Raw genomic sequence first — 48,439 nt, forward strand, 5'->3', positions numbered from 1 at the left:
GTCGTTCAGCTCAGCCGGTCGCGGTCGGGGAACCGTGGTGCGGTCGAGGTAGGGGCGTACCAGGGCTCCGCCGATCTGGTCGAGGTCGGCGTCCAGCGCGTCCTCCGGCTCGAACGGCGCGGAGTGATCGCGGTAGGCCTGCTTCCAGCGGGTCGAGGCTGTGGACGCCCCGGCCACCCAGATGTTCTGCGCCGGGAAGCCGGACGGGTCGGCGAGCAGATGGTCGCCTCGCCTACAGTGCCCGGGGTTGCTGCCGGGCGTCGGTGCTGCGGGCAGCGCACGCGGTACCCGGGTGAGACGGTCCAGTCGAGGGCTGAAGATCGCCGCCAGGGCTGTGGCCAGTAGCGCTGCGGTCAGGGCCCACACGCGCCCGGCCATGCTGTGGCAGGGCCTGCGGTGGCGGCCGGTAGTAGGGTTTCCCATGGTCTCCTCCTGGTGGTTTCAGGTGGTGATCACGCCCCGGCCGGTGTGCCAGCACCAGCCGGGGCGCTTCGTTTTCAGGGGCGCGGGGGTGTTCACGCCAGGAGCGCCGTGGAGCGCGGTGCCCGCAGGCGGGCGCGTTCCTCCACCAGCGCGCGGGTGCGGTGCGCGTCCAAGGCGCGGCCGTCCATCGCCACCGCGAACCACACCCGTTTGCCCACACCGCAGGGGTAGGCCCCGCACGCCTCGCGCGTGAATGCCTGGATCAGCCCGAGCCCGCGTCCGTGGTCGCCGGTCACCCAGGCCAGCTCCTCCGGTTCAGGGAACACCGGCACGGTCGGCCCGGTGTCGTACACCTCGACCACCCCGCAGCGGTCCGGCCGCGCCCAGACCTCCACACCGACCTCGGGGCGGCCGTGCAGCAGGGCGTTGGTGAACGCCTCGCTCACCGCCAGCCGGGCCACGCCCAGCCCTGCCTCATCCATCCCGGCCGCAGCCAGCGCCCCGTCCGTGAGACACCGCGCCAGACCCACGTCCTCCGGGCCCGGGCGCCTCCAGACGCACATGACTTCGTGCACCGCACATCACCTCGCTGTCGTCACCGATGCGAAGCGGGCCGCGTCGCCGCTCACTTTCGGCCCGCTGTGCGTCCATCATGATTTGCAACAACGCAAATTACAAGCTCAGCAAGTTAATTTGCGTACAATGAGTGACAATGCGTGCTTCCCCTGGGTGGGAAGATGACAGCGCCGGTATCGCGATGGACAGGAGGTGGAGATGCCCGAGGGCACTCCCGCGCACGGTTCCCCCGCCCGCAGGCACTACCTGGTCAGCCAGCTCAAGCGGCTACGGGTGCAGACCGGCCTGTCCCAGGAAGAGGCCGCCGAGGAGATGGGCTGGCACAAGTCCAAGGTCTCCCGCATGGAGAACGGCAAGTGGAAGCGCCTGAGCAGCCCGGAGATCGACGCCCTCTGCCGCCTCTACAAAGCGCCCGACGACCTCCGCGAAGAACTGGCCCACATCGCCAAGGCCGCCAGCCGCAACCGCACCTCCGCCTGGTGGAACGCCTACGAGGACGTCCCCGGCGGCGCCTACTACCCGCTGGAGTACGAGGCCGGGCAGATCTTCGAGTACACGATTGGCCTGTTCGGCGGCCTGGCCCAGCACCCCGACTACATCCGCGCCCTCATGGGCCGGGGCGCCGTTCCTGACGAGGCCGAGCGCGAGCGCAGGACCCAAGCCCGCCTGGAGCGTGCCCACAGCATCCTGCACCGCGACGAGCCGCCGCAGATGTGGTGGGTGATCGACGAACCCGTCCTCACCTGCCAGGTCGGCGGACCCGGCGTGATGCGCACTCAGCTCGCACACCTCCTGGAGCTGAGCGACCACCCTCGCATCGATCTCCAGGTCCTGCCGCAGGCCGAGGGCATGAGCCTCAACTACGGCTTCAGCCTTCTCTGGCTCGGGGACGACCGGGTCGGCCACGTGGATGTGCCTCCCCAGGGGCTGCTGTTCGACGCCCCGGAGGACGTGCAGCACCATGAGCTGAGGTCCCACCACCTTCGGGCTGCCGCGCTGTCCCCCGAGCGGTCCCGTGACCTGATCCGGTCCCGGATCGCCGCACTCGACTGAGGAAGGTTTTCCACATGAGCACCCAGAGCACTCCTTGGCACAAGTCCAGTTACAGCAACGAGGCCGGGACCTGTGTGGAGGTCTCCGAAGGTCCGGTGACGCGCGTGCGCGACAACCAGAACCTCCACGTGCAGCCGCTGGCCTTCACCCCGGGAGCGTGGGCGTACTTCCTCGGCGGCCTGCACACCGACTGACCACCGGTGCCCGCCGACCTCGGCGGGCACCGTGCGTTCACCGTTGGAGTTCGCCTCTACGTGTCCGAGCGCTTCTCCCAGTACCGGCTGAGCATTTCCCCGGGCCAGGAGGGCTGGCTGATCTCTCCGCGCGGGCCGAACTCGGCGAACCAGGGGGCGATGTCGTAGACGGGGGTGCCGTCGACCGCGTCCAGGTCCTCCACGTGGAGGTCGCGGCCTTCGACGCTCAGCAGACGGGGGTGGGAGACTGCGATCCTGGCCGGGCGCCGGTGGTTGCGGTGGACGAACGTCCCCGTCTCCGGCCAGTCCGGGTTGTTGCGCGGATGACGTGCACCGAGGTGTACGTCGGCGTCGGAGCCTCGGCTGAAGTGCCACACGACTTCGAGGTGGCTGAACTCCTTCAGACCCTTCAGCGTGTCCAAGGGGAGGTCCTCGTTGAGGCGGATGACGGACCGTACGCCGCCCCAGTAGTCGTCACTGACCTCGGACCGGCCGCCGATGACGGTGGCGATGGGGGAGAGCGTGATCTCCACGGTGTTTCCCTTCTCGAGCGCTACCACAATGCGCGCTTGGTCCCACGGCGATCACGACAGCTCGGCCAGCAGTGACCTTCCCGCCCTGCGGGCATGCTCGGTCTGATCTGTCGCCCTGCCTCGGCGTCTGGCGCCGAGGATCCTGTTCGCGCAGACCCACAGCCGACTGAGCTTGCCGTCCCGGCATGTGAGGTCGGGGGCCAGGCGCTCGGTGATCTCCTCCGCGAAGTCGGGCACCCGGAACGCCGACTCCCACAGTTTCGCAGCGTCCAGACCCCGGGGCATCAGGCCCCAGCTGTCCCAGTCCAGGAGGAACAGGCGGGGCGCGGTGAGGTTGGCCCAGTGCAGATCCCCGTGGCCGATCACCCAGCGGGAGACAGTCGTGTCGACCGATGTGCCGAACGCTTCGTGGATGGAGCGGTCGATGTCCTCCTGGACGAGGGAGACACGGTCGGTGTTCGTGCGAGCCAGGCGCTCCAGCGCGGCGGAAAGGTCCTCCCACCACTGTTCGGTCAGCTTGGGGGCTTTGTCCAGGGTGTAACCGTCGGAGACTGTGGGCTCATGGACAAGGGTCATCTCCTCGGCACGGCAGACGAGGCCGTCGTTCATCCAGTGCACCGCCTGGATGAACGATGGCTTGGGGACGCCGAGCACGGCCATCGAGGTCTCCAGCCCGCTGAACTCGCGGGAGAAGACCCTGGACGGCGTGTGCCAGCTGATACGCGCCCAGGTCCCACGCGTTGTCGGAGCCCCTACCGACAAGCGCGAACCCCGCACCACCAGGTGATCCTTAACGAGGTGGGTGCCAAGCCTGGCTGCCGCCGTCTCGAGCACCCCCGGCGGTCTCGCCTGGGCCTGGGAGTAGACGGACGCCGGAGTGTTGCGTTCGGGGGTGGGTGCGCTCAACCGGTCACCTTTCGAGACGCTCCCGCAGGTCCGCGCTGGCCTGCGCCAGGGGGACGCGGTTCTGATCGCCGGAGACCATGTCCCGGAGGGTGACCTCTCCGGCATCCTGCTCATCGGGGCCGAAGATCACCGTGTACCGCGCGTTCTGAGCGTTCGCCCATTGCAGCTGCTTGCCGAGTTTTCCGGAGGAGCCCAGGTAGGTGCCGACCCGCAGACCGTGCGCGCGCAGTTCGCCTGCCAGCCTCATCAGCTCGGCCTGGCCGCCCAGCACAGTGATCGCGACGTCGAGGCCCACGGCCGAACCGTTGCCGGTGTCCTGGAGGGCCAGGATGCGCTCGATGCCGATGGAACCCCCGCAGGCGGGCATGTCCGGGCCGCCCAGCGAGGCGACCAGGCCGTCGTAGCGTCCACCCGCCGCGATCGACCCGGGGAAGCCCTCGGCCTCCACCTCGTAGATCGCACCGGTGTAATAGTCCAGGCCACGGACCATGCGCGGGGCGAACACGGCCCGGTCGCCCAGGCTGGAGGTCAACTCCAGCAGGCTGTCGATCTGGGCGAGGCCGCGCTGGCCGCGCTCGTTGGTGGCGAGCTTGGACCGGATCAGGTTCTGGTCGTCCGAGGCGACGTCCTCGGCCAGGCGTTCGGCACTCGCCACCTCCAGGCCACGCTCATCGACCAGCTCCTTGGCGACGGCGCCGACGCCCACCTTGTCGAGCTTGTCCAGAGTCGCCAGGACCCCGTCACCGTTCTCCTCGGCGACGCCGTAGACCTCCAGGAGACCGCGGAGCGCTTCGCGGCTGTTGACGAGGAAGCGGAACCGCTCCACACCCAGAGCGTCCAGGCTCTCGGCCAGGGCCAGGACAACCTCGGCGTCGGCCAACGGGGAAGCCGAACCCACAGTGTCGATGTCGCACTGGACGAACTCCCGGAACCGCCCCTCCTGGGGGCGGTCGGCCCGCCACACGGGGCCGATAGCGTAGCGCTTGTAGGGGTTGGGAAGCTTCGCCCCGTGGGTGCCGATGACACGGGCCAGAGGAACCGTGTGGTCGTAGCGCAGCGCCAGGTCGGGCTTGCCGGAGGCCTCGTGGACCCCGCGACGCAGGATCTTGAACAGGAGCTGGGAGGCCTCTTCGCCGTACTTGCCGGTCAGCACCTCCAGCCGCTCGAAGGCGGGCGTCTCCAGTGGGTCGAACCCGTAGCGCTCGAAGACGTCGCTGACGGTGGCGAACGCCGCCCTACGGCGGCGCAGGTCGTCGGCGAGGAAGTCCCTCGTTCCGGAGGGGGCTGCTGACTTGGCCATGTGAACGCTACTCCTGCTGTGGTTTCAGGCTTCCCGGGATGGCGTCAGACTACTGTGGGTCAGGTTCGCTGACCGACCAGTCAGGGAAGTGCCGGGCCAAGAGTTCCACCAGCGCGGCGCGGTCCTCAGGACTTCCGTGACCGGTGTGCAGGAGCGGTGTTCCGTCGATGGCCTCCAACTCCTCCCATCCGTTGAGCGAGTCCATGAGTGTGCGCACCCCCGTCATCAGGGACAGGGACATCTGTGGCACGATCGCGTCCAGGGCGTGTGCCTGGTAGTAGATCGAGGAGCGCCGGGGCGCGGTGGAGTCGATCCGCTCGGAGTAGTTGACCTCGCTCACCTGTGGGTAGCACGAGTCCAGTAGCACCTTCGGCACGTCCCACACCGGCATGAAGCAGTCCACCTCGCCGGTGCGGCGCTTGGGGTAGGGGAGCGGTCGGCGTCCGTTCATCAGGCAGAACAGCAGTTCCGCCATGACGTCCTCGCGGTTGTAGCCCATCAGCAGGCTGGAGCCGCCGATCTCCTTGTTGAGCGCGCGACCCACGAGATTGAGCAGCCAGGTCCCGAAGAAGTGCGAGGAGTCGGGCCCGTAGGTGGACCTGATCTCGGACCACAGGGCCTGGGGAGTGGTGCTCATGCCCAGCAGGGCCGCGATGTCCTCCGGGTAGAGCACGCGGTGGCCGAACCCGTGGCCTTCGCAGAGTTCTCGTGCCCGTTCGGCGGCCGACCCCCGCCAGAGGGGGTCCAGGACCACGGTGAAGCACAGCACCTGGTTTGCGGGGAGGTCTCGCGCCGTGGCGTAGCGGCGCAGACCCTGGACGATGCTGCTGGAGTCGCCGCCGCCGGAGATCCCGGCGACCAGCGGAAACTCCACGCGGTGTTCGTGGAGGAAGTCCGCGATCTTGTCGAAGACCATCTCGCGGAGCTGGTCGTCGTCGACGAGGTGGACGCCGTGGAGGGAGTCCTTCTCCGCGTACTTGAGGTCGTACATGGCCGCGACCGGGCGGTCCGTGTGCGCGAAGGTGGTGAGGGCGGGCGGGACCAGGTCGGCGTCGGTGTTGCGCATGCACTGGAGGATGACGTTGCTCGTCTCGGGGATGGCGTCGAGCGTGTGAGAGATGGGAACGGGCCGCAGGCTCCCGTCGCCGGGCACTTCGTAGGCCTGGAACATGGACGGCGGAAAGCGGTTCGCGCGCAGCAGATCGGCGAACGACAGTGCGTCCTTCTGCGCCAGGGGCCTCGCTCCGTTGGCGAAGAGCAGTGTGACCCGTTCCCAGTTGCTCACTCAGGACTCCTTCGTTCTCTGGGGTGGACGGACTCGTCGGTCTAGTAGTGAGCGGTCAGGGCGGAGCAGGACAGCGTCTCCTCCACCCGGGGCGCGGTCATCCGGTCCATGCCGACCTGCGGCAGGGTGAGCGTCATGATCCTGCCGAGGTCGGCGGTGGTGAACTGCGTCGTGCGGTCGGTGGACGTCGTGAGACTGGTCTTGTTGCTCATGTGCGCCTTTCCGTGGGGTCGTCACCATCACGATGACCGGAACCGATCCGCCGTCCAGCTGGGTTCGTGCCGCGAACGGTGGCCGGAGTCAGCAGTGTTGCGCGAACCGGGACGGCGACCTATGCGCACGCGCATAATCTCGCCGTTCGATTTATGCGCGGTGTTCGAAAAACCCAGCATGGCCAGCTCGTAAGGGCCGTGGTACGTCGGATGCGGATACCTCGACTCGTCGCTGGTTCTACGCTGAACGCCGAGAGTTCCGTGCACGTCAGGTCTGGAAAGAGCAGGAGAACATGATTCGCTCAGTGGTGTTCGACGTCGGAGAAACCCTCATAGACGACACCCGGGAATGGGCGCGCTGGGCCGACTGGCTCAACGTTCCCCTGCACACCTTCTCCGCCGTACTGGGGGCTGTGACGGCCGAGGGGCGCAACAACGCGGAGACCTTCGACTACTTCCGCCCAGGCTTCGACCTGGCCGAGGAGCGCCAACGACGTGAGGACGCGGGCCGCGGGGAGCTCATCGAGGACGTGGACCTGTACCCCGACGTCAGGCCCGGGCTACAGGCCTTGCGGGACGCCGGACTCTGGGTGGGGATCGCCGGAAACCAGACCGCCCGTGCCGGAGAGCTCCTCCGACAGCTGGACCTTTCCGTCGATGCCATCGCCACGTCCGGGGAGTGGGGGGTGGCCAAACCCGACCCCGGCTTCTTCGACCGTGTCATCGCCATGGCTCCCGGGGAACCGCAGGAGATCGTGTACGTGGGCGACCACCGCGACAACGACGTTCTCCCCGCCCGTGAAGCGGGGTTGCGGCCGGCGCTGATCCGTCGCGGCCCCTGGGGATACCTGTGGGCGGACGACCCGCAGGTGCGCGCGCACGCGGACTGGGTCATCGACTCGATCAAGGAACTGCCGGGCCTGCTCACCGCAAGGGGCTGACCCCGGTCTGAGCGACGAACTCACGAGCCCGGCCCTGAGCCCGGCCGGACGACAGCAGCAGGCCCGACAGCGCCCGCACGTGGGGGTTGAGCCGGGTGTGCTCCGGGGCCCTCTGCCACGCGGATTGAAGGTTGGCCAAGGCCGTCTCTTCACGTCCGAGGAGGTGGTGGGCGCGGGCCACGTCGATGAAGTAGTGCGACGCCCGCTCAGCGGGGAGTTCCCGGGGCGGAGTCCAACCCGCGGCCGCGTGGAGGGCCTGGTCGGGGTCCTCGCATTCCAGGGCCAGGGTGACCTGGTGGACGCGCACGGAGGCGCTACCGAAAGCCGTGCCGGTGTAGACCGCCTCCCGGGTGTGCTCGGCGGCGAGGCGCGCTTGTGCCAGGTGGGGTTCGGCCTGGCGGGGGTTGTGGTCTCTCGCGGCGAACACGGCGGCGCGCATGTGCAGGGACCCGTAGGCCGCCCATGAACGCGCGTCCGAGGGCGTCAGGCTGTCAGCTGCGCGTTCCAGCAGACGGCGCCCGGCTTCGTGTTCGCCGGAGCAGAAGAAGGTCTCCCCGCGCACGTAGGTGGCGGCGGCCCGTGTGACGTCGTCTCCGGTCTGGTCGGCCGCCCACAGGAGTACCTGGATGGTGCGGGCGGAGAGGTGGTGGAGGCCGAACTTGTCCGCGATCGCGTCGGCGGCCCGGTAGGCCTGGACCAGCAGTCGGGCCGCGTGGGCACGTTCCTGCCCATGGTGGCCCAAGAGGGCGCGGCTCAGCTCGGGGAGCAGCCCGGGGAGGCGTTGCATCAGGCAGCTGTAATGGGAGTTCAGGCGGCATCGAATGATGCCGTTGACTTCGCGCTGGAGCTGGCCGAGAGACCGCACCCGCCCGTCGTCGGGGAGGTCGTACCGGTTGACGAGGGATTCCAGCAGCGCGATGCCCCGCTTCCAGTCGACATCACCGCTTCCGCTCGCGGGCGTCGGCTGCTCTGGCTCGGGCTCCGTGAGGGAGCGAGGTGCTTCGTCGGCCGGGAGCGGGTCCAGGGCTCCGAGCCCCTGGAGAGCCTCGTGAATCTTGCGTCGGTCGCTGAGGCCTTTACCGGCTTCAGCGCGCGTGATGGTGCTTTGGGCGACCCCGCACATCCTGGCCAGGGCTTCCTGGGACAGGTTCTTGACCCGTCGGCGCAGAAAACGGATCACCCGCTGGGCGTCACGTTCTCGGACGGCGTCCACCATCTCCGGATCCCGCCATACCCACGAGGGGATGCACTGACAGGACCCATGGTGGGCGCCGCGGTCCCGCCCGCAGTTTCCACAACGCATCGAGGGGTTCCTCCGTCACCTGGGGGTGCAACGAGATCACTCCACAGTAACCACGGGGCCGTCTCCGCGTTCAGGTTCTTTCCGAAGCGGAGTGACCTTCTCTGGAGCCTCTGCACCTGTCAGGAGCGAGAAATCGAACAGCTCGCATAGTTCGAACACCGCGCTTATCCGAGTACGCATAGGTTTCTGCCCTGGGCGCTCACAAACTGCTCGGCATGCCGACCACAACACCGACGCCGCCGCGTCTGATGAACACCATCGCTCCTGAACCCGAGCACCACGGCCGACTCCAGGACCTGTTGGACGAGCTGGTCCGCGACACCGCCGCCTCCTACGGGGTGGTGTTCGGTACTCACGGACTGCACCTGCTGCGGTCCGGGGACCTGGGCCAGGTGGGCGCGGAGAGCGTCACCGCGATCATGACGAACGTGCTGCTGCTTTCCCGCGGGGCCGGGAAGCTCACCGCCCGGGGCGAGGCGGAGACGATCGTGGTCCGCTACGCCTCCGGCGCGCTGGCCCTGGCCCCGTTGGGCGACTCGTTCGGGCTGGGGTTGTTGACCGGTGATGCGGAGAAGCTGGCGCACATCGCTTACGCCATCGCCCGGTTCACCACCCGAGCCGCGCACCTGCTCCCCCCGGACGCCCTTTCCTCCCTTGGCGGCCTGCTGCCCGCTCCGGGAGGGGCACGGTGAGCGCTCTGGTTCCGGCCCCGCTGCTGGTGAGGCCCTCAGCAGCGGTGGTCATGCACACCACGGTCGAGGCCAACCCCGCCGTCCCGTCCTCCTACCAACCGGACCTGCCCGAGGCGTTCTGCCAAGTCCTGCAGCTGTGCCGAGGGCTGGGCAGGTCGGTGACCGTGGCGGAGCTGGCGGCCCGCACCTGTCACTCCCCAGCCGTGGCCGGTGTGGCGGTCGCCGAACTCGCGGATCTGGACCTGGTACGGGTGGTGCGCGCCCCCGCCTGGGCACAGCGACTACGGGCTTGGGCCACCCGCACCCGCCCGGTCCCCGTGGCGGTGTCGGTGATCAAGACCCTGGTCGTCAGTGCCCTGGCCGAGTACACCCGGCATGCACTCGCCGACCTGGGCGGCGTCGGCCCGTGGCGGTTGCAGGGGCCGCCGGTGATCGAGGTCGCGACCACCCGTATCGCACCCGACCTGGACCTGCTCGCCCTGGGCATCAGCGCGCTGGGCGGGGCGAGCCCGGTCTGGGGGGACGTGTGCCGCGAAGCCTTCGGCGCCATACTCATCACCGGCCCAGGGGCCGAAGAGTTGAACACAGCGCGCGAGAGCCTGCTGCCCCTGCGCGAGTTCGGCGTTCCCGTGGTGGTCCTGGTCCACCAGGACGGTGCCGGTGACGTGGACACCGACGTGGTGCGCGCCTGCCTGGGCCTGTCCGCACACACTCCCGTGGTGGTGGGGGACGTCCATGAACGCGGCATGTGCGAGGCGCTGATGGACCTGTGCTCGGCCCGAATGAACGGAGGCCGGCGATGACTCGTAATCCGCGCGCGGTGGTGTTCGGGTCCGGGCACTCCGCTCTGACATTGGCCACCGGGTTGTTGGCGGACGGGTGGAGAGTGGATGTCTTCACCCGCCATTCCACCCCCGAGATCCTGGGCCACGGCGCCGGGCTGACCCAGCTCACCCTCCCCTCGGTGCACGCCACCGAACTCGCCCTGGGGCTGGGGCTGTGGCAGCACACCGCCCCGCCCGCCCACCAGGTGCGCATGCGCATGCTCCCCTCTTCGGGAGAAGGGCTGGAGTTCACCGCCCCCCTGCCGGGAGCCGCAGTGGCGGTGGACCACCGGCTCAAGAGCGCTTACTGGCTCCAACACGTCACCGACCGGGGCGGGCGGGTCCACGAACGCACCTGCACCTCCGGTGACGTGACCGGGTTCGCCGCCTCGGGACTGCACGATCTGCTCGTGGTCGCCCCCGGCGTCGACTCCGACCTGCGCCACCTGTTCACACCCGACCCCGACCGCACCGGCGGAGCCACCGACCGCGTTGTCGTCCAGGTCCACCTGGCCGTACCCGAAGACGACCTCCCCGACCACGCCCAGGTTCTGACCTGTCCGTGGGGTGAGGTGATGCTGTACCCGGTCCTGACCGTGAACGGCCTCACCCCCGCCCAGGTACGGGCCCTGTCCGCTGCGGACGCACCGCCGGTGCACGTCACCCCCTTCGCGGGGGTCTGCGTGCAGGTCATGGCCCGCCCCGGTAGCCCGCTGGACCCCACACCCGCCATATCCCCGGACGGGTCCAACGGGCAGACGGGCGCGGGTCTGCCGCGCAGGCACGGTGCCCACGCCCGCACCGCCTGGGCCCACGTCCTCGGCCAGCTCCGCACCCTGGACGCCGAGCTGTCCGCCCGGTGCTCCGACCATGAAGTGGTGACCGGCTCGGAGCTGGTACGCGAAATACACCCGCAGGTCAGGCGCGCGGTCACCACCGTGGCGGGCCGACCCGTGGTGGGGATCGGGGACGCGACGATGACCGTCGAGCACGCCTCCGGCCAAGGAGCGGGAGCTTCCACCTGGGTCGCTTCGACGCTGCGTGACCAGATCCACCAACAGCGTCAGGCCAACGGGGTGCTGGACGCGGAGTTCCTGTCAGGGGCGTGGGAGGCGTACTGGGCCCGGCACGGTCAGTACACCTCGGCTTTCGGCGGTTTCGTCACCACTTACTGGAGCGGGTCCCTGTCCGAACACGTGCTGGCCGGGTTCGCCCAGACCGTGTCCACCCCAGAGGGGGCAGCGGCGTGGGCGGCCGGACTGGACGACCCAGCGCGGATGAACCGCCTTCTCCCCCTCTGACCTTCCTCTGCTGTCCTCCTCTTTTCCCGAGCTGGAAGGTGTTGCTGCGTCATGCCCGACCACACCCCCCACACCGGCGCCGGGTGGATCTCGCGCCCCAACCCGACCCTGTACAGCCCCGAGAACATCCGCCGCTACGGCGACCTCATCGTCGGCAAGTCCCACAAGTGGGCGTGGAAGCTCGACAACGCCCAACTCCAGGACCTGTACCTGCGCCATGTCCGGGACCCCCATCTGGAGATCGGCCCGGCCGACCTGCATTTCCTGGACCGCACCCCGGCCCCGGCCATGGCCCACCAGTGGCAAGTGGACGTGATCGACATCAACACCGCTCCGTTGGGCACGGCAAAGGAGAAGCTCACCGGCCGCGCCCAGGTCAGGACGCACGAGCACGACGTCCTCACGCTGCCCTGGCCTGTGAAGAAGCACCACTTCCTCTCGCTGGCCATCGGCAACGTGCTCCACTGGCTGCCGGGCGCGGGGTTCACCACGAAGACGGCGGTCATCCAGGGGATGGCCGAAGCCTTGGCCGACGACGGCATCGCCTGGGGTTACACACTGACCGGCGCCCAGGACCCGATGACCCGGACCAACCTGCTCGCACGGGTCCTGATGTGGCACTACAACAAGGCCGACAACATCTTCAGCAACCGCGGCGACCGATTCGCGGACCTGGAGCGCGAGCTGAAGATGTACTTCGCCGCCGTCGAGATCTGGCCCATGGGCAGCGCTGCGGTGTTCGTCGTCGGGGAGCCCATCCGATGACCGCCAACGCACCCGTCCCACCGCACCCTTCGGTGGCGATCATCGGCATGGGCTGCCGCCTGCCCGGCGGAGTCAACTCACCTGACCAGCTGTGGAAGGCCCTGGTCGAAGGACGCGATTGCGTCTCCCGAATCCCGCAGGAGCGCTGGGAAAGGATGGCCGCTCGCCTGCACCCGGACCAGGTCCCCGAACGCCCGTTCCCGGCCGGAGTCGTGGACCACGCCTTCGACAACGCCTTCTTCGGCATCACCGACGACGAAGCGGCGGAGATGGACCCCCAACAGGGATGGCTCCTCGAGACCGCCTACGAGGCACTGTCCGACGCCGCCCTGGACCCGGCGTCGTTGGCCGGGACCAGGACCGGGGTGTACGTGGGAGCCGCCTCCATCGACCAGGCCGCCACCAACTTCGGAACGGGCGCTCGAGCAGGGGTGTTCACCGCTCCGGGCGCGGGGATGGCGATCTTGGCCAACCGGCTCTCCTACCACCTGGACCTGTCCGGGCCCTCCTTGACCCTGGACACGGCCTGCTCCTCCTCGCTGACCGCCCTGCACTACGCGGTGCGGGATCTGCGCTCGGGTGAGGTGGATGTGGCCCTGGTCGGCGGAACCAACGTGCTCAGCAACCCGGTTATCACCGCTGGCTTCACCGAAACCGGGGTGCTCTCACCGCGGGACCGGTGCGCGCCCTTCGACCAGCACGCCGACGGGTACGTGCGTTCCGAAGGCGCAGTGGTCCTGGTGCTCACCCTTTCCGAGGACGCCACCACGCGCGGGCACCGGATCTGGGCGCACGTGGCCGGAACCGGGATGAGCCACGGCGGCAGGGCCCCGCACCTGCTGGCCCCACGCGCCGACCGTCAAACCCTGACGGTCCGCAGGGCGCTGGACGACGCGGGGATACTCCCCGCCCAGGTGGGGTGGGTGCAGGCCCACGGCACCGGCACCAAAGCGGGGGACCGTATCGAAGCACGAGGCCTCGCCCAGGCGCTGGGGGAGAGGGGGCCGGTGGCGGTGGGGTCGGTCAAGAGCGTGCTGGGCCACCTCGAAGGCGCCGCCGGAGCAGCGGGAGTCATGGCCGCGGCCCTGGCCCTCCACCACGGGCAGATCCCACCGACCGCACACCATCAGCACCTCCGCACCGGGTTAGAACGTCAGGTGCGAGTACCGACCCAGGTCGAACCATGGCCGCACACGACGGAGAAGGACGGGGAGCAGGTGGCCGGGGTGAGCGGATTCGGGTTCGGCGGCTCCAACGCGCACGTCCTGCTCACCCGGGCACCCTCCACAAAGGACCCTGCGGTCGAGGATCCGATGCCGCTGCCGGAGACCGTGTTCGTCTCCGCGCATACCCCTGCCGCGTTGGCCTCGGCGGCCGGCCGTCTGGCGGTTAACGCCCCCAGGGGCGGCTCGGTCGGGGTCGTGGCCGACACCTCCTTGGCACGGGGACCGCATCACCGCTGGAGGGCTGCTGTGACCGTCGCTGATCTGGGCTCGCTGGTCCAAGGGCTGCGCAGCCTCCAAGACGGCACCCCCGACCCGCACACCGTCGCCCCTCGTCCCGCTCCGGAAGGGCGACCGTGGATGGTGTTCGTCTACTCCGGCCACGGCGGCCACCACCCCCACGCGGGGCTCGAACTCATGCACCGGCCCGTTTTCGCCCAAGCGGTGGAAGACGCGCGGGCCGCGCTGGCTCAGCAGACCGGATCCCAGGTCTGGGGTCCAGGGGAGGAGATCACCGGGTTCGCCGACGCCCAGCACTGCACGCACCTGGTCCAGGTCGGACTGACCGCTGAGTTGGCCGACCGCGGCATCGTCCCGGACCTGGTTCTCGGTCACTCGGTGGGAGAGATCGCCGCCGCGTCCGCTGCCCAGATCCTGGACACCTGGACGGCGTCCCGGGTCCTGGCCCGCCGGGCCGAACTCCTGGCACCACTCGCCCAAGCCGGTGGGTTACTGGCCATCCGCGCCAGCGTCGAGCAGGTCGAGGCCCTGCTCGCCCTCTACCAGGGGAGGATCACCATCGCCTCCTACAGCGCCCCCACCGTGCAGGTCGTCGCCGGACCCGCGCCGGACTTGGACCACCTCCACGAGTACCTGGACGAGCAGGGTGTGTGGTGCAAGCCGGTCCCGGACGCGATCCCCGCTCACTCCCCAATGGTCGAACCCGTCGTCCCGAGGCTCCGCGAGGCCTTGGCCGGACTGGTCAGCGCCCCGGCCCGCATACCGATCGTCTCCACCGCCGATCCCGATCGCGCCAGAGACCACTCGCACACTTGGGGGCCGGCCTACTGGGCCGAGCAGGCGCGACAGCCGGTGCGCTTCACCCAGGCACTGAAGGCAGCCGTCTCAGCTGCGTGCCAGCGACCGGTGGTTTTCGTGGAGATCGGGCCACGCGCGCTGCTGAGCGAGCACATCGCCCACACCCTTCCCCGAACCGTGACGACCGCTGTGACCAGCGACCCCTTCGGTTTCGCTCGCGGGATCGGTCAGCTCTACACCACCGGGATCACCCCGACCGGGCCCACCGTGAGGGCTCACCCTGATCTGGTGATCGCCCCAGGCTGGGACCACACCGAACGCAACACCTCGACCATGGACGCCCCAGCGGCTCCGGTGCCCGCGCGGAACCAGGTGCAGGCGTACCTGGCCGAGGAGGTCGCGCGCTTGGTAGACCTGCCCGAAGGCCTGGATATCGACAGCACCTGGATCCAGACCGGCCTCGGAAGCCATAGCCTGCTCCAACTCACCTCACGCCTACGCCGAGTCTCGCCGTGGGCTCAGATCGACATCCGGCTCTTCCTCCCGGAGAGGACCTGGCGCAAGGTCGCCGCCACTCTGGCCGCACACCTGCCCGAGCCGAACGAATCTGCCCTGGAAGGGGTGTCATCCGTCCTTCCCTGATCCCGGAACGGCACTCCGTGGTGGTCTCGCCAGTGCGGTTGAGTTACATGCCAGAGCCTCCATCACACCCGGCACGAGACACGTGCAGGCGTTCCTGGCCCTGCAGAGGGACCAGCGGGGGGACCGTGTGAAGAAACGGGAGGGGGTGGGGCCATTGGGATAAGGCCCGGGGTGCCAGCCGTCGGTCGCCGAGATCCGCTGTCTGCTGGCCAAGACGGTGTTGGAGGCCTGTGCGGGGCTCGAGCGCATCGAGCACGTGCTGAACTGGTCGTACTTCCGGTTGACGCACCGAACACGCGCTGACCAGCCGCTACCGAAGACACGGGGATCCCCTGCCCGCACAACTCCGAATAAAGTACCTGGATCCAACATAGAACCGACAGCAACGGATGACAGCAGGATGTCGACCCTAGTACAGTCGACACCATGAGCCCACGGTATTATCTACTTGTCGTTGGCGATAGGAAGCCTCTCGCCTGGATTATCAGTCAGCAACGCACAGCTTTCGCATCGCGTCGCAGCAGGATTGCAAGCCAATTGAAGGTTGGAGATCGCATGATGATCTATACAACTCGAGGTTGCTTTCACAACCCAACGCGCGATCGCGGTCGGCTAATCGCGGAGGCACGGGTTACCTCAAATGTTGCAGAACTTGAGAACCCGGTAGAATTCGACGGAAGATATTTCACCAAAGGGTGCGATCTTAGGATCGACCATATTGCCCCCTTGGGCAAGGGTCCTATTCTCGCAGGCCTCGTTGATCAGCTCGACACATTCCCTCCGGCATGGGCTACTCATATCCGGCGCAGCCTGGTTCCCTTGAACAAGAAGGACTTCACAATCCTCAAGAAATCCCTTGAGCCTACTACTGTCACGCGGCATCAAGCACTCCAGGCGTACATGGACCAAGCTAACCCTACCTAATCAAGGGTGGTCCAAAGGTTCAATCCCGCCTTCCAAGAGTCCACCAGAAAAGAATATAAAATAGGTAGAGTCACTACATGATAGTGACTCATCGAGGCGACCTTTAGTGAAGGTGCCCCCACTGCCTGTTAATCATAAGATCAGGTTTTCAGTACTGCGCTATACGACCTCCGGAAGACCGACGACCTGGCGCAGGGTTATCCACAGCTCTATACACCACAGACCAGCGGTCGCGTAGACTACCCACAGCCCTCCTAGCCAGGGTACCCCCAGCAACAAGGCGGACATCAAGTGATTAACTCCGACAAACCCCAACTCTGGAAAAATGACGTTGAGGCATCCGTCCAGCTCTACAATAACTGGTTCCTGGAAGCCGCCCCGAAGGCTTATCGAGAAACGCGGCTTCTCACAATCGAAGAGGTAGAGCAGACCCTTCAGTGGACAGCCAACATGACCAATATTACTCCTGAGGTTCTGAAATCCCATCCGAAAGCCCTGGCTACTCTTCGCATGAGCACAGCTCCCCCGATTGCCAGAGATCGCCTGGTTGGCCTTTCGCATGGATCGAAGTCTCTTGTTGACAAGATGGAGAAGGAGGGAAAGCTCCCATCCAGAATGAAAGAGGATGCTTGCCATGCACATCTCTCCAAAATGTGCAATGTGATAAACGACCTCTTGGATTTGGATCTTTTCGAGTGGCGTCGAACGGGCGAACCTGCCGCTCCTCGCCAGCGAGAACTCGCAGCTACTGTCATTGCAGACCGCCTTTGCGGCGCCATCTCTGACCCCATCGTGAGAAATGCCCAAGAGAAACGACAGCTAGCACTTATTGAGGCTTGGCTCGTTGATCGTGGATACACTAAGAAGCCCCATCCAGCTTCGCTGCCGCTGCATACTATGCAGCCAGGCACTTTCTCATTCAGGCAGATCGTAGTAGTTGGCGAAGATCACGAGGTCAACATCCCCGTTGATGTCGTAATTCAACCCCATTCTCCTCAGGGTCATAATCTTCCAGTTCTCATCGAAGCAAAGTCTGCAGGAGATTTCACCAATACAAACAAACGCCGAAAAGAAGAAGCTACAAAGATTCACCAACTGCAAGCAAGGTATGGGGAGGACATCTCCCTGCTCCTCTTCTTGTGTGGATATTTTAACAGCGGATACCTGGGTTACTCCGCAGCAGAAGGACTCGACTGGGTCTGGGAACATCGAATCGAGGATTTGGAATATGCAGGCGTTTAGCAATGGCGCGGTTGAGCAGATCGAAGGCAAAAGGCTCCTCCTGCAGGGTGAACTGGATGCTGAGCGTACCCTCCTCGAGCGAAATCAGATGGGCCAGTTTGCTACACCTCCGGCCTTGGCTTCTGAGATCATGAGCTATGCGATTAATCTGCATCAGGAAAAGGAGGTTAGCTTCCTGGAGCCATCTTGCGGGTCGGGGGCGTTCTTTTCAGCCCTGCTCCAAAACCTGGGTGGCAAAAACATTAGCAAAGCAGTTGGCTTTGAGCTGGATTCACGCTTCGCTCAGGTCGCTACTTCGCTGTGGAGAAGCCATGGACTCCGCGTTATAGATGGAGACTTCACCTCCGCTGAAACAGAATTCGATGCTAGCGCATCGCTGCTCGTTGCTAACCCTCCATACGTTCGGCATCATCATCTGACGGGATCTCAGAAGAATGAACTGCGCTTCCGTTGTTCAAACCAACTAGGGATCAGGCCATCAGGGCTGTCGGGGCTCTACCTCTATTTCATGCTCCTAAGCCATCGGCTTCTTGCCTCGGGGGCGGTCTCCGCTTGGCTAATCCCGAGTGAATTCATGGACGTGAACTACGGGGTTGCTCTAAAAGAGTATCTAACGCATAAGGTCCAACTCATCCGCGTACACCAGTACGACTCTTCAGAAGCTCAATTTGGCGATGCCCTCGTCACCTCAAGTGTCATCGTCTTCAGGAATTTCCCGCCCACCCCTGAAAACAGTGCAGAATTCTCTTTTGGAGGAACGCTTTCCCGGCCCAGGGTCTCTCATAAAATTAAAACTGGAGATCTCAAAGTAACGACCAAGTGGTCGCGCTACATTGATGGCAGTGCAGTGGCCATGCAGGAGGCAGAAGACATCCCCCGGCTTTCTGATTTTTTTAGAATCAGGAGGGGTCTAGCCACGGGCTCGAATGGCTTCTTCATTCTCTCCCGCGCCGAGGCTCAAAGGGTAGGGATTCAGGACAGGTTTCTTCGACCAATTATCCCTGCCCCCCGAAATCTCCGAGTAACCCGCATTGAGGCTGACGAACACCGCTGGCCGGATATTCCAGATCAGCTGGCGCTAATTGACTGCTCTCTTCCAATCGAAGAGGTGCGCCAAGAGAACCCGGAACTGGCTTCTTACCTGGAAGGGGCAGACGAAAAGGTTCGCAACGGATATCTGGTCAGCAAACGATCTCCTTGGTACAAGCAGGAGGCCAGGGAGGCGGCCCCTATCCTTCTTACGTACATGGGGAGGGGAAAGGATGGCGAAGCTCCGCTTCGATTCATCCTTAATAAATCTGAAGCGGTTGCCACAAATGTATACCTTATGCTCTACCCAACAGATCTCCTTCAGTCCTATCTGAGCCAGGATCCTGAGAGGATTGAAAAGGTCTACCAGGCTCTCCTCGACCTAACACCGCAGGATATCCGCGAAGGAGGAAGAGTTTATGGTGGCGGCATGCACAAAATGGAACCAAAAGAGCTCGCCGCGCTCCCGGCGCACAGAATCGCAAGCCTTGACGGATCTCTCGCTCAAAAATCGGCAGACAAAAGCCCATTGCGTTCTTCGGGAAAAACGCCTCAATTCGACAAGAAAAATGCAGGTGAAGTTCGATCCTGGGCTCGTAAAAACGGCTTCCAAGTATCAGATCGCGGTCGGCTTCGACCGGAGATTTGGGATGCCTGGAGGCGCGCGCAACATGCAGATGCGAGCAACCATCAAAATCCTGATCCTACAGAACAAACAGCCCTCTGGTGAAACGCAAAGTTGGCCTAGTGTTCTAATTGTAGATTCGGTTTGCCATGGTAAATGGCTATCTGATGGATTCGGCGAGGCAGCGTCCCGCTGATGCGGTTGTTTCCCGGACGGAGCAAAGGTCACTTCCCGATCATCGATTGTTGTGAATATAACGAAAAAGCAGGCGTTGGCCGCGGCCACCAGCGTAGCGGCCAGACGCTGGCCAAACTGGTGTGTATCGCTCTTGATGGAGTCAGGCTGTTGGATTTTGAGACACTTCACCGGCCCACGGATTTGATCCGTGACTTGGGAGATGGGGCGGTTGCTCGGTGGTTGCTCCGATGCTGGGGGACAGGGCGGTCTTCGGTGGTCTCGGGTGGTCGTTCGTGGTGTCGGTGCTGCGGGGCGGCGGGGGAGCTATCAGGGCATAGTGGGGTGTATTGGAGTGGCCGGAGCGGACTTTTAATCCGTGGGTTCAGGGTTCGAGCCCCTGGGGGCCTACCCACAAAACCCCAGGCCAGAGGCCCTTTTCGAGGCTTCGGGCCTGGGTTCTTCTCGTTCCAGAGGCCGGTTGGTTGCTCGGAGCTCGCTCTTTTGTCTTGACCGTGCCTCCCACCTCCCGAGCATCCTCGCTCCGCGCTGCTCTGCGGTGTGCCGTTACGCCCCGTCCCAGCCTGGGCACGTGCCCACGTGCGCCCACCAAGCGCCCCGCTCGGCGCCCGTGTGCCGCGTCCGTCCCGTCCGGCGGCTTTCCGGGGTGGGGGCGCCTGCGCCGTTTGTGGCCAGCGGGTGACGGCCGGGGTGTGGGTGGGTAGGAGACTGACGGGCTGCGGGCAATACTTGTTGGGGTGGACATGTACACCGAATCTAGTTCGGTTCTGAAAACCCCGTGTTGCGTGCAGAGCGTTTGTGCTGTTCAGGGGCTTGCTGATGCGAAAAGTGGTCTGGGTCACGGACTGGAATGTGCTCGGGAGGGTGGTCACGTGCGGAGGCGGTGTATCGTCGCAGGTCACGAACCCTGAAAACAGGGAAGGGTTCCGCAGGCCTATAAAGCCCGTAGGGCATGGAAACGACACGTTGGAGCCAGGAATGCTTGGGCAAGAGATGTTCCGCAGGCCTATAAAGCCCGTAGGGCATGGAAACGTGTAGTCGCCATCGAGCGCCCCGAGCTCTGCCCATGAGGAGTTCCGTAGTCCCATAAAGCCCGTAGGGCATGAAATGGTGACTGCTGCCAATACACGGGCCAGGGCGGGAGATCGATGTCTTCTGCCCCGGCCCTGTGGCGGTGGTGTGAGGTCAGTGTGTGGCGGGTGCTCGGTGGGTGGTGAACATGGCAGCGGTGGCTTCGGCCGCTGCCTTGGCGACATCTGGGAACACGGTTTGGTAGGTGTCCTGGGTGAAGTGGGTGGTGGCGTGGCCGAGTTCGGCGGAGACCACCTTGACGTCGACGCCAGCGGCTAGGGCGGTGGAGGCGGCCCCGTGGCGTAGCCCGTGCAGCCCGATCGGCGGCAGGTCGGCCGCCTTGCCGATGCGGTTGAACCAGTCGGTGACCTCGGCCGGATGCCATCCCTCGCCGTTCTCGCGGGTGAACACCAGGCCGCTGTCGGTCCAGTTCTTTCCGGCGGCGAGTTTGGCCTCGAGCTGGTGGCGGCGCCACCGCTTCAACACCCGGGCGGTGGTGGCATCCAGGGTGATGGTGCGGGAACCCGCGTCGCTTTTCGGGGTGCTGGTAATGGTTCTCCACCCCACCTGAACGACCTGTGTGGTGATGTCGATCTGCCCGTCCATGAGTCGCACATTCCGCCATGGCAGCCCGACGGCTTCTCCGCGCCGGAGCCCTTTGATGGCGATGAGGTGGAACAGGGCGTAGATCCAGGGGTATTTGCGGGCGTGGGTGAGGAAGGCGGTGGTCTGGTCGGGTGTCCAGACCATGACCTCACCGGGAATCGTGCCGTCTTTACGCCACTTCGTCACCCGGTCGGTGGTCCACACCAGGGGCTTTTTCCTCGGGCAGGACGGCAGCCGGGCGTGGGAGGCGACGTTCACCGTGACGGGCAGCTCGGGCGAGCGGACCGCATCCGACAGGGCGCTGCGCAAGGTGGCGCGGATGCGGTGCTTGGTGGACAACGAGGTGACACGTCGGCCTTTGACCTGGGCGCGCACCTGCGGATCCGAAGATTCGCGGCATTCCAGGACGTGCTCGTTGTTCTCCTCGATCACCGCGAACATCGCCTCCACATGGCGCGCTTGGAGCTTGTTCAACGCCAACTGGCCCAGGTGAGGGATGAGGTGGTTGCGCAGGTGCCCGGCGTAGGAGGAACGGGTGCCCTCGGCCAGCCCGGGCTTGCCCTTCAACCACTCGGTCAACCACTCAGCCACCGTGGGAACAGTGGTGCGCACGTCCACGCCGAGGTTGATCCGCCGCTTGACCTCCTCAACGTTCGGTAGGGGTGTGCGGGCGCGCAGCGCGCTCTGAATGAGGTCGGCGACCCGTACCAGCGTTTCGGGCTCATCGTCGTGGGCGGCTTCGAGCAGGATCTTGATGTGGGCGAGTTCGCCCAAGGCGTCCTCCTGACAGGCCAGGCCGACCTTGCGGGCCTGGCGGCGTTTGCCGTCGGCGGTGGGCGGGAGTTCGATCTGGTAGCCCCACCGTCCGTGGGTGGAGCTCCAGGTGCCGTTGCGGCGGCGCAACTTGGGGCAGCGCGCCCCGACGGGCTTCTGGGTATCGGGGTGGCGGCAGGTGCAGCGTTTGAAGGTGGAGCCTTCGCGTACGGTGCTCACCGTTCCTCGTTCTCCTCCGGGGTGGTGGTGCGCGCACCGCATCCACAGGCTGTGGACAACCCGAGGAAAACGAGGAGCCCGGCGGTGGGGATCCGCCAGTGGCGGCCCACCCGGTAGACCGGGACAGGGAAGGTCCCCTCATGGAGGTGGCGGTAGACGGTGGTCCGGCTCATCCCGAGCCACCGCCCCGCATGGGCGGGTGTCACCCACACAGGCAGGGCGCCGACCTCGGCCAGCCCTGGCACGGTTCCGTTCACCTCGTCCACCTCCTTTCCGGCCTCGTTTTCCCTGGTGGTATGCGGTGCGCGGCCCCGCGTGGTGCGGGGTACCACGTATCCACGCTCGATCTCGGCGAGCTTTGCAAGCGGATCATCGCAAAACCCCAACGGATCTCTCCTCCACCTCCTCGACCTGGGCCGATACCGGCCCCGGCGGCTTTCGGTCCGGGGATTGCGGGTGGGCGCGGCGGCCTGTCGGCCGCTGCGGCCCTGAACACCCCGGGCGGCCCCCCGTGTGGACCCTGACCGGGGGTGTGGGGCCGTGTGGGGCGCTACAGCGCCCCACACGGCCCCTGTCTGTCGGTCAGTCGGGGCGGACGTGTCCCGTGTAGGTGGCCCAGGCCCGATGGGCGGCCCTGACCTGTTCGGGGATGGCCACCGCCCGGTACCGGGCGGCCCCGGTGCGGTGTTCGACCAGGTAGTGGTCGCCCTCCCACGCCGGGATCCGCTTCAACAGGGCTCCGACGTGGGCGATCTCGGCGAAGGCGTCTTCGTCGGTGGTGGTGTGCGGGAAGTAGGTGATGTCCAGGGTGGTGTGCTGGCTGACGGGCAGGTCCGGGTGTTCTTCCAGGAAGTCCGCCAAGGCCCGGAGGTCGGCGGTGATCCGGGAGCGCAGTGCGGGCCCGGCGGTGTCGGTGAACGGCACGGGGTAGGTCCCCTTCTTCTCGGGTGCGGCGGGCAGGTGGGTGTCCGGGGTGTTCACGCGGCCCACACCTCCGTCTCCTGGTTCTGTCGCGGGTTCGGGTTGGTGAAGACCAGGGCGTCCTCGTGTTGGACCACGTGCACCGGCACGCCGCCCTTGCGGAGCCTGCGCACCTCCACGAGTTGGAAGAACGAGGCCCGGCCCACCACCTCGCCGTCGCGGACCGCGCACAGCAACGCGGCGCACCGGTCGATCTGCACCAGCCCCGCTTCCTGGCAGGCGTGGGTGATCTGTCCGGGGAAGTCGATGAGTTCCCCGTCCTTGCGGAAGGGGCGGGTGGTGACCACCACGACCCCTCCCGGCGCGAGCAACTCGCGGCAGGCGGCCATGATCCGGGCGAACGAGCTCGCCAGCTTCTCCGGGCGCTGGTAGGCGAGGTTGGCGGCACGCCGGTCGCGGGCGCGGGAGTAGGTGTAGGCGGTCTTCTCCACCGCCTCCGCCCCGTCCCTTCGGGAGCGGACCTGCCCGTGGGTCATCGACCCGTACGGAGGTGAGGTGATCACCAGCCGCACCCGCCCCGCCACCTCGGTGCGGGCCAGGTGGGTGGCGACTTCGGCGGCGTCACCGGTGTGCACCTCACCCACCCCTGAAGCACCTTGCACCATGGCCGTTTCGAGGTTCAGGCGGGCGATGGACGCCCACTTGGGCTCCAGCTCGATCCCGACCGCCCGGCGGCCTTGGTGGGTGGCTTCGACCAGGGTGGTGCCGATCCCGCACATCGGGTCCAGCACCACATCACCCGGCCGGGTATAGGCGCGGATGGCGTGCGCGGCGATGGCCGGGAGCATCCGTGCGGGGTGCTCCAGGGACAGGCGCGAATAGCGGTCCCCGCGCTGGCGGGCGGCCTGGTGCTGGCCGGTCTCCCACACCGAGTGCCCCGAGGTGGACACCCGCGGGTCCGGGGACGGGGCGGAACCCTCGTTGTTGTCGTGGCGCATCAGGCCGCCACCTCCCCACCGTGGCCGGTGCCGGTGCGGCGCGTTGACCTGTGCCTCCGGAACACCGACACGTTCAGGTGGGCGGGCGCGGTGATGGTCACCGCGGCCTCGGCCACCGACGGCGCCAACCCCACCTCCACCTCCGGACCGTTTTCCCACCAGCCGGAATCGGAGCCGATCCCGTCCCGGTCGCGGACGGGGATGGTGGCCCCCAGCCCGCTGGTGCAGATCGGTACGGTCAGCGCGATGACGTGCTGGAGGTAGACCAGGTGCGCGCAGGAGGCGGCGCGTACCACCGCCGGGGCCGGGTCGATCAGGGCTCCGGTGCGGGTGTGGTCCAGGCCGGTGACCGCGGCGACGATCCCGCCGGGGCGGGTCACGGTCGCGGCGAACACCATCCGCGCCCGCACCGACGCGCCCTCGGGGCGCACCTGGTCGGAGGGGGCGGGTACGTGCAGGACGGTCAGGTCGGCCCACCCCACCTCCTTCACGTCGTTGCCCTCCTGTTCCCCACGGTTGCCGGTGTCGGCGGGCGAGGTGGCGCGCTCGGCGCGGGCGGCTGCGGCCGCGATGGCCCGGGTGCCGGTCAGGTCCGCGACCGCCTGTCCGGAGCGGGTGTACTCGGCCACCAAACGCTCGGCCAACCGGGCCGGAACGGGGCGCTCGTCGGGGTCGTCGTGGGTGCCGCAGGACCAGACCGCCAGCGGCGGCCTGCCCGGGGTGTCGGGCCACGGGGTCGGCTTCTGTCCCAAGAGGTCCCTCCTCCTTCTTCTTTGTTGTGACGCCCTTGAGGAAGACACCCCGGGCCGGGGATGCGACACCCCGCGGGAAAAGCACGGGAGAAAAAGGTTGAAGGCCCGGGGCCCGCACCAGCCGTTCGTGCTGGTGCGGGCCCCGGGCCTTCACCCGGCCGGGCTGCGGTTCAGGTGCGCCGGTGGCCGATCCGGCAGGGGCAGCCCGCCCGCTGCACGAGGCCGCGCAAGGGCAACGGCATGGGAAGGGTGATGATGGCGGCGAGGCGGTCCAGGGGCAGGCTGTGGCAGCAGCGGCCGGTGGCGCGGTCGTGGGCGGTCAGGTGGTGTCCGCAGTGCCCGCATAGGGTGCCGGGGCCGCGTTCGGAGTGGTGGACCATGCCGGGCCAGTCGCCCTGCACGTAGTAGCGGTCCAGGAGCCGGGCGGTGCGGGCCACGGTTCCGGCGAGGGTGACCAGGACGCACGCTCCGGCCAGGAGCAGGGCGGTTCCCCAGTCGGGGCAGGGGTTCCAGGCGGGGTTCATGATGAACACGGTTCTATACCTCCCAGGGGTATTCGCGGGGTGGGGGTGCGGGCGTGTGTGGGCCCGCACCCCCCGGGGTGGTGCGGTCAGCGGCCGGTTTTGGCGGAGCGGTAGCGGCGGGGCTTGTCGCCGGTCTGTACCGCCCGCTTCTCCTGGGCCAGGCGGGCGAGGTTGTTCTGGATGGCGCCGATGGACCGCCCGCCCAGGAGGTGGCTGATCTGGGTGGCGGTGAACTCCGATCCGGGGTCGGAGTCGAGGATGGCCTTGACCATCACCTTGAGTTCGCCGGGTGCGAGCCGGGGGCTGCCGCTGACCGGGTTGGGTGCGCCGACCTCGATGAACGCCGCTTCCGAGGTGGCGGGTTCGGTGGTCGCCGCCGTGCGGGGCCGGTCGTCCGTGCCCGGGGCGGGGCTGGCCTTCTCCCCCTGCGTCGGGGAAAGCACCTGGTTCTCCTCCTCGGACGTGGGGGCCGGGCTCTCCCTCGGGGGAGTGGTGGCCGGGGCGGGCTCGGAGGTCTCCTGCGGGGAGGTGGGCTCCTGCACGGTGGTGGCCTGCCAGGTGTCGGGGAGCCGCTTGGTCCCCTCGCGTCCGCCCGGGGTGCGCACCGCCTTGTCCTCCTTCTCTAGCGTGTTGAGGTGCTTGGACAGGGTGGAGGTGCCCATGCCGGTCTCCTCCGCCAGCGCGGCGACCGTCACGGGTCCGCGGGTGTGGGTGAGGGCGGCCAGGATCAGGGCGCGGGTGCGCTCGGCCGAACGGCGCGGCGCAGTGGTCGTAGCGGTGGTGGTCATGGTGAATGCGGTCCTCTCGTGCGGTGTGCGGTTGGCGGTGTCGCCCCAGCCCCGGGTGTGGGGCAAGGCGGGGCGTGGTGGGGTCAGGTGTTGGAGTCCAGGCGGGCGCGCAGGCGGGTGCGGATCTCGCGGGGCAGGTGGTGCCGCTGCGAGGTGGGGGTGTACCAGCCGGTCAGGTAGGAGCCGTGGTGGGTGATCCAGGTGAAGATCGCCCCGTCGGGGTCGGGCATGTCGGGGTCGGGGTAGGGGGTGGCGACCGTGACCGCGGTGGCCGGGTCGCGAGTGTCGAGGTAGGTGTCGTCCAGCCGCCCCACCTCGCCCTGCTCGTGGAACAGCGGTCGGCGCAGCAGGGCGAACCCGTCCCGGTCCATGGCGCGGCGCAGGGCGGCCAGGGCGGTGCGGGGCCGGGGCCGCACCGGCTCCCAGGGCTCCCAGTTCAGGCAGGCGTGGGCCGCCTGGTCGGCCACAGCGGTGGCGGTCGGCCACACCCGCTCCGTGTGCCGGACGAAGGCGAGGGTGTCGAGGTCGTGGTGCAGGTCGCCGTACCCGTAGACGATCACCTCCCGGTTCTGGGCGGTGAGGTAGCGGGCGTGGGTGAGCCGGTACTCGCCGCTGGCCGGGTCGGCGATGATCAGGGCGCCGGGGCCGGTGCGGTCCAGGGCGCGCAGCAGCGGCTCCGACAGGTGCTGGTCGGCGAACCGGGCGGACATGGGCCGGTAGGGGTGAACGGTCACCAGAGTGTTCCTTTCACGGGCGCGCCGAACACCGGGCACGGCGCGGGTTGTGGATCGGGGGGGCCGGGGGCCGCCCCGGGCGGGGCGGCCCCAGGGGTGTCAGGTGCGGTTGCGGGCCAGGTGGGCCTGGATCGCCTCGCGCACCCGGTAGGCCTGGTGGGCGGCGATGAACTGGTTGCTCATCCGGGTGGGCCACCCGGTCACGTGGCGGTCGCCGTCGAAGATCCTGATCAGGGAGAACGCCCCGGTCTTCTCGTCCACCGGGCTGGTGACCGAGACCGTGATGTGCGGGGCGGCCCGGTAGGCGTACTCGTCCCTGACCGTCCTGCGGGTGGCGACCGGGCCACCGGGGCGCAGGTGCTTGTCGTAGTAGTACGGTGCGGCGGTCAGGTCGAGGTCGTAGCGGCGCAGGTGCTGGCGCATGCGGGTGGTGACGAACCCGGTGGCGGTGAGGTCGGCGACCCGGGCGTCCATGCAGTCGAGGGCGGTGCAGTCCACCGCCGCGACCAGTTCCTTCCAGGCCCGCTGCCCGTAGTCCTGCTGGAACCCGGGCAGGCTGGTGACCAGGTCCTGGTAGCCGAACACGATGAACTGCTCGCGCTTCTGGTCGGGGTTCAGGGTGCGGGCGTGGGTGACCCGGTAGTCCTGCCGGTAGGGGTCGGCGATGATCACGCCGCCGGGGCCGATCCTGTCCAGGGCGCGCAGCATGCCCGAGGTGATGCGGGCGTGGGCGAACCAGCGAGAGATCGCGTTGGGTGCTTTCGCGTACACGGAGTGTGCCTTTCTGTGGGTGCGCCGAACACCGGGTCCGGCGCGGGATACAGGTCGGGGGTGGGGGCCGCCCTGCCCCTTTCGCGGGGCGGCCCCCGGGGGTGGTCAGTCGCGCAGGTCCAGGTGCAGGCGGGCGCGTTCCCCGGCCAGACCGGCGAACCTGGGCGCGCCGCTGGTGCGGGTGATGCGCTCACACCAGCCGGTCACGTAGTGCCCGCCGCAGTACAGGTCCAGGGCCGCCATCAGGCTGTGCGGCTGGCGCTGGACGGTGCACAGCGTGAAACCGATGCGCCGGTCCTCGCGCCAGGTCAAGGTGTCGTCGATGCGCGCCCCGCCGTCCTCGGTGGTGCTGAACTGGGGCCGGGCGTTGAGGTACAGGCCGTTCAGGCGCAGGTCCTCGCGCACCCGCCACACCAGCGGGCTCGCCTTGCGGGTCCGGGCGGCCCACCCCCGCAGACCGGCCCGGACGGTGCGGGTCAGGTCAGCGGCGGCCTCGGCGTGGTCGCGGTGGCGCAGGGCCAGGTCCAAGGCCAGGTCGCGGTATCCGTAGACAACGACCCGGCGCCGGTTCCAGTCCAGGTGCTCGGCGCGGGCGAGGGTGTACCCGCTGCTGTCGGTGTCGGGGATGATCAGGGCGCCGGGGCCGGTCCCGGCCAGGGCGAGCAGGTCCTCCGGTGTGACCTCGGCGGCCAGCAGGCGGTCCAGGTTCAGATCGATCACGAGAAAGTAGTCCTTTTCGGGCATGCCGAACACAGGCTCGGCAGTGGTCTGGGAGTGTGGGGCCGCCCCTGCCCCTCGCAAGGGGCGGCCCCCTGGGGGTGTGGTGGGTGGTTACAGGTCCAGGTCCAGGGCGCCGTTGACCGCGGCGGCGATCAGCCGGTGGACCTGGTGGGCCTGGAAGATGCCCGCGGCGGCCACCGTCACCTCCGCGACCGGCCGGGGGACATCGCCCGGGGCGCACACGGTGATCCGGGTCGGCTCCAGGTAGCCGAAGGTGACCGTGACGCACGCGGTGGTGCCGGTGTGGGTGCGCCGGTAGTAGTCCGTCATCCGGGGCAGGCCCCCGGCTCCGATCTCGAAGGTCGGGGCGGCGTCCAGGTAGATGCGGGGTCCGATCAGCGCCTCGCGCAGCTCCTGCACCTGGAGGTTCATCGCGCGGATGCCGGGCCAGTCGGTGAGCTGGTCGTTGGCGATGTCGGTCAGGTCCCGGGCGAGCTCGTCATCGGTGGCCGGGCGGCCCTGGTCTTCGAGGTCCCGGGCCAGGTGCTTGAGCCCGTTGCGGCCCGTGATGATCATGCGGGAGGGGGCCGGGGCCTTGTCCCCGTTGACCGCCAGGACCCAGGAGGCCCCCTCGTCCCAGACCAGGCAACCGGCGGTTCCCAGCTCGCGCAGCTCGTCGATGTTGCGGGGGGTGACGGTGATCGCCGTCCTGTAGGGCATACTCGTGCTCACAGCACACTCCACTTCGTTGGTTGTGTTGGGCCCGCGCCCGTCATCGGGCTCCACACCTTGCGGCGGGCGCGGTGGTCTGGTGGGCCGGTCCGGAGGTTGCCTCCTGCGGACCGGCCCGCTCTATGCCGGGACGCTCTGGTGGGCGCGCAGCCGGAACAACGTGCCCTCAAGGGCTTCGCGGCACGTTTGGGCTCGCAGGTGGGCCTGTGCCGCCCGGCGGGAAGCCGCGCTGGGCCCTTCGGTGCGGTACAGACGGGCCGCCTCGCCCCGCGCGGCCAGCTCCCGGGCGATCGCGGCCTCCCAGTCGGCCGCCACCTCCCGGATGCGGTTGGCACGGGCCCGGTGGGCGATCATCGCCGTCGTGGCCGGTTTTCGGCGGGCGAGCACCCGCCCCGTGATGATTCCGATAGCGCGCAAGGTGCGCATTGGTAAACTCCCTAGAATTGCCGGGCGTTTGTCTTTTGCGGTCCGAGGTTCGCTTGGGTGTCGCGGGTTTGTCAACTCACCCCGTGAACCTTTTTTCGCACCCCCGGAAAACGGTTCCGTGCTCCGGGGCGGCCACTAGGTGACCTTGGGTGTCGCGGGTTTGTCAACCCGTGTCGTGGAAAAGTTTTCCGGCCGCCCCGGGAACCGTTCACCGGCTCCGGCGGCACGCCAATAGCACCTTGGGTCCCGCCGGGTTGTCAACCGTGTCGCGAGATTTCTCGTGAGAATTTTTTCGGCCGCGCCACAGGGAGAGGAACCGTGCCCGCGCGTATGTGCGCGCGAAGGGGGGTGATTTCATCTTCGCCTGCTTTTTGGCTGATCATCATTTCCATGGTTTTCGCGGTTAGGGATGATCATGAAAATGGCGCCAGCTGGCTCATGTGGTTTTTTTGATGGTGATGAGGAGCTGTCAGGCAGGGAGAAGTGGGGCGGGGGAAGAGGCGGACGGAGGACGGAGCGATGAGACGGGACCACCGGCCGACTGAGCCGCGGAGGAGGGGGCGCCGCCCGCCCTACGTGAAGAGGAACTACCCACTTGGGTATGTGTCTGGATAGCGAAGGGCCCACTCAGGGCGGCTTTGACCTGCACTGATAGCGCCAACGGGGTGGGCCGCTCTAATGGGCCAGGTCACGGGCGGAGTCACAGGCCCATGGTGGGGCCCAGTCACACGCGGAGTCACAGGCGGAGTCACAGGCCCGCCCCGTTTTTGGGCGTGGGCGGGCCGTCTTGCAGGGTCCCTCAGCTGGTGAGGTCCCTGAAGAGCTGCTGGGAGATCGCGTCAGGCCGGGCACCGAAGTGGGACAGGATCTCCTTCATTTCCCGGAAGGAGCGGTGCACCATCTCTTTCCTTCCCAGTTGCGAGTACTGGGTCATCTTCTCCCGGTGGAGCACCTCGTTCATCGGGTCGACGTGCAGGGCAAGATCGATCAGAGAAACCTTTTCCTCTGCATTCTTGGTTCCCTTGATAAGCCTCGTGCAAGTGTCGGAGAACTCCACCTGCAAGCGGCGCCGGTACCTTCCCAGCCACTCCTCGTCGCTGTCCGAAAGGAGATCCGACTTGTAGAGCCCTATGGCCTCCTTGAGAGCCCGAGCGTTCGCGCCATCCTTTTCCTTGGAGGCTTCCTTGCGCAACTTCCAAAACCGATGCACATCGACGTCGAACAACCCGTCCTGAAGTCGGTAGAATCCGCCCTCCTTTTCAACGAAAGGTGTTTCGCTACCCAGACCCAAGGATTTGCGCACCGTGTTGCGCAGGCTGGTGACCGCGTTGGATCGGAGACGGCGAGCCCGCTCGACATCCGTATCCGGTGCCAGGCAACCAAGCAGTTCCTGGTCGGAGATTCCCTTTCCCCCACCCTTCAACGCCAGTACCGCCAGCAGGGCGAGGCTGCTGGAGCGGAACCCCTGGACGGCCTGACCGTCCACCTCGCATACGAGATGGGGGGAGAGCAGCCGAACCTGTACACGTCCCAGCGAAGTCCGCTCTGGCTCCCCGCCAGGGGGTGACGGGGCCGGTCCGTTCGCGGCCTCCGCCGTGTCCTCCTTTGGACGATCGGCTTCGTTCGGCCCTTGGCCGGAGGGGGTGTCCCAGGCGGAGAGCCGCGGCCGGTCGGAGATCTCCCGGTGAACCGGTGCGGTCATCGACACCCGGTCCCGGCTCTGGAATTCCAGGACGACACCGGCTCCGGTTCCACCGAGCACGCACACGACCCCGCCGGAGGAACCGGCCGACCGGGGGAGCTCCCCGGCGGCGAAGTCCTGATCGGTGCATACGACCAGGGGGGCTTGTCGGCCTTCGGCCGTCGCTGCGGGATCCTCCCCGCTCAAGTCTTCTCGCGCCGCGTGCAACATGAGGATGTCGACCTCGACCAGCGCCTCGCGTGCGCCTTCGACCTCCCGGACTTCGGCTGGCACAGCTCCCGGTCCGCCCAAAGCGGTCAGCGCCGATCCGGTCGCGATCACCGGACGGGGGAGGTGATCGGCGACCATGGCCCGCAGCGCGGCCTCGGCGTGAAGCCCCGTCAAGCCGACCCCCTCATTGCCCCGGACACGTGTTTCCTCGGCTACCAGGACGAAGCCGTCCACGTCGACGACCCCTCGTGCGACCCCTTCCGGATCACGGCGCACCAGAGCATCGTCGGGGTCCGGAGGGGGCACGTCACCGGCGCTTGGAACGTTCTCCTCCGCATCGGTGCGGCCCGGCGAACGACGGTGCCGCAAGGCGCCCCTATGCCTTCCCGCCGCGTATCCCACACCCAACCCCGCAGCTCCGGCGGCCGCACCGATCAGAACCGGATGGGCCGGGGCGGCCGTCTCCTCGGAGGCCACCACCTCCACCTGGACAGTCTCGTCCCGGTCCTTGGGCGAAGAGCGCTGTCCTGGCGGGTCGACAGGGGGAGCAGAGACGGGATCGGGTGCCGGGCGCAGGGTGTAGGCGATCTCCACACGCCGGTACCTCTCGTAGGAGACGCCGTCCTCCTCGGGAGGCTGGCTCGCCCCCATTCCCTGCGCCTCGAACCGGATGTCGTTCCTACCGACGTGTTCACGGAGGTGGTCGACCACGGCCTGCGCCCGCTGCTCGGACAGCACCTGGTTGTAGAACGGGTCGCCCACGGGATCGGTGTGGCCGACGACCACCACCGGCGTCTGCGGGTCACCGAACTCGGCGATCATCTCCACTGTGGGATTCAGCGATTCCCCCATCTGCGGGGTGACCTCGGCCGAGTCGAACCCGAAGTGGCTGAGCGTCCGGACCCGGTGGATCCGCTCGTCCCCCGGCTGCTCCCCACCTTGGCCGGACGCGGCCTCCTGCGGGCCTGCTTCCTCCTCATCCGCCACGAAGGTCGTGGTGTCCGCCCAGGATGCCGTCGTCGTGGTGGCAGCGGTCGCACCCCCAGCGGAGAGCACCCACACCAGCCGGATCAGTCCCACACGCGGGACCAGGCCGCGCAGTACCGCCACAACGTCCAGGACCACGATCACCAGGTGCGCGGCCCACATCGCCCACAGAGCCACGACTACCGCGGTGATCACGGCCGCGGACGGAACGGTTCCGCCGCGCAGGTACTGCATCAGCCAGGTCCACGACATCTCCGTCCGCTGCGGGGGCCAGCCCAGAACGGACGCCAACAGGGGAGGCCCTACCAGCATGAGCACGGTGGCCAGGGCTTCAGCGGTGATCGACCACGGGCTGCGCGACATGTCGTCCTTCCTGATTGTTCATGAGGGGCTTTGGGGTGATCGGCTCACTCGTTACTGACGATGGTCGCGGTGGCCTGTGCCTTGACCGCACGGGGTTCGAGGGGGAGCAGGACCGGGGTGTAGGAGGTGCGGGCCAGGACCGTCACGCCGTCCTCGGTGACAGTGACCCGGCCTTGCGCGTCCACCGCCCGCAACTGCCGGAGCGCCGCCTCCCGGGCTCCGACCTCGTCCAGTACAGGGGCATTCCGGGCGATCGTTTCGCCTTCGTCCAGCCGGTGGGTCGCGGCCCGTGCCGCCTCGCGCGCCGCCCCCATCAGTTCGGTTCTCACGGTGAGCATGTGCCCGGCCTCCCACACCAGGGCGAACACGACCATGAGCACGGGAACGAGCAGCAGGAGGAAAACCGAGGCGTGCCCGTCGTCCCGGCGGACCCACCGGGTTCCAAGGCCCTTCACGGCAGCGCCTCCCGGTGTGAGTCCACCGGCGAGACCGCCTCGGACCGGACCACTCGGCTTCCACCCCACCCGCCGAGGTCCACCACGGTCACGGTGCAGGACACCCGCACCCTCACCGAGCCCGCTGGGGCGAACGCCGACGTGTCCACGGCGGCCGAGAACGGCTCACACACCACACCCCGTTCCCGGAGCTCCCGGGCGGCAGCACGGTGTGCTCCCTCATGGGCGGCCGCCGCGCTGTCCTGCAATGACGCCGTCCGGGCCGCCGTGTAGGCGGCCTCCTGCACGATCAGTGACGCCGACACCTGCCGTCCCGCGATGAGCATCAGCAGCAGCGCCGCCACCAGGACCGGCGCGAGCAGCAGCAGTTCCACCGAGGCGCTGCCCCGGTCGTCCGCCCGCTTCGACTCGGAGGAGGGCATCACGGCACCAGGCGTTCCACCGGGCCGGTGACCTCCGAGGACACCGGCACACCCACACCCGGGACCAGGCTCACGGCTCGCCCGCTGACCCGCACCCGCGCCGCCTCCGGCCGCCGTTCCACCTCCACCTCGGTGCCCTGGAGAATCCCACCGCCCAACTGCTCCTCGGCCCGGGCCGCCTGCTCCCGGGCCTGGTGCACCGTCCCGTCGAACGAGCGGGCGGCGGCCAGCGCCTGTGCGGCAATGACCTGGACCCGGTGCTGCGCATGGGCCCACAGCCCCACCTGCGCCACCGCCAGGACCATCACGAAGACCAGGGGGAGGACGAACAGGGGCTCGGCGCTCCCGCGATCGTCCCCGCCCACCGGCCTCCACCGTTGCCCCAGCGGCTCTTGGACGGGCATCACCGCGTCACACCCAGGTCGATGGACTCCGCCGCCGTGGTGAACTCGGTGACGAGGATGCCCCCGACGACCGTGGCGATGGCGATCGCCACCATGATCGTGAGCAGCCACTCGGTGCTGGCCGACCCCCGGTCGTCGGCCACATGCCGCCTCGGCGCGACCCACGTACGTATCCGCCGGTGGGCACGGCAGATGAGCTCTTCCATACCGACTCCTCCTCAGAATCCCGCCATCACGTGGGTGAGGGCGATGAAGCAGACCAGGACCAGGAACCCCGCCACCAGGCCCATGGTGGGCAGCGCCATGCGCTCGGTCGCCGCATGCGCCTCGGCCTCCGCCTCGGCCGCCTGCCGGACCCGCAGCGACGCCGCCTTGGCGGCCAGGGAATCCCGCGTACGCGCCCCGGACCCGCCCAGCCGCAGCGAGGCCGCCAGCTCCTCCAGCTCCCGCACCCCGGCCTGGGCCCCCAGCCCGGCCAGGCCCTCCCACTGGGGCTGGTGGCGCATCTCGCTGGCCCGGACGGCCAGGCGTATCCGCTGCGGGTTCCTGCCCCGCGCGCGGTCGAGCGCCCCGTTCAGAGCCCCGACGGGGCCCAGCCCCGAGGCGAGGCCCATCGCCGTCAGATCTGCCAGGACCGCGGTGGCGGAACGCAGCTCGGCGCGGCACTCGGCCGCCCGGCCACGGGCCGCCAGATCCGGGGCCAGGAAGCACCCCACCCCCACCAGGAGAGCGAGCCCCCAGCCCACCGGCGCGGACGGCATGACGAGAGGGCCGAAAACGGCGACCAGACCACCGACCACGATCGCCACCCCGATGGCCGTCGCCTTCTCCGCCCGGTAGTCCTCCACCGGGATGTCGGCTGCGGCCAGGACCCGCCGCATCCCCGACCCGGGAAGACCGACACGGGCCAACATCCGCCGCAGCGGAGCGCCGAACCGGTACGCCCACCCGGCATCGCCAGCGCGGGCCTCCTGCGGCCTGTGGGCCGGAACCACAGGGCTGAGCCGTTCGACCAGGCTGAGGCGCCGCGACCCGTAGGCCGCCATCCACAGACCGGCACCGACCATGCCCCCGGCCGCGGCGAGCAGACCCGCACTCATCGCCCACCCCCGTTGGCAGCCACCAGGGTGAACGGGCGCACAACAGCGGGAGGCGCCGCCAGACGGGCCATCCACGCGAACGAGGCGGCCCAGATCGCACCGGTGAGAGCGAGCACCAGCTGGCCCGTCGGTGTCCCCAGGGGTTCGAGGACCGCCGGTTGGAATGCGGCCGTGCCCACGACCATGAGCAGGGTCGCCCCGGCGATGATCCGCACCGAGGACCGGACACGCGCCCGGGAGGCCGACACCCGCGCCACGGTGACGGCCCGCTCCCGCGCCGTCTTCGCCAGCCGCGACAGCGCCCCGGCCACATCGCCGCCGTACTGCGAAGAGCCCATGGCCAGGGTGATCGACACCAGGTCGGCCAGATCGCAGTCCACCTCGCGGGCGAACTCCGCGGCCGCCCGCTCCACCGGCTGCCCGGAACGCAGCCGCGCCTCGAAGGCCCGCACCTGCTTGGCGATGACCGCAGGGGCCGCCGGGACCGTCGCGGCCACGGCCTGGTGCAGACCGGCCGCCCCGGTCAGCATGTCCCGGAGCTGCTCGGCCCAGGTCGCCAGCGCTTCGGCCAGGTCGGCCTGCCGCTGGGCTTCGGTGTCCGCCCCGAGCAGGGACGGCAGCCACCAGCCGGCCGCGGCCGCGAGCACGGCCCCCACCGGCCACTCGGTCACCAGTCCGATCACCACCCCGGAGGCCGCCGCCACGGCCACGCGCACGCACAGCTCCCGTGAGATCCCGGCCAAGGGGAGAAGCCGCCGAACAGGTATCGAGGAACGCCCGGTGACCAGGCCGCGCACCGCGCAGAGGACACCCGCGCTGATCAGACCGCCGCCAACGGCGAGAACGCCGGTCTCCCAGTCCCACCAGAGCGGCATCACACCCACCCCCGCACCGCGTACCCGGCCCGCATCAGCCGCCGCGCCACCTCACCGCTGGGCGGGCAGACCACCTCGCCGGTCGCCTGGTCGGCGTCGCGCAGGTACAGCTCGTCGGAGATCACCTGCTCGCCCTCCACCCCGACGACCTGGCGGATGCTCGCGACCACCCGGTCCCCCGACGGCGCGGTGTCCAGATGCACCACCAGGTGGAGAGCCGAAGCGACCAGGGCCGCGGTCGCCGAGGGGTGCAACCGCTCGGCGGACTGGGCGCAGTAGGCCGCCAGCTTCGTGAACACCTGCCGGGACCCGGAGGCGTGGATGGTCGACATCGAACCGTCGGTGCCCATGGACATGGCGTTGAGCAGGGCCAGGGTCTCCGGCCCCCGGGTCTCCCCGACGATCACCCGGTCCGGGCACATCCGCAGCGCGGCGCGCACCAACTCGGCGAGGCTGACCTCACCGACCCCCTCAATGTTGGCGGGCCGACCCTGGAGGGCCAGGACGTTCGCGTTCGTGCCCAGCCGGTGCAGCCCCAGTTCCAGGGAATCCTCGATGGTGATGACGCGCTGGGCGTCGACCGTGCCGAGCAGGGCGCGCAGGAGCGTGGTCTTGCCCGCGTTGGTGGCCCCGCTGATGAGGATGTTCAACCGGGCCCGTACGGCGGCGACGAGCAGGTCGCGGGCGGCCTGGTCGAGTGTCCCGGCCCTGGCCAGGTCCCCCAGCCGCAGAAAACCGTCACGGTGCAGACGGATCGTCACCGAGGGGCGGGTGGCGATCCCCGCCATGATCGCCGACAGGCGTTCCCCTCCGGGCAGCTCCATCGACAGGATCGGAGCGGACAGGTCGAAGCGGCGCTCCCCGCCCAGAGCCCGGGCCGCCGCCCGGCGCACCAGCGCGACCAGGTCGTCGTCGGTCTCGACCACCGGAGGCCGCTCCTCACGACGCCCCGCGCCGAAGTCGACGATCACCGGGTCGCTGCCGGTGATGTGGATGTTCTCCACCCCCGGCTCGGCGAGCAACTCCTCCACCGCGCCCAAGCCCAGGACGTGGTCGGTGATGAGCTTGCGCAGGCGGCCCTCCTGCTCAGGGGACCAGCCGCCGCCTCGGGTGACCGCCTTTTGCGCCTCATCATCCAGGGCCTCATCCACCAAGTGCGCGACCGTGGCAGGGGTCTCGCCCAGTTCGGGGAACGCCGAGAGCCGTTCGGTGATCTGCGCGGCCAGCACGAGCGCGTGCGCGCGGAGCTCATCGGAGCGGGAGGAGGCGGACACCAGGTGGGGAACGGTCGCCGTCATGCCGCACACGCCTTCGCCAGTTCCGGTCCCAGGGTGTCCAGACCGACCCCGGAGAAGTCGTCGCACAGCTCGGCCAGGCCCTTGGCCGCCTTGATCAGCGGCATCCACTCCAGGCAGTCGGGGTCGCGCCGGTGCGCGGACCAGGCCGCGAACCGGTCCCGCCACCGGACGGGCGGGCGGTGTTCCCCGCGCACCAGGGCGGCTCCCACCGGGTCGTGGGGGATCCGCGCCCACACCGGCAGGTCGGCGGCGATCCGCGACACTTCGGCGTCGGGGTGCGGGCAGTTCCCGGTCACCACCAGGCCGACCCGGGTGCCGTCCTCGCGGAGCGAGGCCAGGACCGGGGCGCAGGCCCGCAGGCGTGCGGCCTGCCCGATGCCGCCGGGAGCGGTCACCACCAGGACGAGATCGGCGTGGCGCAGCAGGGCGGCTCCGGCGGACCCCGGTACGGCCCGGCCCACGTCCACCACCGTGGCCCGCCCCGAGGCGAGCAGCGCCGGGTTCTGCGCCAGCACGGCCACCGCGTGCCCCGCCTCCAACGGGTCACCCGGGGCCGCCACGACCCGCAGGCCCCCGGGAACCTCCATCGCGAACCGGGCCGGGGCAGGGTTCGCCTGCTCCTCGCCGGAGAGGACATCGAGCGGAGCCTGCGCCGTTTCCTCCCGTGGGACGAGTGCCGGAGTACGGGAAGCCGCGGCCAGTGCGACCAGGCCCGTTCGCGGTGCGCCCTCCAGACCGTGCCAGGCGGCGATGTCGCCCCCGGAGGCGTCCGCCTCCACGATCACCGGCACGGTCACCGGACTCGCGGGCCAGCACGCGGCCAGGGCCACGGCCAGACTCGTCACTCCCGGGGCTCCGCTGAGAGAGCAGACGGCGACGATCATTCGGCTTCCTCCTCGCCGGTCAGGGCGTCCTGCCGGTTCACCAGGACCACGTGGGCCGCTTCACCGGCCAGGGACTGGGACAGGGCTGCGGCTTGATCCCTCGGCACCAGCACCTCCACCACGTGCCCGCCGGTACCGAACCCGTCGTCGTGCGAGGCGACGTGGTGCACCAGCCCGGTGATGACTTGGGCTCCCGAATCATCGCTGTGCACGGACGGGATCACGTCGACGGTCGTGCCCGCGGTCAGACCGCGCGGCACCGTGGCCACGGGCACGGCCACGAGGGAACTCCCGGGCTCGGGCCAGGCGGCCTCCTCGGCGAGGGCCCCTTCGACCAGCGGCGTCCCGGCGGAGACCGGCTGCGCCAGCACCATGCCGGTGACGTCCTCGGCGGACAGCAGGTGCAGGCCCTCGGCGGGAACGGCTTCCACCGTGGTCACGTCCTGGGCGGTGAGCACATGGCCTGCGGGCAGATCGGCCTCCACCACGGCGATTTGGACGGCGTCCTCACCGGCCCACCCCGCCCAGGCCCCCAACCCGGCCCCGGCAACGACCATGAACACCGCCGCCGCTCCCCACCTCCACCGACGGCGGGACGTGGCGGCCAACCGCACGGACTCCCAGTCCTGTTGGTCTCCTCCGGAGTCTTTCCGAGTTTCCCGGTCTTTTTGATTAGGATTGGCGAGCGCGACCATCGCGCATCCTCCCTCTCGTTCTTCGTCGTTTCCGCTGGATCAGCGGCTGTCGGTGACCACCGAGTGCAGTTCCGCCACCGACACCGGAACCGAGGAGGCGGTGACCAGATCGGCCAGCTCCCCGCTCTGCCCGTCCGAGGCCGACCAGGACACCGTCCACTCCCACGACGCCACCAGGTCGACCGGCGCCCCCGGGCCGGTCGGCGGAACGGACGTGTAGGTGTACGAGCAGTCCGAAGCCCCGTTCTGCCGGTGCGCGGCAACGGAGAAGGGGGTGCCGGGCCCCGGACACACCACCTCGCCCCCGTCACCGGTCTCCCACACCACACGGTGCGGAGAGGCCACCACGGTCACGGCGCCGGTGCTCACCGACGCCGACACCGACACCGGCTCCCAGTCGGCGGCGTCGATCCACAACCAGGACGGCAGGTTCACGAACCGGGGCTTGCCCGGAGCGGGAGCGGTGCCGATGTCCGGAACCGGCGGAGCGAGCCTTGCCCGCGCCTGCTCCGCCAGTACCCGCGGCTCGAAGGCCGGTTCCGCGTGCGTCGACGCGGACCGCTCGCATTCGGCCGCGCCGCCAGCGGGAGCGAGAGGGCTGCCGTCAGGTCCGGAGAATTCGACACCAGGCATGACACAGGGCGGCGGCGTGGCCGTCGTGGCCGTACCCCAGGGAGTGTCCCCGTCGGTATTGCTCGGAGATTCCCCGGGGGCCTGGGCGACCACGTCGCAGCCCGAAGCGGAGCAGGTGGTGTGGTGGGAGAAGTCGCCTTCCTCGGCCCACGCCGACGGGCACAGCAGGAGAACGGCCGCGATCGTCGGTACGGCACCGATGCCTGTCCTCAGCATCCTTCGATGTCACCGAGCCACAGCTCGCCGACCTTCCACTCGCCCTCCTGCTCGGTGACCGTCGCGACGAACAGCCGCGTGTTCCGCTCCTCGGCGGATGCGGGCTCGTAGCCCTCCATCACCCAGTTGCTCTCGTCCACGCAGTCCTCGACGACCACCCGGGGCGGGTCCTGTTGAAGGTCGACCTCCGTTGCCTGCGGCGTCAGCACGGGCTCACCGGTGGCTACGGAGTCGTGGCCCGCCAGCATGTCCCTGGTCAGTTGCAGGGCCTGGCCGTCGGCGAACCGTTCCAGGTCGGGGTGGTCGTCGGCCCCGTCCAGGGAGGCGTCGACCAGGGCCCGCATCATGCCGAGGTAGGCGTCCACGGCGCGCTCCTCCTCGGGCCGCTGGGAAGGGGAAGGTAGAGCGCTGGGAAGGGTGCGTGGGACTTCGGCCGACGAGGTGCCCTCGTCGGATGCGGAGCACGCGGTGCCCAGCACTGCCATCAGGGCGAACACACTCACTCCAGACCTGCTGCGCACACTCCACCACCGATTCCGTTCTCAGTACCGACCTCGCACCGCTCTTTCGAAGAGTGACAGTAGTCACACTCAATGTGACCGACAACCGGTTTGTGGATACTCAGAGTGACGAAAATTGTGGAGAAGAACACGGCTGGTAGATGTCGCACGCTCTACCTGCGGAAACACCGAAAAACACGAAGGAGGGACACTGCTCGGCGGTGCCCCTCCTTCGTCGGGATTGCTCACGCGAACGCCTGTTGCCCGGCTCCCCACAGACGTATGAGGTCCGCCAGCTCCCGCCACTCGTCATCGGTCGGGGAATCCGGTGCGAGGCCCTTTGGTGCGTCGGCGAGGAGGTCCCCGGTGTGGCTCTGCTGCTGTTTCCGCCGTTCGTGCGCGACGAGGTAGGGGCGGACCGCGGCCACACCGTCGTCATCCACGCACCCCCCGGTGGAGACCGGTTCCTGCGCCGGGGACGTGGGGCGCACAGACCCGCACTCACGGAATCCGGCTGCGCGGACCTGGCGGGTTTCCGCGGAGATGAGGTCTTGTTGCGGAGTACCCGTACGGCGGAGCGGGCCAAGCTCCGGCGGCTGTGCGGGAGAAGCAGAATCCGTCCTCCCCGCTGCGGGTTCGGGGGTGGGGGCAGGGGTCTTCCAGAAGGCGCTCCACATCGCCTCGATCAGGTGCCGGATGCGTGAGAGCGGCCGCTGTCGCCTGCGGTGCCTGCCCGTACGATGGGTCATGGTTCTCTCTCCTGCTGTCTCAGGTGGGAGGCCGTGTCTCGGGCGGCGTTGGAGCGCCGCCCGAGGCGGTTTCTCTTCGGGGTGGCCGGGTGTCAGGCGCACACGGGTGTCATTGGCCCCGGATGCAGAAGTCCGGAGCTGCGCTTCCCTTGGGTGCTCCTTCGTCTCCCGGTGTCGAACTGGTTGTTATCGGGCACTGGCGGGGATTTCGTGGTCCAGCGGGCGGACCTCCCCTTTTCCCGTTCGCGCGCGGTATCGCGGCCGGGTCGACTGCGATGGTGCACCATTCTCGCGAGAAGGATCAATGCGGAATTTGGGAAATTTCCCAAAAAGGAAATAGCTTGCTTTCAGGCTTCATATGTGACCTGTTTCGTTTTTCTCCTGAAAGCGGTTCGCGGTCACCCCGGGCGCACAGCGGCGACGAACACACTGCTGTAGTACGGGCCGTCGACCGGCTCGACGCGGATCACCTGTCCGCTTCTCGGGGAGTTCACCATCTGCCCGCCGCCGACGTACATGGTCACGTGCGACGGAGAACCCCCGGGCGCACCGGTGTCGTAGAACAGCAGGTCGCCCGGCCGCAGGTCACCGAGCCCCACCCGCGTCCCGGTGTTCACCTGGTCGGTCGTCACCCGGGGGAGGGCTACCCCGGCCGCCTCCCACGCCCGCATGACCAGGCCCGAGCAGTCGAACGCGCCCGGCCCGGTCCCACCCCACAGGTAGGGCTTGCCGACCTGCTGCAGCGCCCACGCCGCCGCCACGGAGCCCGCTTCTCCGCTGCCCCCTGCTGCTCCGACGGGAACCCCGGTGGGGACACTGGCGGCCAACGCCGTGAAGCGCTCGATGTGCCCTTGTACATCGCGCACGTAGGAGTCGCTCCGGTTGTAGCGCAGCAGCGCGGCTTCGAGGTCGTCGGCATCGGTGAAGTCGACCCCTCCGGCCTCCGGGTTGCTCACGCACAGGTAGACCGCCGCGCTCCAGGCGGCGTCGAGGACGTTGTGCGGGTCCGCGACACCGTCCCCGGACGCGTCCAGCCCGTGCGAGGCCCAGGTAGCGGGCAGGAACTGCATCGGCCCCACCGCCCGCTCGAACTCGGTCTCCCCGTCCCACCGGCCGCCGTCCGAGTCGGCATGCCGGGTGGTGTTGCCCCCGACCCCGGAGCCGTCCAACAGCGGCCCGGTGAAGGGCGGCGAGACCTCGCCGTCCGGGGATATCTGCCGGTCGGCCACGTGCCCTGACTCGACCTCACCGATCCCCGCGAGGATCGGCCAGGACATCCCGCGACAACCGCTGTACTCCTCTTCGAGCCGTGCGGCGGCCCGGACGTACGCGGTCAGAACGATCGGCGGGATGCCGTCCACCTCCAGCGGAACCCTGCTGCTCTGACCGCTTCCGACGACTGCACTGATGAACACCGCGGGGAACAGGAAGAACCCGCCGAGAGCACCGGCGACCAGCCGAATCACTCGGCCTCCCCCAGCTTGGGCATGAGGTCGACGAGCCGCACCCGGTCCGCAGCGCCCGGCGCCCGCCACACGCGCTGGTCCGGTCCGGGCGAGGCCACCCTGGCGTGTGTGGTGACATAGGCGTTCGCCTCCTCGGAGACGACGTCCACCAGCTTTTCCACGAGATTGGTCTCCCGCTGCCCTGAGTGGACGATGAAGAGCACGAGCGAGGGCCGCTCGGTGTAGTGGGACAGCGCCTGGTAACCCCGCATCTTGCGGCAGACCGTGGCCAGCGACTCGCTTCCGGTGTCGTACTCGACGAAGGCCCGCAGGTTCAGGCCGTCCTGCCGCCACCGCACGTACGCGTCCGGGCGGATGTACTGACCCCACCTGCGTGCGCACTCCGCCTCACCGAACCACCGCGCCAGCTCCCCGGGCCCCGACCTGGCCGCTTCCGAAAAACGCACGAAGCACTCCGCCAGCCCCTGCACATGATGAATCTGCGGGGAGTACATGAGCCGCACCGCCTGGTCGGGGAAGACCGCCCGAGCCGCGGTGTCGGTGCCCTGGTGGTAGGAGACCAGCTCGGCACCCAGGGGCGTCAGCACCCAGTAGTCGGGAAGCTTGCCCCGCGGCGTGTACCGCCGGAACCGGTCCAGCACCCCGTACCGGTGCAGGATCAGCAGCCGACGCCGCGCTCGGCGCGGGTGCGTGTCGTGAAAGCACACCCGGGCGATCTGGTGGGTGTCCAGGGTCTGGTGTTCGTAGACACTGCACAGGACGGCGAGGTCCCGAGGAGTGATCCGGGTGGTCAGGGAGGCGACGGTGTAGTTGCCGGGTTCAGTCATCTGCGTTCCCCTTACGATCGGAACCTGCCGCCGCCCCCGGTCCGTGCCGCCGCGCCATTGTTCGTACCTGCGTGGCCCGACCCTTGACGCCGGGGGGAAGTGGTCGTGTGAGTACCGTCAGCGCCCCCTGTTCTTTGGCCCCCACCAACGGGCGCACGGCGGCCTGGTAGGCGCCCAGGTGGGTCAGGTCGTAGGCCCCCAGCACGGGCAGCGTGTGCTGCTGAAGGCTGGCGGCGTCGTCGGGGGAGGCGGAGAAGTAGATCTTCGTGCGCGCGTTCGCCGACAGCGCCTTGCGTAGATCGCCGGGGAGCTGGCCGAGCTCCTGGTGGGCGAGGGTGAGGCCGAGCCGGTAGCCGCGGGCCTCGGCGAGCATGTCCTCCAGGCTGCCGGGCAGGTTGAGGAAGTTCTGCGCCTCGTCGATGTAGGCGGACAGGTCCTTGCGCTGATGCTCGGGGGTGTGGATGCGGGCGGTCACCGCCTGCCAGGTCGCGGCCAGCGCGAACGACCCGATCAGGCTTGAGGTGTCCTCGCCCAGCCGCCCCTTCGGCAGGCGGAGCAGCACCAGGTGGCCGCTGTCGAACAGGGCGGGAAGGTCGACGGTGGACGCTCCCGAGGCCACCACCTGGCGCACCCACTTGCGCAGCAGGGCGCTGCGGAGCTTGTTCAGGATCGGCCCGGTGACCGAGCTGCGCGCTGACACCGTCAGCCCTCCGTACCAGCCCCAGAAGTCCTCCAGCGCCGGGTCCCGCCCTGTGCGCTTGGTGACTTTGGCCAGGATCTGCTGGCGGAGCTTGTCGTCGGCGAGCAGGCGCGGGATGTCCCCCAGGGTCAGGTTCGGGTCACCGGCCCGGGTCAGGGTGAGGGTGGTGGCGCGCAGGATGTCGTCGGTCCTGGGTCCCCAGTACTGGTCGTAGATACGACGGAAGATTCCGACCACGGTGTCGGACACGAAGTCCGGGTCCCCGCCTTGCAGGAAGTTGAGCCGCGGCGGGGACTCGTTGTCGTCGGGATCGAACAGCACCACCTTGCCGACGGCGCTTTCGGGCAGCCGGGCCAGGATGTCGGTGATCAGGTCCCCGCGCGGGTCGATGACCAGGGCGGCCCGCCCCGCCTCGGCGTCCTGGAGCACGAGGCGCGCCAGCAGCGTCGATTTCCCCGACCCCGTTTTGCCGAGGATGTGGGTGTGCTGGCGCCCTTCGACCACCCCTACTGCGACCGGGCGGTCGGGCATGACGTCGCTGTCCCCGATCACCTTGGTGCCCTCGCCCCCGCGGGGCACGGCCGGGGTGGGAGCGGCCGGGCGTGCTCCGGCGCGGACCAGGCCGGGCACGGTCACGTCGGTGGGCAGGTGCGCGATCGCGGCCAGCTCGGTCGTGGACAGCAGGAACCCGTGGCCGAGGAAGCGTTGTGCCGCCCACCAGTCGGTGCGGAACATGTACCTGCGGTCCAGGTGGTTGGTGCCGGAGGTGAAGGCGGCGAACGCCGAGGCGACCCCGTGCGCCCGCCCCCGCAGCCGCGCTTTCGCCTCCTCCTCCGGGCGGGTGGTGGTGAGGATGTAGGCGATGCCGCAGGCCAGACGGGGCGAGGATGCCTTGGTGAGGATCGCGCGCACGTCGTCGCCGGTGCCCGGCATCAGGGGCGGGCGAGACCGGTGCCCTGTGTGCGTGGGGTCCAGGGCATCGATGAGCTGGGCTGCCGCTGCGGTGTGCCCGTGCAGGCGGGCCGCCGCTTGGCGGGCGCGGGCCGCGCGCCAGCCCGTGGTCGGGCGGGCGGTGATGCGCACCAGCGCGTGTTCGCCTTCGGCGAGGTCTCCCAGGGCTCCCAGGAGCGGACGGTAGGGGTCGTCGCCGAAGCTCGTGCGCAGCGGGAACACCTCGGCCCGGCCCAGCCGCAGGCGCCCGCCGGTGCTGTACGCCTCGCTCGGCAGAGGGGAGGTGCCGGGAGCGCTGTGGCGGGTTGCGGTGGTGGCGCCGGGCCAGGCTGAGGCGACCGCACGCTCCACGACCCCCGGGGGTACCGTCCCGGGTACCCACAGCTGGAAGCGGACACCGGCGGCGGAGGCCAGGATCTCCAGGGCGATGTGGGGCTGGAGTAGCCACCGGGACCAGTGGGGTTTGAGCAGGCCCATCATGTGCTGCCAGAACGCGGTCGCGTTCTCCAGGGTGGCCTCGGGCGGAGGCAGGATCTCCACCACCCGCGCCTCTTGGGACAGGTAGCGGTGGCGAGCCGCCCGTACCCCGAGCACGGCCGCGCAGATCAGCGCACCGATCAACGGGATCATGCCGAGAACGAGGAAGAACCCGCCGTTGAGCAGGAACGACACCATCAACCGTCCACCTCCTGCCCGACGGTGGGCTTCGCTTCGGGACCCGGCGGCTCCGCGTTGCTCTGTGGGGTCTCTTCTTCGGCGCGCAGGGCGGCCAGCTCGGCGGGGTCGGAAGTGATCAGCCGGTGCTCGGCCGGAGAGGCCACCGGGTGGACCCCGACGCGCTGATGGCCGGCGACCAGCAGCGCGCTGCCTCGCGGCGCGGTGCCGACCAGGTGGGCCTCCCCGTCGGAGAGCTGGAACGCTTCCCGGACCGCGTCCAGGTTTTGCGGTGCCTGTTTGAGCAGGATCTGTGTGGCCGCGTTGGCGATCACGACCTTGCCCAGCTCGCTGCCGAGCACGTCACCGACGTCCTGGGTGATCACGGTCAGTCCGACCCAGTGCTTGCGGCCCGCCTTGGCCAACCGGGCCAGGTAGCGGGCAGCCGCCGGATCCTGGAGCAGCAGCCAGGCCTCGTCCACCACGACCATCCGGGGCCGGGCCTCGGTACCGGCGGTGACGTGCCGCCAGATGGCGTCCAGCGCCACCAGGACCCCCACCGGGCGCACCTCGTCGGGCAGCTCCCGCAGCGACACCACGGTCAGGTGCCCGCCGACGGCGTTGCCGGTAGGGCTGTTGAACAAGGCGGAATGGGAGCCTCGGGCGAAGGGCTCCAACTGTCCGACCAGGCCCTGGGCCGCATGGGCGAGGTCCGGGTCGGTGTCCGGGCTGGTGGCCAGCTCTTCCAGCACCGTCGCCAGGTCCGAGAGCACGGGGGAGGGTCGGTTCCAGGTGGCCGGGTCGCGGGTGATCCCGGCCTGGGCGTAGGCGGTGACAATGGCCCGGTCCAGGACGGTCCTGTCGATCGCGGAGAGGTCGCCGACCATCGCGCCGATGAGCGTGTGCAGGAACAGCGCCCGGGCAGTGAACTCTTCTCCTTCTCCTACTGAAGGGAGGGAGAAGGGGTTCAGCCCCGGCTGCCCGGCGGCCCCGGGACGCAGCACGGTGCCGCCCACCGCCTCGGCCAAACGCACGTATTCGCCTTCGGGGTCGATGATGGTGACCTCCACCCCCACCATCAACGACCTGAGGACTTCGAGTTTGGCCAGGTAGGACTTCCCCGCCCCGCTGCGGGCGAGGATCACGCTGTTGTGGTTGTCCAGCCCTCCGCAGAACCGGTCCCAGGCCACCACACCGCTGCTGTGGGTGTTGGTGCCGTAGACCACGGTGGTCTCGCCCAGGTCCGCGACCAGCTCCGGGGAAGAGAACGGCAGCAGAGTGGACACGGCGTCGGTATCCATCGACCGGACCGTCCCCACCGGGTCGGTGCCCAGCGGCAGCGTGGAGATCCACCCCTGTACCGCCCGGAACATGGTCGGGGTGACGTCCATGAGCAGGGAGGAGCACAGGGCCCGCACCTGCTGAACGTGCGCATCCAGCAGCTCCAGGGTGGGGGCGTGCACCGTGACGTACACCCCCACCCGGAACAGCTTCCCCTGGCCGGTGGCGATGCGGTCGGCGATCTCAGCGGCATCCATCGCCGCCGTGACCTGGTGCGGGTCCTCCACCCGTCCGCGGACCAGATCGGTGCGCTGCGCCGACTCCAACCGAGCCCGCCGCCTGCGCAGCTGCACGGCGGCGGTGGGCGCCGGTACCGGGTCCAGGTGGAAGGCGATGTCGAGCTGACCGGGGTAGGAGAACAACGGCTCGGCCCACCCGGCGCTCACCTCGCGCGGGTAGCCGATCACCGCCAGGGTCTGGCACACCCCGCCGCCCACCCGCAGGTGGCGGGAACCGACATGGATCGCCGGGCCGCCCAGCTCGGGCGCCCCCGATCGTTTCCAGAGTTCGCGAAGACCCACTTACTGCTCCTGTTCGTGTTCGTTCTCGACCGGGCCGGTCCACGGGTCTCCCGGGTCCGGGGCGTAGGTCAGGGGTGCTTCGGGGGAGTGCATTGACGCGCGCAGCGCCTGCTCGGCGGCCTGTCCGTCCAGGACCTGGGTGCGCACCCCGATCGCGCAGAGCCGCCCGGCGGTGTCCCGGGCCGTGCGCACCAGGGCCGCTCCCGAACGTCGGGCGGAGCCAGTGGCGGTGACCACGACCAGGACCTGCTGGTGGGACAGCTCGTGCGTGGCGGCCATCTCGTGCAGGAAGTCGGCGTGGCCGTGGGCGGCGTCGGTGAGGGCCGGGTGCGGAAGATGCTCGGCATGGGAGCGGATCATCTCGGCCAGCGGGCCGAGGTCGGCGGTGCGCCGCTGCACCAGGATCTGCACCGGGTCGGTGAGGGCGTCCAAGGCCCCGGCGAACGCCGCCAAGATCTGGCCGCGCTCGTGCGTAGAGGAGAGCTGGGCCGGGATCGTGGTGCAGGCGATGACCACCGCACACCGTCCGCCCAGATCGATCACACCCTCGGGGGTGATCGCCGAGGCGGGCAGCCGCAGCGGCGCCAACCGTGGTGGGCGCCGTAGCCGGGGCGCCCACCGGGGCAGGGCGGGAATCTGTCCCGACGGTGCGGGGACCAGGTGTTTGGGGAGGGCGGCCCACCGCGCCGCCTGCGCGGCCACCTTCTCCAGCCCCTGGCCGCCCTTCTCACCCAGGGCCAGAGCGATGACCACCCCCAGGACAGGGACCAGGATGGCCACGAGCGCCCACCACGGGAGGTGGTCGCGCAGCAGCAGATAAGCCGCCCAGGCTCCGGCCAGAGCCGGTGCCAGGAGCAGGCACTGCCGCGCGGTCAGGCCGAACACCAGGGGTTCGGGCCGGTCGATGTCGGCGGGGATACGGCCCCGCCACGCCGCCTCTTCAACCGAGGACACGCGCACTCCCTTTCTTCATCGCTGCTGTCGTCACGAGTCGTCTCGTCCTGCTTCCGGCTTCGGGAGCGGGAAGAGGCCGTACTGCTTCCACACCCGCCTGGGGCTGGAGAACAACGGGATCTGCCCCTTCACCTGCGGTTTCTTGTCCCAGGACAGCGGGGGCATCGACGGCAGATGCCGCAGCCCCTCCGTCGCCCGAGGCCGGGGGCCGACCCACCCCACGCGCTCGGGGGCGCGCCTGCCGGGCACCCGCACCGGCGGGGGCGTGGG

Annotated in this window: 49 protein-coding genes and 1 tRNA gene; 11 read left to right on the forward strand and 39 right to left on the reverse strand. The window is 68.7% G+C overall.

Annotated features, from left to right (window positions below; genetic code table 11):
• Positions 1 to 423, reverse strand: a 423-nt coding sequence (locus QJS33_RS20445) for a hypothetical protein (RefSeq protein ID WP_306369641.1), incomplete at its 3' end; no start/stop codon positions are given.
• A gap of 92 nt (positions 424 to 515) precedes the next feature.
• Entirely contained in the window at positions 516 to 998 is a 483-nt protein-coding gene (locus tag QJS33_RS20450) for an ATP-binding protein (RefSeq protein WP_306369642.1), read from the reverse strand.
• 199 nt (positions 999 to 1,197) lie between these two features.
• Between QJS33_RS20450 and QJS33_RS20455 the strand changes: the two genes are divergently transcribed.
• Both QJS33_RS20455 and QJS33_RS20460 read left to right on the forward strand, forming a co-directional pair.
• Complete coding sequence (locus tag QJS33_RS20455; protein ID WP_306369643.1) at positions 1,198 to 2,052, forward strand: helix-turn-helix transcriptional regulator; 855 nt, start codon at positions 1,198 to 1,200, stop codon at positions 2,050 to 2,052.
• 14 nt (positions 2,053 to 2,066) lie between these two features.
• Complete coding sequence (locus tag QJS33_RS20460; protein ID WP_306369644.1) at positions 2,067 to 2,246, forward strand: DUF397 domain-containing protein; 180 nt, start codon at positions 2,067 to 2,069, stop codon at positions 2,244 to 2,246.
• A gap of 56 nt (positions 2,247 to 2,302) precedes the next feature.
• Here QJS33_RS20460 and QJS33_RS20465 read toward each other — a convergent pair whose 3' ends face one another.
• The 5 genes from QJS33_RS20465 to QJS33_RS20485 all read right to left on the reverse strand — a co-directional run bounded on the left by QJS33_RS20465 (position 2,303) and on the right by QJS33_RS20485 (position 6,482).
• Positions 2,303 to 2,779: a TrmO family methyltransferase gene (locus tag QJS33_RS20465; protein ID WP_306369645.1), complete on the reverse strand. Its 477-nt coding sequence runs from the start codon at positions 2,777 to 2,779 to the stop codon at positions 2,303 to 2,305.
• 51 nt (positions 2,780 to 2,830) lie between these two features.
• Positions 2,831 to 3,559 (reverse strand): phosphotransferase, encoded by a 729-nt coding sequence (locus tag QJS33_RS20470; protein ID WP_306369646.1) that lies wholly within the window; start codon positions 3,557 to 3,559, stop codon positions 2,831 to 2,833.
• 130 nt (positions 3,560 to 3,689) lie between these two features.
• Positions 3,690 to 4,985 (reverse strand): histidine--tRNA ligase, encoded by a 1,296-nt coding sequence (gene hisS / locus QJS33_RS20475; RefSeq protein WP_306369647.1) that lies wholly within the window; start codon positions 4,983 to 4,985, stop codon positions 3,690 to 3,692.
• A gap of 49 nt (positions 4,986 to 5,034) precedes the next feature.
• A complete protein-coding gene (locus QJS33_RS20480; protein WP_306369648.1) occupies positions 5,035 to 6,270 on the reverse strand; it encodes a hypothetical protein in 1,236 nt (411 codons plus the stop codon).
• Between the two features lie 41 nt (positions 6,271 to 6,311).
• Complete coding sequence (locus QJS33_RS20485) at positions 6,312 to 6,482, reverse strand: hypothetical protein (RefSeq protein WP_306369649.1); 171 nt, start codon at positions 6,480 to 6,482, stop codon at positions 6,312 to 6,314.
• A gap of 293 nt (positions 6,483 to 6,775) precedes the next feature.
• Here QJS33_RS20485 and QJS33_RS20490 point away from each other — a divergent pair, with 293 nt between their 5' ends.
• On the forward strand, positions 6,776 to 7,423 hold the full coding sequence (locus QJS33_RS20490; RefSeq protein WP_306369650.1) for an HAD family hydrolase: 648 nt from the start codon (positions 6,776 to 6,778) through the stop codon (positions 7,421 to 7,423).
• On the opposite strand, the gene QJS33_RS20495 is transcribed toward QJS33_RS20490, so the two are convergent.
• A complete protein-coding gene (locus QJS33_RS20495; protein ID WP_306369651.1) occupies positions 7,407 to 8,639 on the reverse strand; it encodes a helix-turn-helix transcriptional regulator in 1,233 nt (410 codons plus the stop codon). The genes QJS33_RS20490 and QJS33_RS20495 overlap by 17 nt on opposite strands.
• Positions 8,640 to 8,941: 302 nt before the next feature.
• Here QJS33_RS20495 and QJS33_RS20500 point away from each other — a divergent pair, with 302 nt between their 5' ends.
• The 8 genes from QJS33_RS20500 to QJS33_RS20535 all read left to right on the forward strand — a co-directional run bounded on the left by QJS33_RS20500 (position 8,942) and on the right by QJS33_RS20535 (position 19,616).
• Positions 8,942 to 9,418, forward strand: coding sequence for a roadblock/LC7 domain-containing protein (locus QJS33_RS20500; protein ID WP_306369652.1), 477 nt, complete (start codon positions 8,942 to 8,944; stop codon positions 9,416 to 9,418).
• Positions 9,415 to 10,221 (forward strand): DUF742 domain-containing protein, encoded by an 807-nt coding sequence (locus tag QJS33_RS20505; RefSeq protein ID WP_306369653.1) that lies wholly within the window; start codon positions 9,415 to 9,417, stop codon positions 10,219 to 10,221. Before QJS33_RS20500 ends, QJS33_RS20505 begins: the two co-directional genes overlap by 4 nt.
• The gene (locus QJS33_RS20510) at positions 10,218 to 11,543 is read left to right on the forward strand and encodes a hypothetical protein (RefSeq protein WP_306369654.1); all 1,326 of its coding nucleotides are present in this window, start codon (positions 10,218 to 10,220) and stop codon (positions 11,541 to 11,543) included. The genes QJS33_RS20505 and QJS33_RS20510 overlap by 4 nt, the downstream gene beginning before the upstream one ends.
• 51 nt (positions 11,544 to 11,594) lie before the next feature.
• On the forward strand, positions 11,595 to 12,308 hold the full coding sequence (locus QJS33_RS20515; RefSeq protein ID WP_306369655.1) for a hypothetical protein: 714 nt from the start codon (positions 11,595 to 11,597) through the stop codon (positions 12,306 to 12,308).
• The gene (locus QJS33_RS20520; protein WP_306369656.1) at positions 12,305 to 15,211 is read left to right on the forward strand and encodes a type I polyketide synthase; all 2,907 of its coding nucleotides are present in this window, start codon (positions 12,305 to 12,307) and stop codon (positions 15,209 to 15,211) included. Before QJS33_RS20515 ends, QJS33_RS20520 begins: the two co-directional genes overlap by 4 nt.
• A 1,215-nt stretch (positions 15,212 to 16,426) precedes the next feature.
• Positions 16,427 to 17,377, forward strand: a complete 951-nt coding sequence (locus tag QJS33_RS20525; RefSeq protein WP_306369657.1) for a XamI family restriction endonuclease — start codon at positions 16,427 to 16,429, stop codon at positions 17,375 to 17,377.
• A complete protein-coding gene (locus tag QJS33_RS20530; RefSeq protein ID WP_306369658.1) occupies positions 17,364 to 19,136 on the forward strand; it encodes a histone-like nucleoid-structuring protein Lsr2 in 1,773 nt (590 codons plus the stop codon). The genes QJS33_RS20525 and QJS33_RS20530 overlap by 14 nt, the downstream gene beginning before the upstream one ends.
• A 412-nt stretch (positions 19,137 to 19,548) precedes the next feature.
• A tRNA-Ser gene (locus QJS33_RS20535) sits at positions 19,549 to 19,616 on the forward strand.
• A 795-nt stretch (positions 19,617 to 20,411) separates the two neighbouring features.
• Here QJS33_RS20535 and QJS33_RS20540 read toward each other — a convergent pair.
• The 31 genes from QJS33_RS20540 to QJS33_RS20690 all read right to left on the reverse strand — a co-directional run.
• The gene (locus tag QJS33_RS20540; RefSeq protein ID WP_306369659.1) at positions 20,412 to 21,896 is read right to left on the reverse strand and encodes a site-specific integrase; all 1,485 of its coding nucleotides are present in this window, start codon (positions 21,894 to 21,896) and stop codon (positions 20,412 to 20,414) included.
• The gene (locus tag QJS33_RS20545; protein ID WP_306369660.1) at positions 21,893 to 22,153 is read right to left on the reverse strand and encodes a helix-turn-helix domain-containing protein; all 261 of its coding nucleotides are present in this window, start codon (positions 22,151 to 22,153) and stop codon (positions 21,893 to 21,895) included. The genes QJS33_RS20540 and QJS33_RS20545 overlap by 4 nt, the downstream gene beginning before the upstream one ends.
• 325 nt (positions 22,154 to 22,478) lie before the next feature.
• Positions 22,479 to 22,877: a hypothetical protein gene (locus tag QJS33_RS20550; protein WP_306369661.1), complete on the reverse strand. Its 399-nt coding sequence runs from the start codon at positions 22,875 to 22,877 to the stop codon at positions 22,479 to 22,481.
• Complete coding sequence (locus QJS33_RS20555) at positions 22,874 to 23,815, reverse strand: TRM11 family methyltransferase (protein WP_306369662.1); 942 nt, start codon at positions 23,813 to 23,815, stop codon at positions 22,874 to 22,876. The genes QJS33_RS20550 and QJS33_RS20555 overlap by 4 nt, the downstream gene beginning before the upstream one ends.
• Positions 23,815 to 24,567 (reverse strand): hypothetical protein, encoded by a 753-nt coding sequence (locus QJS33_RS20560; protein ID WP_306369663.1) that lies wholly within the window; start codon positions 24,565 to 24,567, stop codon positions 23,815 to 23,817. Before QJS33_RS20560 ends, QJS33_RS20555 begins: the two co-directional genes overlap by 1 nt.
• A 170-nt stretch (positions 24,568 to 24,737) precedes the next feature.
• On the reverse strand, positions 24,738 to 25,091 hold the full coding sequence (locus QJS33_RS20565; protein ID WP_306369664.1) for a hypothetical protein: 354 nt from the start codon (positions 25,089 to 25,091) through the stop codon (positions 24,738 to 24,740).
• An 86-nt stretch (positions 25,092 to 25,177) separates the two neighbouring features.
• Complete coding sequence (locus QJS33_RS20570) at positions 25,178 to 25,879, reverse strand: winged helix-turn-helix domain-containing protein (protein ID WP_306369665.1); 702 nt, start codon at positions 25,877 to 25,879, stop codon at positions 25,178 to 25,180.
• A gap of 83 nt (positions 25,880 to 25,962) precedes the next feature.
• On the reverse strand, positions 25,963 to 26,613 hold the full coding sequence (locus QJS33_RS20575) for a hypothetical protein (protein WP_306369666.1): 651 nt from the start codon (positions 26,611 to 26,613) through the stop codon (positions 25,963 to 25,965).
• Between the two features lie 99 nt (positions 26,614 to 26,712).
• Positions 26,713 to 27,384, reverse strand: coding sequence for a hypothetical protein (locus QJS33_RS20580; RefSeq protein ID WP_306369667.1), 672 nt, complete (start codon positions 27,382 to 27,384; stop codon positions 26,713 to 26,715).
• Positions 27,385 to 27,489: 105 nt separating this feature from the next.
• Entirely contained in the window at positions 27,490 to 28,104 is a 615-nt protein-coding gene (locus QJS33_RS20585; protein ID WP_306369668.1) for a hypothetical protein, read from the reverse strand.
• A 111-nt stretch (positions 28,105 to 28,215) separates the two neighbouring features.
• Positions 28,216 to 28,836, reverse strand: a complete 621-nt coding sequence (locus tag QJS33_RS20590) for a hypothetical protein (protein WP_306369669.1) — start codon at positions 28,834 to 28,836, stop codon at positions 28,216 to 28,218.
• A 120-nt stretch (positions 28,837 to 28,956) separates the two neighbouring features.
• Positions 28,957 to 29,253, reverse strand: a complete 297-nt coding sequence (locus QJS33_RS20595; protein WP_306369670.1) for a hypothetical protein — start codon at positions 29,251 to 29,253, stop codon at positions 28,957 to 28,959.
• 808 nt (positions 29,254 to 30,061) lie between these two features.
• The gene (locus tag QJS33_RS20600) at positions 30,062 to 32,524 is read right to left on the reverse strand and encodes an OmpA family protein (protein WP_306369671.1); all 2,463 of its coding nucleotides are present in this window, start codon (positions 32,522 to 32,524) and stop codon (positions 30,062 to 30,064) included.
• A gap of 44 nt (positions 32,525 to 32,568) precedes the next feature.
• Complete coding sequence (locus QJS33_RS20605; RefSeq protein WP_306369672.1) at positions 32,569 to 32,979, reverse strand: pilus assembly protein TadG-related protein; 411 nt, start codon at positions 32,977 to 32,979, stop codon at positions 32,569 to 32,571.
• Entirely contained in the window at positions 32,976 to 33,401 is a 426-nt protein-coding gene (locus QJS33_RS20610; RefSeq protein ID WP_306369673.1) for a TadE/TadG family type IV pilus assembly protein, read from the reverse strand. Before QJS33_RS20610 ends, QJS33_RS20605 begins: the two co-directional genes overlap by 4 nt.
• A complete protein-coding gene (locus QJS33_RS20615) occupies positions 33,401 to 33,766 on the reverse strand; it encodes a TadE/TadG family type IV pilus assembly protein (protein WP_306369674.1) in 366 nt (121 codons plus the stop codon). The genes QJS33_RS20610 and QJS33_RS20615 overlap by 1 nt, the downstream gene beginning before the upstream one ends.
• A 38-nt stretch (positions 33,767 to 33,804) precedes the next feature.
• Positions 33,805 to 34,011 carry a hypothetical protein gene (locus QJS33_RS20620; protein WP_306369675.1) on the reverse strand — a complete coding sequence of 69 codons (207 nt, stop codon included), beginning with the start codon at positions 34,009 to 34,011 and terminating at the stop codon, positions 33,805 to 33,807.
• Positions 34,012 to 34,023: 12 nt separating this feature from the next.
• Positions 34,024 to 34,905, reverse strand: coding sequence for a hypothetical protein (locus QJS33_RS20625; protein ID WP_306369676.1), 882 nt, complete (start codon positions 34,903 to 34,905; stop codon positions 34,024 to 34,026).
• Positions 34,902 to 35,780: a type II secretion system F family protein gene (locus QJS33_RS20630; RefSeq protein WP_306369677.1), complete on the reverse strand. Its 879-nt coding sequence runs from the start codon at positions 35,778 to 35,780 to the stop codon at positions 34,902 to 34,904. Before QJS33_RS20630 ends, QJS33_RS20625 begins: the two co-directional genes overlap by 4 nt.
• Positions 35,780 to 37,078 (reverse strand): CpaF family protein, encoded by a 1,299-nt coding sequence (locus tag QJS33_RS20635; RefSeq protein WP_306369678.1) that lies wholly within the window; start codon positions 37,076 to 37,078, stop codon positions 35,780 to 35,782. Before QJS33_RS20635 ends, QJS33_RS20630 begins: the two co-directional genes overlap by 1 nt.
• On the reverse strand, positions 37,075 to 37,962 hold the full coding sequence (locus tag QJS33_RS20640) for a hypothetical protein (RefSeq protein ID WP_306369679.1): 888 nt from the start codon (positions 37,960 to 37,962) through the stop codon (positions 37,075 to 37,077). Before QJS33_RS20640 ends, QJS33_RS20635 begins: the two co-directional genes overlap by 4 nt.
• Positions 37,959 to 38,519, reverse strand: a complete 561-nt coding sequence (locus tag QJS33_RS20645; RefSeq protein WP_306369689.1) for an SAF domain-containing protein — start codon at positions 38,517 to 38,519, stop codon at positions 37,959 to 37,961. The genes QJS33_RS20640 and QJS33_RS20645 overlap by 4 nt, the downstream gene beginning before the upstream one ends.
• A gap of 177 nt (positions 38,520 to 38,696) precedes the next feature.
• Complete coding sequence (locus QJS33_RS20650) at positions 38,697 to 39,506, reverse strand: hypothetical protein (RefSeq protein WP_306369680.1); 810 nt, start codon at positions 39,504 to 39,506, stop codon at positions 38,697 to 38,699.
• Positions 39,500 to 40,009, reverse strand: coding sequence for a hypothetical protein (locus QJS33_RS20655; protein ID WP_306369681.1), 510 nt, complete (start codon positions 40,007 to 40,009; stop codon positions 39,500 to 39,502). Before QJS33_RS20655 ends, QJS33_RS20650 begins: the two co-directional genes overlap by 7 nt.
• Positions 40,010 to 40,251: 242 nt before the next feature.
• Positions 40,252 to 40,449 (reverse strand): hypothetical protein, encoded by a 198-nt coding sequence (locus tag QJS33_RS20660; RefSeq protein WP_306369682.1) that lies wholly within the window; start codon positions 40,447 to 40,449, stop codon positions 40,252 to 40,254.
• Between the two features lie 704 nt (positions 40,450 to 41,153).
• Complete coding sequence (locus QJS33_RS20665) at positions 41,154 to 42,221, reverse strand: bifunctional lytic transglycosylase/C40 family peptidase (protein ID WP_306369683.1); 1,068 nt, start codon at positions 42,219 to 42,221, stop codon at positions 41,154 to 41,156.
• A complete protein-coding gene (locus QJS33_RS20670; protein WP_306369684.1) occupies positions 42,218 to 43,048 on the reverse strand; it encodes a replication-relaxation family protein in 831 nt (276 codons plus the stop codon). Before QJS33_RS20670 ends, QJS33_RS20665 begins: the two co-directional genes overlap by 4 nt.
• Positions 43,041 to 45,374, reverse strand: coding sequence for a type IV secretory system conjugative DNA transfer family protein (locus QJS33_RS20675; protein ID WP_306369685.1), 2,334 nt, complete (start codon positions 45,372 to 45,374; stop codon positions 43,041 to 43,043). Before QJS33_RS20675 ends, QJS33_RS20670 begins: the two co-directional genes overlap by 8 nt.
• Entirely contained in the window at positions 45,374 to 47,215 is a 1,842-nt protein-coding gene (locus QJS33_RS20680; protein WP_306369686.1) for a VirB4 family type IV secretion system protein, read from the reverse strand. The genes QJS33_RS20675 and QJS33_RS20680 overlap by 1 nt, the downstream gene beginning before the upstream one ends.
• On the reverse strand, positions 47,216 to 48,169 hold the full coding sequence (locus QJS33_RS20685; RefSeq protein WP_306369687.1) for a PrgI family protein: 954 nt from the start codon (positions 48,167 to 48,169) through the stop codon (positions 47,216 to 47,218).
• Between the two features lie 30 nt (positions 48,170 to 48,199).
• On the reverse strand, positions 48,200 to 48,439 hold a 240-nt coding region (locus QJS33_RS20690), incomplete at its 5' end, for a hypothetical protein (RefSeq protein WP_306369688.1).

Source organism: Nocardiopsis sp. CC223A, assembly GCF_030766825.1.
Taxonomy (GTDB): Bacteria; Actinomycetota; Actinomycetes; order Streptosporangiales; family Streptosporangiaceae; genus Nocardiopsis.

What these genes read in the sequence shown, in the direction of transcription:
- QJS33_RS20570 (WP_306369665.1), bottom strand. Translation starts at nt 25,879, where the DNA reads ATGACCACCACCGCTACGACCACTGCGCCGCGCCGTTCGGCCGAGCGC.
- QJS33_RS20600 (WP_306369671.1), bottom strand. Translation starts at nt 32,524, where the DNA reads ATGTCGCGCAGCCCGTGGTCGATCACCGCTGAAGCCCTGGCCACCGTG.
- QJS33_RS20555 (WP_306369662.1), bottom strand. Translation starts at nt 23,815, where the DNA reads ATGCGCCACGACAACAACGAGGGTTCCGCCCCGTCCCCGGACCCGCGG.
- QJS33_RS20515 (WP_306369655.1), top strand. Translation starts at nt 11,595, where the DNA reads ATGCCCGACCACACCCCCCACACCGGCGCCGGGTGGATCTCGCGCCCC.
- QJS33_RS20530 (WP_306369658.1), top strand. Translation starts at nt 17,364, where the DNA reads ATGCAGGCGTTTAGCAATGGCGCGGTTGAGCAGATCGAAGGCAAAAGG.
- QJS33_RS20460 (WP_306369644.1), top strand. Translation starts at nt 2,067, where the DNA reads ATGAGCACCCAGAGCACTCCTTGGCACAAGTCCAGTTACAGCAACGAG.
- QJS33_RS20455 (WP_306369643.1), top strand. Translation starts at nt 1,198, where the DNA reads ATGCCCGAGGGCACTCCCGCGCACGGTTCCCCCGCCCGCAGGCACTAC.
- QJS33_RS20490 (WP_306369650.1), top strand. Translation starts at nt 6,776, where the DNA reads ATGATTCGCTCAGTGGTGTTCGACGTCGGAGAAACCCTCATAGACGAC.
- QJS33_RS20495 (WP_306369651.1), bottom strand. Translation starts at nt 8,639, where the DNA reads ATGGTGGACGCCGTCCGAGAACGTGACGCCCAGCGGGTGATCCGTTTT.
- QJS33_RS20675 (WP_306369685.1), bottom strand. Translation starts at nt 45,374, where the DNA reads ATGGTGTCGTTCCTGCTCAACGGCGGGTTCTTCCTCGTTCTCGGCATG.
- QJS33_RS20610 (WP_306369673.1), bottom strand. Translation starts at nt 33,401, where the DNA reads ATGCCCTCCTCCGAGTCGAAGCGGGCGGACGACCGGGGCAGCGCCTCG.
- QJS33_RS20625 (WP_306369676.1), bottom strand. Translation starts at nt 34,905, where the DNA reads ATGAGTGCGGGTCTGCTCGCCGCGGCCGGGGGCATGGTCGGTGCCGGT.
- hisS (WP_306369647.1), bottom strand. Translation starts at nt 4,985, where the DNA reads ATGGCCAAGTCAGCAGCCCCCTCCGGAACGAGGGACTTCCTCGCCGAC.
- QJS33_RS20565 (WP_306369664.1), bottom strand. Translation starts at nt 25,091, where the DNA reads ATGAACCCCGCCTGGAACCCCTGCCCCGACTGGGGAACCGCCCTGCTC.
- QJS33_RS20510 (WP_306369654.1), top strand. Translation starts at nt 10,218, where the DNA reads ATGACTCGTAATCCGCGCGCGGTGGTGTTCGGGTCCGGGCACTCCGCT.
- QJS33_RS20500 (WP_306369652.1), top strand. Translation starts at nt 8,942, where the DNA reads ATGCCGACCACAACACCGACGCCGCCGCGTCTGATGAACACCATCGCT.
- QJS33_RS20635 (WP_306369678.1), bottom strand. Translation starts at nt 37,078, where the DNA reads ATGACGGCGACCGTTCCCCACCTGGTGTCCGCCTCCTCCCGCTCCGAT.
- QJS33_RS20485 (WP_306369649.1), bottom strand. Translation starts at nt 6,482, where the DNA reads ATGAGCAACAAGACCAGTCTCACGACGTCCACCGACCGCACGACGCAG.
- QJS33_RS20645 (WP_306369689.1), bottom strand. Translation starts at nt 38,519, where the DNA reads ATGGTCGTTGCCGGGGCCGGGTTGGGGGCCTGGGCGGGGTGGGCCGGT.
- QJS33_RS20630 (WP_306369677.1), bottom strand. Translation starts at nt 35,780, where the DNA reads ATGCCGCTCTGGTGGGACTGGGAGACCGGCGTTCTCGCCGTTGGCGGC.
- QJS33_RS20650 (WP_306369680.1), bottom strand. Translation starts at nt 39,506, where the DNA reads ATGCTGAGGACAGGCATCGGTGCCGTACCGACGATCGCGGCCGTTCTC.
- QJS33_RS20670 (WP_306369684.1), bottom strand. Translation starts at nt 43,048, where the DNA reads ATGACTGAACCCGGCAACTACACCGTCGCCTCCCTGACCACCCGGATC.
- QJS33_RS20640 (WP_306369679.1), bottom strand. Translation starts at nt 37,962, where the DNA reads ATGATCGTCGCCGTCTGCTCTCTCAGCGGAGCCCCGGGAGTGACGAGT.
- QJS33_RS20520 (WP_306369656.1), top strand. Translation starts at nt 12,305, where the DNA reads ATGACCGCCAACGCACCCGTCCCACCGCACCCTTCGGTGGCGATCATC.
- QJS33_RS20620 (WP_306369675.1), bottom strand. Translation starts at nt 34,011, where the DNA reads ATGGAAGAGCTCATCTGCCGTGCCCACCGGCGGATACGTACGTGGGTC.